Annotated in this window: 49 protein-coding genes and 8 tRNA genes (1 of these 57 running past the window's edge); 39 read left to right on the top strand and 18 right to left on the bottom strand. The window is 41.0% G+C overall.

Annotated features, from left to right (window positions below; genetic code table 11):
- Positions 1-2,110, bottom strand: partial view of an insulinase family protein gene (locus NE535_RS15350; RefSeq protein WP_261299477.1) — the 5' portion only. Its footprint begins 677 nt before the window's first position; only the first 2,110 of its 2,787 coding nucleotides appear in the window; the start codon lies at positions 2,108-2,110; the stop codon falls past the left edge of the window.
- Positions 2,111-2,298: 188 nt separating this feature from the next.
- On the opposite strand from NE535_RS15350, the gene sixA reads away from it, so the two are divergent.
- A complete protein-coding gene (gene sixA, locus NE535_RS15345; RefSeq protein ID WP_261299476.1) occupies positions 2,299-2,766 on the top strand; it encodes a phosphohistidine phosphatase SixA in 468 nt (155 codons plus the stop codon).
- Between the two features lie 35 nt (positions 2,767-2,801).
- Here the strand turns inward: sixA and smrB are convergent, their stop codons facing one another.
- On the bottom strand, positions 2,802-3,329 hold the full coding sequence (gene smrB / locus NE535_RS15340; RefSeq protein ID WP_261299475.1) for an endonuclease SmrB: 528 nt from the start codon (positions 3,327-3,329) through the stop codon (positions 2,802-2,804).
- A gap of 79 nt (positions 3,330-3,408) precedes the next feature.
- Between smrB and prmB the strand changes: the two genes are divergently transcribed.
- The 6 genes from prmB to NE535_RS15310 all read left to right on the top strand — a co-directional run bounded on the left by prmB (position 3,409) and on the right by NE535_RS15310 (position 8,819).
- Positions 3,409-4,353 (top strand): 50S ribosomal protein L3 N(5)-glutamine methyltransferase, encoded by a 945-nt coding sequence (gene prmB / locus NE535_RS15335; RefSeq protein ID WP_261299474.1) that lies wholly within the window; start codon positions 3,409-3,411, stop codon positions 4,351-4,353.
- 62 nt (positions 4,354-4,415) lie between these two features.
- Positions 4,416-5,510, top strand: coding sequence for a chorismate synthase (gene aroC, locus NE535_RS15330; RefSeq protein ID WP_261299473.1), 1,095 nt, complete (start codon positions 4,416-4,418; stop codon positions 5,508-5,510).
- Positions 5,511-6,689: an MFS transporter gene (locus tag NE535_RS15325; RefSeq protein WP_261299472.1), complete on the top strand. Its 1,179-nt coding sequence runs from the start codon at positions 5,511-5,513 to the stop codon at positions 6,687-6,689.
- Positions 6,690-6,745: 56 nt separating this feature from the next.
- The gene (locus tag NE535_RS15320) at positions 6,746-7,927 is read left to right on the top strand and encodes an ATP-NAD kinase family protein (RefSeq protein ID WP_261299471.1); all 1,182 of its coding nucleotides are present in this window, start codon (positions 6,746-6,748) and stop codon (positions 7,925-7,927) included.
- Positions 7,928-7,931: 4 nt separating this feature from the next.
- Positions 7,932-8,210 (top strand): YfcL family protein, encoded by a 279-nt coding sequence (locus NE535_RS15315; protein WP_188843499.1) that lies wholly within the window; start codon positions 7,932-7,934, stop codon positions 8,208-8,210.
- Between the two features lie 3 nt (positions 8,211-8,213).
- Entirely contained in the window at positions 8,214-8,819 is a 606-nt protein-coding gene (locus NE535_RS15310) for an RNA methyltransferase (protein ID WP_261299470.1), read from the top strand.
- 770 nt (positions 8,820-9,589) lie between these two features.
- On the opposite strand, the gene NE535_RS15305 is transcribed toward NE535_RS15310, so the two are convergent.
- The 4 genes from NE535_RS15305 to NE535_RS15290 all read right to left on the bottom strand — a co-directional run bounded on the left by NE535_RS15305 (position 9,590) and on the right by NE535_RS15290 (position 10,208).
- Positions 9,590-9,666, bottom strand: a tRNA-Met gene (locus NE535_RS15305).
- A gap of 124 nt (positions 9,667-9,790) precedes the next feature.
- Positions 9,791-9,867, bottom strand: a tRNA-Met gene (locus NE535_RS15300).
- A 124-nt stretch (positions 9,868-9,991) separates the two neighbouring features.
- A tRNA-Met gene (locus tag NE535_RS15295) sits at positions 9,992-10,068 on the bottom strand.
- Positions 10,069-10,131: 63 nt separating this feature from the next.
- A tRNA-Met gene (locus tag NE535_RS15290) sits at positions 10,132-10,208 on the bottom strand.
- 310 nt (positions 10,209-10,518) lie between these two features.
- Here NE535_RS15290 and rlmKL point away from each other — a divergent pair.
- The 5 genes from rlmKL to rmf all read left to right on the top strand — a co-directional run bounded on the left by rlmKL (position 10,519) and on the right by rmf (position 17,121).
- Entirely contained in the window at positions 10,519-12,654 is a 2,136-nt protein-coding gene (rlmKL, locus tag NE535_RS15285) for a bifunctional 23S rRNA (guanine(2069)-N(7))-methyltransferase RlmK/23S rRNA (guanine(2445)-N(2))-methyltransferase RlmL (protein WP_261299469.1), read from the top strand.
- The gene (locus NE535_RS15280) at positions 12,644-12,874 is read left to right on the top strand and encodes a glutaredoxin family protein (protein WP_261299468.1); all 231 of its coding nucleotides are present in this window, start codon (positions 12,644-12,646) and stop codon (positions 12,872-12,874) included. The genes rlmKL and NE535_RS15280 overlap by 11 nt, the downstream gene beginning before the upstream one ends.
- A 1-nt stretch (position 12,875) precedes the next feature.
- Positions 12,876-14,792, top strand: coding sequence for an ABC transporter ATP-binding protein (locus tag NE535_RS15275; protein WP_261299467.1), 1,917 nt, complete (start codon positions 12,876-12,878; stop codon positions 14,790-14,792).
- Between the two features lie 26 nt (positions 14,793-14,818).
- Positions 14,819-16,726 carry a DUF3466 family protein gene (locus NE535_RS15270; RefSeq protein WP_261299466.1) on the top strand — a complete coding sequence of 636 codons (1,908 nt, stop codon included), beginning with the start codon at positions 14,819-14,821 and terminating at the stop codon, positions 16,724-16,726.
- 218 nt (positions 16,727-16,944) lie between these two features.
- Entirely contained in the window at positions 16,945-17,121 is a 177-nt protein-coding gene (gene rmf, locus NE535_RS15265) for a ribosome modulation factor (protein WP_188843511.1), read from the top strand.
- 75 nt (positions 17,122-17,196) lie between these two features.
- Here rmf and fabA read toward each other — a convergent pair whose 3' ends face one another.
- Both fabA and NE535_RS15255 read right to left on the bottom strand, forming a co-directional pair.
- A complete protein-coding gene (fabA, locus tag NE535_RS15260) occupies positions 17,197-17,712 on the bottom strand; it encodes a bifunctional 3-hydroxydecanoyl-ACP dehydratase/trans-2-decenoyl-ACP isomerase (RefSeq protein ID WP_261299465.1) in 516 nt (171 codons plus the stop codon).
- Between the two features lie 75 nt (positions 17,713-17,787).
- Positions 17,788-19,545: a S16 family serine protease gene (locus NE535_RS15255; RefSeq protein ID WP_261299483.1), complete on the bottom strand. Its 1,758-nt coding sequence runs from the start codon at positions 19,543-19,545 to the stop codon at positions 17,788-17,790.
- Between the two features lie 242 nt (positions 19,546-19,787).
- On the opposite strand from NE535_RS15255, the gene NE535_RS15250 reads away from it, so the two are divergent.
- From NE535_RS15250 to NE535_RS15225, 6 genes are all read left to right on the top strand, one after another.
- Positions 19,788-19,877 (top strand) — tRNA-Ser (locus tag NE535_RS15250).
- A gap of 482 nt (positions 19,878-20,359) precedes the next feature.
- Positions 20,360-20,806: an acyltransferase gene (locus NE535_RS15245; RefSeq protein WP_261299464.1), complete on the top strand. Its 447-nt coding sequence runs from the start codon at positions 20,360-20,362 to the stop codon at positions 20,804-20,806.
- An 88-nt stretch (positions 20,807-20,894) separates the two neighbouring features.
- Positions 20,895-21,077: a hypothetical protein gene (locus NE535_RS15240; RefSeq protein ID WP_261299463.1), complete on the top strand. Its 183-nt coding sequence runs from the start codon at positions 20,895-20,897 to the stop codon at positions 21,075-21,077.
- A gap of 238 nt (positions 21,078-21,315) precedes the next feature.
- Positions 21,316-22,524 carry a class I SAM-dependent methyltransferase gene (locus NE535_RS15235; protein ID WP_261299462.1) on the top strand — a complete coding sequence of 403 codons (1,209 nt, stop codon included), beginning with the start codon at positions 21,316-21,318 and terminating at the stop codon, positions 22,522-22,524.
- A gap of 170 nt (positions 22,525-22,694) precedes the next feature.
- On the top strand, positions 22,695-23,528 hold the full coding sequence (locus NE535_RS15230; RefSeq protein ID WP_261299461.1) for a sulfotransferase domain-containing protein: 834 nt from the start codon (positions 22,695-22,697) through the stop codon (positions 23,526-23,528).
- A 598-nt stretch (positions 23,529-24,126) separates the two neighbouring features.
- Entirely contained in the window at positions 24,127-25,752 is a 1,626-nt protein-coding gene (locus tag NE535_RS15225) for a methyl-accepting chemotaxis protein (protein WP_261299460.1), read from the top strand.
- A gap of 80 nt (positions 25,753-25,832) precedes the next feature.
- Here NE535_RS15225 and ilvN read toward each other — a convergent pair whose 3' ends face one another.
- The 3 genes from ilvN to NE535_RS15210 form a co-directional block, all read right to left on the bottom strand.
- Positions 25,833-26,327, bottom strand: a complete 495-nt coding sequence (gene ilvN, locus NE535_RS15220) for an acetolactate synthase small subunit (RefSeq protein ID WP_261299459.1) — start codon at positions 26,325-26,327, stop codon at positions 25,833-25,835.
- Positions 26,327-28,045 (bottom strand): acetolactate synthase 3 large subunit, encoded by a 1,719-nt coding sequence (locus NE535_RS15215; RefSeq protein WP_261299458.1) that lies wholly within the window; start codon positions 28,043-28,045, stop codon positions 26,327-26,329. The genes ilvN and NE535_RS15215 overlap by 1 nt, the downstream gene beginning before the upstream one ends.
- A 361-nt stretch (positions 28,046-28,406) precedes the next feature.
- Positions 28,407-29,579, bottom strand: a complete 1,173-nt coding sequence (locus tag NE535_RS15210; RefSeq protein WP_483414570.1) for a multidrug effflux MFS transporter — start codon at positions 29,577-29,579, stop codon at positions 28,407-28,409.
- A gap of 417 nt (positions 29,580-29,996) precedes the next feature.
- Here NE535_RS15210 and NE535_RS15205 point away from each other — a divergent pair, with 417 nt between their 5' ends.
- The 3 genes from NE535_RS15205 to NE535_RS15195 all read left to right on the top strand — a co-directional run bounded on the left by NE535_RS15205 (position 29,997) and on the right by NE535_RS15195 (position 33,816).
- The gene (locus tag NE535_RS15205; protein WP_261299457.1) at positions 29,997-31,766 is read left to right on the top strand and encodes a SulP family inorganic anion transporter; all 1,770 of its coding nucleotides are present in this window, start codon (positions 29,997-29,999) and stop codon (positions 31,764-31,766) included.
- A 596-nt stretch (positions 31,767-32,362) separates the two neighbouring features.
- Positions 32,363-32,986 carry a 2OG-Fe(II) oxygenase gene (locus tag NE535_RS15200; RefSeq protein ID WP_261299456.1) on the top strand — a complete coding sequence of 208 codons (624 nt, stop codon included), beginning with the start codon at positions 32,363-32,365 and terminating at the stop codon, positions 32,984-32,986.
- Positions 32,987-33,411: 425 nt separating this feature from the next.
- Positions 33,412-33,816 carry a hypothetical protein gene (locus NE535_RS15195; RefSeq protein ID WP_280925463.1) on the top strand — a complete coding sequence of 135 codons (405 nt, stop codon included), beginning with the start codon at positions 33,412-33,414 and terminating at the stop codon, positions 33,814-33,816.
- 173 nt (positions 33,817-33,989) lie between these two features.
- On the opposite strand, the gene NE535_RS15190 is transcribed toward NE535_RS15195, so the two are convergent.
- Positions 33,990-34,760 carry a substrate-binding periplasmic protein gene (locus tag NE535_RS15190; protein ID WP_261299455.1) on the bottom strand — a complete coding sequence of 257 codons (771 nt, stop codon included), beginning with the start codon at positions 34,758-34,760 and terminating at the stop codon, positions 33,990-33,992.
- Between the two features lie 178 nt (positions 34,761-34,938).
- On the opposite strand from NE535_RS15190, the gene NE535_RS15185 reads away from it, so the two are divergent.
- The 7 genes from NE535_RS15185 (at position 34,939) to NE535_RS15155 (ending at position 39,160) form a co-directional block, all read left to right on the top strand.
- Complete coding sequence (locus tag NE535_RS15185; protein WP_261299454.1) at positions 34,939-35,358, top strand: secondary thiamine-phosphate synthase enzyme YjbQ; 420 nt, start codon at positions 34,939-34,941, stop codon at positions 35,356-35,358.
- Positions 35,359-35,555: 197 nt separating this feature from the next.
- Complete coding sequence (gene uvrY, locus NE535_RS15180; protein WP_261299480.1) at positions 35,556-36,200, top strand: UvrY/SirA/GacA family response regulator transcription factor; 645 nt, start codon at positions 35,556-35,558, stop codon at positions 36,198-36,200.
- A gap of 72 nt (positions 36,201-36,272) precedes the next feature.
- Entirely contained in the window at positions 36,273-38,105 is a 1,833-nt protein-coding gene (uvrC, locus tag NE535_RS15175; protein ID WP_261299453.1) for an excinuclease ABC subunit UvrC, read from the top strand.
- Positions 38,106-38,149: 44 nt separating this feature from the next.
- Positions 38,150-38,698 (top strand): CDP-diacylglycerol--glycerol-3-phosphate 3-phosphatidyltransferase, encoded by a 549-nt coding sequence (pgsA, locus tag NE535_RS15170; RefSeq protein ID WP_261299452.1) that lies wholly within the window; start codon positions 38,150-38,152, stop codon positions 38,696-38,698.
- Positions 38,699-38,856: 158 nt separating this feature from the next.
- A tRNA-Gly gene (locus NE535_RS15165) sits at positions 38,857-38,932 on the top strand.
- A gap of 18 nt (positions 38,933-38,950) precedes the next feature.
- Positions 38,951-39,024, top strand: a tRNA-Cys gene (locus NE535_RS15160).
- A gap of 50 nt (positions 39,025-39,074) precedes the next feature.
- Positions 39,075-39,160: transfer RNA gene (locus NE535_RS15155), tRNA-Leu, on the top strand.
- A gap of 239 nt (positions 39,161-39,399) precedes the next feature.
- Here the strand turns inward: NE535_RS15155 and panP are convergent.
- The 4 genes from panP to NE535_RS15135 form a co-directional block, all read right to left on the bottom strand.
- Positions 39,400-41,040 (bottom strand): pyridoxal-dependent aspartate 1-decarboxylase PanP, encoded by a 1,641-nt coding sequence (gene panP, locus NE535_RS15150; protein WP_261299451.1) that lies wholly within the window; start codon positions 41,038-41,040, stop codon positions 39,400-39,402.
- Positions 41,041-41,184: 144 nt separating this feature from the next.
- Positions 41,185-42,351, bottom strand: coding sequence for a glycerate kinase (locus NE535_RS15145; protein ID WP_261299450.1), 1,167 nt, complete (start codon positions 42,349-42,351; stop codon positions 41,185-41,187).
- A 19-nt stretch (positions 42,352-42,370) separates the two neighbouring features.
- Complete coding sequence (locus NE535_RS15140; RefSeq protein WP_261299449.1) at positions 42,371-43,732, bottom strand: GntP family permease; 1,362 nt, start codon at positions 43,730-43,732, stop codon at positions 42,371-42,373.
- 154 nt (positions 43,733-43,886) lie between these two features.
- Positions 43,887-45,038 carry a sugar diacid recognition domain-containing protein gene (locus NE535_RS15135; RefSeq protein WP_261299448.1) on the bottom strand — a complete coding sequence of 384 codons (1,152 nt, stop codon included), beginning with the start codon at positions 45,036-45,038 and terminating at the stop codon, positions 43,887-43,889.
- Positions 45,039-45,333: 295 nt separating this feature from the next.
- Here NE535_RS15135 and NE535_RS15130 point away from each other — a divergent pair, with 295 nt between their 5' ends.
- Both NE535_RS15130 and NE535_RS15125 read left to right on the top strand, forming a co-directional pair.
- Positions 45,334-45,858: a BCCT family transporter gene (locus tag NE535_RS15130; RefSeq protein WP_261299447.1), complete on the top strand. Its 525-nt coding sequence runs from the start codon at positions 45,334-45,336 to the stop codon at positions 45,856-45,858.
- Positions 45,859-45,967: 109 nt separating this feature from the next.
- The gene (locus tag NE535_RS15125; protein WP_188843541.1) at positions 45,968-46,321 is read left to right on the top strand and encodes a YajD family HNH nuclease; all 354 of its coding nucleotides are present in this window, start codon (positions 45,968-45,970) and stop codon (positions 46,319-46,321) included.
- A gap of 147 nt (positions 46,322-46,468) precedes the next feature.
- On the opposite strand, the gene NE535_RS15120 is transcribed toward NE535_RS15125, so the two are convergent.
- Together NE535_RS15120 and NE535_RS15115 are read right to left on the bottom strand one after the other, a co-directional pair.
- Positions 46,469-46,684: a TIGR02450 family Trp-rich protein gene (locus NE535_RS15120; protein WP_261299446.1), complete on the bottom strand. Its 216-nt coding sequence runs from the start codon at positions 46,682-46,684 to the stop codon at positions 46,469-46,471.
- A 35-nt stretch (positions 46,685-46,719) separates the two neighbouring features.
- Positions 46,720-46,944 (bottom strand): DUF1289 domain-containing protein, encoded by a 225-nt coding sequence (locus NE535_RS15115; RefSeq protein ID WP_261299445.1) that lies wholly within the window; start codon positions 46,942-46,944, stop codon positions 46,720-46,722.
- A gap of 114 nt (positions 46,945-47,058) precedes the next feature.
- Here NE535_RS15115 and NE535_RS15110 point away from each other — a divergent pair, with 114 nt between their 5' ends.
- From NE535_RS15110 to NE535_RS15070, 9 genes are all read left to right on the top strand, one after another.
- Positions 47,059-48,438 (top strand): methyltransferase, encoded by a 1,380-nt coding sequence (locus tag NE535_RS15110; RefSeq protein ID WP_261299444.1) that lies wholly within the window; start codon positions 47,059-47,061, stop codon positions 48,436-48,438.
- A gap of 304 nt (positions 48,439-48,742) precedes the next feature.
- Entirely contained in the window at positions 48,743-49,792 is a 1,050-nt protein-coding gene (locus NE535_RS15105) for a 3-oxoacyl-ACP synthase III (protein ID WP_261299443.1), read from the top strand.
- A 51-nt stretch (positions 49,793-49,843) separates the two neighbouring features.
- Positions 49,844-50,737, top strand: coding sequence for an alpha/beta fold hydrolase (locus NE535_RS15100; protein ID WP_261299442.1), 894 nt, complete (start codon positions 49,844-49,846; stop codon positions 50,735-50,737).
- A gap of 158 nt (positions 50,738-50,895) precedes the next feature.
- Entirely contained in the window at positions 50,896-52,593 is a 1,698-nt protein-coding gene (oleC, locus tag NE535_RS15095; RefSeq protein WP_261299479.1) for an olefin beta-lactone synthetase, read from the top strand.
- On the top strand, positions 52,593-53,651 hold the full coding sequence (gene oleD / locus NE535_RS15090) for a 2-alkyl-3-oxoalkanoate reductase (RefSeq protein WP_261299441.1): 1,059 nt from the start codon (positions 52,593-52,595) through the stop codon (positions 53,649-53,651). The genes oleC and oleD overlap by 1 nt, the downstream gene beginning before the upstream one ends.
- 323 nt (positions 53,652-53,974) lie before the next feature.
- Positions 53,975-54,484 carry a hypothetical protein gene (locus NE535_RS15085; RefSeq protein ID WP_261299440.1) on the top strand — a complete coding sequence of 170 codons (510 nt, stop codon included), beginning with the start codon at positions 53,975-53,977 and terminating at the stop codon, positions 54,482-54,484.
- 427 nt (positions 54,485-54,911) lie between these two features.
- Positions 54,912-55,493 (top strand): hypothetical protein, encoded by a 582-nt coding sequence (locus NE535_RS15080; RefSeq protein ID WP_261299439.1) that lies wholly within the window; start codon positions 54,912-54,914, stop codon positions 55,491-55,493.
- Positions 55,494-55,590: 97 nt separating this feature from the next.
- Positions 55,591-56,046 (top strand): hypothetical protein, encoded by a 456-nt coding sequence (locus NE535_RS15075; RefSeq protein ID WP_261299438.1) that lies wholly within the window; start codon positions 55,591-55,593, stop codon positions 56,044-56,046.
- A 96-nt stretch (positions 56,047-56,142) separates the two neighbouring features.
- Positions 56,143-57,102, top strand: coding sequence for a hypothetical protein (locus NE535_RS15070; protein WP_261299437.1), 960 nt, complete (start codon positions 56,143-56,145; stop codon positions 57,100-57,102).
- The last annotated feature ends 569 nt before the right edge of the window (positions 57,103-57,671 follow it).

Raw genomic sequence — 57,671 nt, 5'->3', positions numbered from 1 at the left:
CATTGCTTGGTTTTGATACCAAAGACAACAAATGCTCAAGACGTTTCCCTAATGCTTGAGCTTCAGAGACTAACCAATCACCGTATACCAGTCCTTCTAGATAGACCTTTTCAAAAAAGTCGCTCACATGTTGATGTAGCTCATCTAAAGTAATCGTTTCGAGTTCTTCAGCCATTCTTGCTGGTTCAAAACTGCGTTTTTGTAGAGTTACTGTCAAACTGGTAAATAATTGTGAAATGGGCTTTGCCTGAGCGACATTATGCCAACTGCGTAAAATTTGTTTACGGATCATGTTAAATCTGTCTTGAGTAAAATTACGCTCACGTGCTTTGTGAATGATAAGCGCGAGTAAACTTTCTTGATTCCCCGTAAAACCAGTGAGATGTAATGTAATTCCGCCTTGATGTGGATAGATATTATAGTTTAGGCCCGCCACTTCAGCTTGATAGGTTGACTCAGTTAAATAATCGAGTAACAGCTCAACATAAAGTCGGGTCAGTGTGGCATGGCGAGGCGACATACTGGATTTTTGTGAATCAAGCGATAAATATAAATGTCCTTTGGGAACATTAAATTCATCATCTTTCCTATGCCAAAGTCGATATCCTTCACCCTCAGCAACAATCACTGGGACTGGTGTTTGGCTTAATTCTGATCGCGCTTGAGGATTAGGCACAATAAAAGGGTTCGCTTGAGGCAGTGCTAATTCAGATCTGATTTCTGCTTGTTGCCAAAAATCTAACCTTGAAGGCGCTATATCAGACACCTTATATGGTGTGTGATACCAAGCTGCTTGTTTATTGGTATCTTGATCTTGTGCGACAACTTGCAAGCGCATATTCAGCGGGTGCATAAGATTGAGTAACGAACGCGCTTCATCTATATCCAAGTTGTCCATGCGGTAGTCACCGTATACCACATCTTCAGGGGCATAATGATGCATATTAATACTGAGATGACTGGCAAGATCTAATGCTTTAATCTGTTCTTGAAATCGAAATGCAGTATTTAAAAGATTTGCGCGCTCTTGATAACGCCAATCTTCTAATCCAGAGAGTTTAATCAGTTGAATATATTCAAAAATACATTTCACTACATCATCGATGGCTTTATAACCTTTGTCAGTTAGTTGAACGCTGACAGAGTAATCTTTAAAGTTGAAGCCATTAATGCCACCGCCAGCTGATAAATTGTTTGCAAGGCCTTGTTCTTTTAAATAAGACAATAAGCTGCCAGGACTTTCGTTACCCAGTAAATGACTGATGAAGGTTAACGGTTTACGTTTGTAAAACTGGTCAATACCAGGGAGGGCAAAATTAACGCTAATACGTTTTTGTTGTTTTAGTGGCACGATTGCGATTTGTTTCAGGCGCTCGGCCTCGGTCACCAGGAGTGCTTCAGGGTAGTGTTTACTTACTTCGCGATTGACTATCGCTTCAAAATAGGTTTTGGCCCATAGCTCTAATTGGTCTAAAGAGGCGGGGGCAACCAAGCACAATGTCATGATGTTTGCACAATATTGTTGTTGGTAGAATGCCAGTAACTCTTCACGTAAAACGGACTCTGGACCATTTAAGGTGGTTAAATTACCTACCGAAAATTTAGAAAAGGGGTGTGCCTGATTGGTGCTCTCTTTCTGTACTTGATAGACGCGACGAATATCGTCTTTTAGCTTAAGACTGTATTCTGACTCAATCGCATGACGCTCTCTATCGACTAATTCAATATCAAATTTTGGCGCGATGAAAAATTGGCTAAATCTATCGAGCGACTCTTCAAACACTTCAGCATTGATGGTGTAGAAAAAGTTAGTTTGCTCAGTGCCTGTCCAGGCATTGTTGTTACCACCATGTTGATTAATAAAAGCATGGTATTCACCAGGATCAGGATATTTCTCTGTCCCTAAAAAAAGCATATGTTCTAAAAAGTGCGCCATACCGGGTCGTTCGACAGGATCATCAAAATGTCCCACCTGAACGGCCATCGAGGCAGCAGCTTGATTCGATTGAACATCTTCAACCAATAATACCCGGAGTTTGTTCGAGAGACGGATATAACGATATAAGCGATGATCATTTTGACTTGTATGTATTGCTGGAAAATCGGACAAGTGAAGACTCCAGGTAACGGTTCTAGTTATATATTGATATTGTTATCAGTTTTTAGCAAATAACTCGCGATACTTTATTTTGTTTATCGACTAAAGTTGAGTTAATTTTTGTCTGTGAACGGTTTCATCAGCGTCTTAATGAGGCTACAATTGGTTCACGAGTAAATCAGATTGAAATCGAGTGTTGTATGCAGTTGTTTTTGATGCGTCATGGTGAAGCCAGTTTTGATGCGCCATCGGATCGCGAAAGGATGTTAACGCATAATGGGAGATATCAAACAGGTCAAATGGCCGGTTTACTCAGTAACCACATTTCTCAGCTAGATTTGGTTTTAGTCAGTCCTTATTTACGTGCTCAGCAAACTTGGCAGGTAGTGAGTAAGCACTTACCTAAAGCGAGAAAATGTGTGGTATTGGATGATATTACACCTGCTGGCGACCCAAGAAGGGCCGCTGATGTTATTCTTGCTTACGCTGAACAATACAAAGCCGATACCGTGCTAGTGATTACTCACATGCCGATAGTCGGTTTTTTAGTGAGTGAACTTGTTGCTGGGGTCGAACCTCCAATTTTTGCCACATCAGCTTTTGTGCAAATTGATAAGCATATGGAAGTGGCTAGTTTAGTGGGAATGAATTACCCACTTGCTGGTTAAGGTTTATTTATTAAACGGTTTGTTTGGTTTAACGATTATCTTCTATATGGCTGATCACCAATATCGATTAATACCAATAGTGCTGCATCGCCGCCCCATTCTTTTGGGGCTTGATGAAACGCTTTGACTTTAGGGTGCTGAGCTAACCACATTGGTATTTGCTGCTTCAAAATTCCCATACCATAACCATGCATCACGCTACAGCAAATACTGTTTTGTTTCACACAAGCTTGAATCAACGCCGCAAGTTCCAGTTTGGCTTCTGACTGTCTTAAACCATGCAAATCCAATAGTAAATCAGGAACATAATCACCACGACGTAAACGCTTAAGTTCAATTTTATCAACATTTTCATTTGCCCAACGCATCGGGCCCGTTACCGGAAGTAAAGGTTGATAGGTGTCAGAAAAGTAGCTGCTAGCATGAATTTGCTGCGCTTTTATTTCGACTTGCTGTTTGGTTTTTACGGGTTGTTTGAAGTGATGTGCTTGTTGCTTAATCGGCTTTATGCCGGCGACAAGATCACTAAACGACTCGAAATCAGTGATATTTTTGTCATTCATGGCGATATTGTATTGAATTCTAGGCCATCTTAATAGACATCAGTTACAATGCAGCAGAACTATTTTGTAGGAGTGTGTTTTGGATAAAATTTTTGTAGATGAAGCAGTCACTGAACTGCGTACCATTGGCGATATGTTACGTTGGGCTGTAAGCCGCTTTAACGATGCTGGTATTTATTATGGCCACGGTACTGATAACGCTTGGGATGAAGCCATAGCATTAGTTTTCCATGCATTACACCTACCAGATGAAATTGGTCAGCAAGTGATTCATTCAAACTTAACCAGCAGTGAAAAGCATAAAATTGTTGAGTTGATTATTCGCCGAGTTCGTGAGCGTTTGCCTGTACCTTATTTGACTAATAAAGCGCGTTTTGCTGGATTAGAATTTTTCGTTGATGAGCGCGTCTTAGTCCCTCGCTCGCCAATTGCTGAAATGATCAATAATCATTTTAGCCCATGGCTTTATAACAAGCCTGTTAACCGCATTATGGATTTGTGTACGGGTAGTGCCTGTATTGCCATTGCTTGTGCCTATGCATTTGAAGACGCTGAAGTTGATGCGCTTGATATTAGTGAAGATGCATTAGAAGTGGCGCAAATTAATATTGAAACCCTAGGCGTATTAGAACGCGTGTTCCCGATCCAGTCTGACTTATTCTCGGCTATCCCCAAAGGGCCTCACTACGATTTGATCGTATCAAACCCACCATACGTAGATGAAGATGATATTGGCGATATGCCAAACGAGTATCATCACGAACCCGCGATTGGCTTAGCTTCAGGTCGTGATGGATTGGATTTAACCAAGCGCATTTTAGCCAATGCAGCAGATTATTTGACTGAAAATGGTCTGTTAGTGGTTGAGGTGGGGAATTCAATGGTGCACTTAATGGAACAATTCCCTGATGTACCATTTACCTGGGTTGATTTTGAATTTGGCGGTGACGGTGTGTTTGTATTAACCCGTGATCAGCTAGTTGAAAATGAATCACTTTTCGCCATCTATAAAGATAGTGAATAATAACGCTGTATTAGTGTAACATTACACTGTTAAGTTTTTATTTGTGAAGGGATAAAGGGCGCATGTCAGGAAACAGTATCGGGCAAAACTTTGTAGTGACCACATTTGGTGAGAGCCATGGCGTGGCGCTTGGATGTATTATTGACGGCTGTCCTCCAGGATTGGAATTGACCGTTGAAGATATGCAACATGACCTAGACCGTCGTCGTCCTGGCACATCTCGCTATACTACAGCGCGTCGTGAAGCCGATGAAGTGCGTATTCTATCCGGTGTGTTTGAAGGTAAAACCACTGGTACGTCAATTGGTTTACTGATTGAAAATACCGATCAACGAAGCCAAGATTATTCAAATATTAAAGATTTGTTTCGTCCTGGCCATGCCGATTATACCTACCAACAAAAATATGGTTTACGCGATTATCGTGGTGGTGGGCGCTCATCTGCTCGTGAAACCGCTATGCGTGTTGCCGCTGGTGCGGTTGCTAAAAAGTATTTGAAAGCCGTTCACGGTATCGATATTCATGGTTATTTATCACAACTAGGTCCTATTTGTGCTGAGCAAATCGATTTAGCACAAGTAGAGCAAAATGCCTTTTTCTTTCCAGATGCCACCAAATTGGATGCGTTGGATGAATACATGCGTGAACTGAAAAAATCGGGCGACTCGATTGGCGCTAAAATTACAGTTGCTGCCACAGGTGTGCCAGTGGGATTAGGTGAGCCAGTATTTGATCGCTTGGATGCCGATATAGCTCATGCTTTGATGGGCATTAATGCGGTCAAAGGTGTTGAGATTGGTGATGGCTTTGGTGTTGTTACCCAAAAAGGCTCTGAAGGACGTGATTTAATGTCACCACAAGGTTTTGAGTCAAATCATGCCGGTGGGGTATTGGGTGGCATATCTTCAGGCCAACCAATTGTTGCCAATATTGCCTTAAAGCCTACATCAAGTATTAGCGTGCCGGGAAAAAGCATGACAGCGCAAGGTGAGGTTGCCGACGTTGTTACTAAAGGTCGACATGATCCTTGTGTTGGGATACGCGCGGTACCGATTGCTGAAGCGATGTTAGCCATTGTATTAATGGATCATCTATTACGCCATCGTGCACAAAACCAAGATGTACACAGCGAAACCCCTGTAATCGGAATGCGTTAAATGCCAATCTCTTCTAGCCCTGAGTTGCAGCTTCGCTGGCTCAGGGCTTGTTATTTCTTCTTTTTTGCTATTTTAGGTGTGTTAGTGCCGTACCTAGGTGTTTTCTTTGACGCCCGCGGCTTTGATGCGCAAGAGATAGGTTCCTTATTAGCGATTTTAATGGCCACGCGGATCGTCGCTCCCAATCTATGGGCAATAGTAGCCGATAGAACAGGTATGAGGGCTGGCTTAATTAAACTAGGTGCTTTTTGTGCAGCACTGACGTTTATCAGCTTTTTCTTTAACGGTGGTTTTTGGTATCTGGCCATCAGTTTGACTATATATACCTTCTTTTGGAATGCTATTTTAGCGCAGCTTGAGGTGATCACGCTTGAAACCTTAGGTGACAAAGCGAATCAATATGGCGCTATCCGAAGTTGGGGCAGTGTCGGCTATATTGTTCTGGTTGTGGCTGCCGGGGTGGGTATTGAACGCTTTGGCGCTGAAGTACTGCCTTATATTGGCATGATGCTGTTTATTGGTTTGTTACTATCTGCTTTACCTCTGCCCTCAACAAGGGCGGCAGTATTAAACGCCGCAGATCGTCCTAAGCTGCAGTTAGACAAATCAATCGTATTATTCTTGCTTTCCGCTTTATTATTGCAAATGAGTGTCGGCCCTTTTTATGGTTTTTTTGTACTTTACCTTAAGCAAATTGGTTACTCTGAAACCGTTGCTGGCATTATGGTGGCCGTTGGTGTTGTGGCTGAAATTGCCATATTTTTATTCGCCTCCAAGTTAATTGGCAAATATGGTTTACGTTTGTTGCTGGTAGTAAGCACACTGTTAACTGCAATAAGGTGGTTACTTTTAGGGTATTATCCAGATAATTTATTTTTACTATTATTGAGCCAAGCACTACATGCGTTTACGTTTGGCTTAACTCATGCTGTGTCGATTCAGTTTATTCATCGCCATTTTGGCATTCATCATCGTAGTAAAGGGCAAGCCATGTATGCCAGTATTAGTTTTGGTGTCGGTGGGGCGCTAGGTACTTGGCTGAGTGGTCATATTTGGGGCGACGGAAGTGGCGCGATGCATGTGTGGCTATTTGCAGCAGCGTGTGCGTTTACCTCGGCTATCTTGGTGTTTTTTATTCCCAATATGAATGGCAAAGCACCACGCCTCGACGCGGAATAGACTGAGTTATCTACGGATTAACATACATTTAAATGCTTGAAATAAAAGGAGCCAATGTGAAACCGTTTCGTTTAGGTTTACTCATTAACCCATTAGCGGGTTTAGGTGGCAGCGTCGGTTTAAAAGGTTCTGACGGTGTAGCGGAAGAAGCATTAGCTAAAGGTGCCCAGCCCAAAGCACATTTACGCATGCAGCAAGCATTAGCGGTGTTGTTACCTTATCAACATCGTATTCAAGTGATCACCGCTTCTGGCTGCATGGGGGAAGAACTCGCTCGAAAAATGGGCTTTGATACTCATGTTGTCTATCAATATCATGCAAATGTTGCTCATCTAAATGAACAGCCAGTCAGTAATGCAATGACTCAAGCGAGCGTTAGCACTACACCACAAGATACCTGTAACTCGCTTCAGGCTTTGATGAACGAAACTCTCGATTTACTTTTATTTGCTGGTGGTGATGGCACGGCAAGAGATGTCTATTCTGTTGTTGATGATGCAATTCCGGTATTAGGTGTTCCCGCTGGTGTAAAAATTCATTCAGGTGTTTATGGCATTACTCCTAAAGCATCAGGTTTAGTGGTTAAAATGCTACTTGATGGTGAGCTAGTCAGCCTAATGTCTGCAGATGTGATGGATATAGATGAAAGCGCATTTAGGCAAGGCACGGTAAAAGCCAAGCGTTTTGGTGAAATGCGAGTGCCTGCTGAACCTAGGTACGTGCAAGCTGTAAAAATGGGCGGTAAGGAAGTAGACGAATTAGTGTTAGCCGATATCGCTGCTGATGTGATTGAATCAATGGAAGACGAAATCTTCATTATGGGTTCTGGTAGCACTGTTGCGGCTATCATGGATGACTTATATCTAGACAATACCTTACTCGGTGTTGATGTTATTCAAGACAAACAATTAATTGCCAGCGACGTCACCGCACAACAATTACTGGATATTACACAGGACAAGCCGACAAAATTAGTGATCACTTTAATTGGAGGTCAAGGGCATGTATTGGGTAGAGGTAATCAGCAACTGTCGCCAGCTTTGATAAAACAGCTTGGTAAAGACAATATTTTAATCGTTGCCACAAAAACTAAGTTAAAAGCACTTGATGGACGACCATTAATTGTGGATAGTGGCGACCCTGAATTAGATAAAGCCCTTACGGGTTATTATAAAGTTATTACTGGTTACCATGATTATGTGATGTATCAAGTGGCTAACCCAGATTTGGTGGAATAAACCCATGTTAGAAAAGTATGATGCAGCGATGGAATCTTGGATAGAAGAAACCGTCAGTAATGGTGATGACGATTCACTTTTTGCTAGTGGTTACTTACAAGGCCATATCGCCGTGGTATTGGCTAAATTAGAAGCACAAGCGGATCAAGGTCTTGATGCATTAGATCATGAAGTTATTCAGTGTCTAGCTCTTGCCAATGAAGAGCTTAATGATGCTGATTATGTACTAGTAGCAAAAGCCTGGCAGCAATTACGCAGTCGAATTGTTGAAGCAGTATCATAACCAATGCCTGATAATCAATCCGTAGACTCATGCTTAGTTAGCCAAACTGAGCAAGAGTCTACCCAGTGTGTTAGCGCCAATGAGCCGCATGTCGCGATAGGTCTTGTTAATCCTAAAACGCCAGTTAATGTCGGCGGGATTATGCGAGCTTCAGGCTGCTATGGCGTCAATCAGGTATTTTATACCGGAAGACGATATGATTTAGCCGTTAAAGCAGATACTCAATATGAAGTTGATAAAAAGCAAGCGGCAAGGACTATTCCGTTACAGGGTGTTGAGTCTTTATTAGAGCAGGTACCGCTAAACAGTAAAATTATTTGTGTGGATTTAGTGGTAGGGGCAATACCTTTACCGCAATTTACTCATCCAGACAATGCATTTTATATCTTTGGCCCCGAAGATGGGTCCATTCCACAGCAAATTATTGATGCTGCAGATGATGTTGTGTATGTACCAACAAAAGGTTGTATGAATTTAGCTGCATCAGTGAATGTGCTGTTATACGATCGACTCGCTAAATCAACTGAGCATCAAACCGATGATAAACTCATTATAAAAAGTCGCGATAATAATAATCGCACACGAGTGAAACATTGGTTAAAGAAGTAACCAATAAGTAGGGTGTTTTGCTGTTAATCATCAAGGCACTTTGCTTTCTATCTTGTTTTAATTCCACTTTTTAATTTTCTTACTTCATCCATAAATATCAATTATTTATCTTCCTAAAAATTAGCAATAATCATCAGTAGATCATTTTCGTAGTGAAGATTAATCTGCGGCTTTCTTTTGGCGGGCATAAAGTGATAATCCCGATGAGTTGCTTTTAGTTTTTTGTTTTATAAGTGGGAGTTTTAAAAATAAAGAGGGTGGTGATAATAAATAGATTGCGGGAGCCGGATTACTGTTAATGACTGAAGCGACGACCTTTGTTTGTGGTTGAACAGAGCTGCGCCCTACATTGACTACTTAGGTAAATATCATTAGGAAATTGGTGTATAAATGGGATTTGAAACGATGAACTTTGTGGGGAATAAAAGTTTATGCCGATGTTAACGACTAATCAACTAACATCATTAAATTGGTTGCGGGAGCCGGATTGCTGTTAACAACTGAAGCGACGACCTTTGTGGATAATAAGAGCTGAGCCCGATATTACCTAACAACTGAATCACACTATTAAATTGGTTGCGGGAGCCGGATTACTGTTAACAACTGAAGCGACGACCTTTGTTTGTGGTTGAACAGAGCTGCGCCCGAAATTGACTACTTAGGTAAATATCGCTAGGGAATTGGTGTAAAAGGAGATTTGAAACGATGAACTTTGTGGGGAATAAAAGTTTGGGTCGATGTTAACGACTAATCAACTAACATCATTAAATTGGTTGCGGGAGCCGGATTTGAACCGACGACCTTCGGGTTATGAGCCCGACGAGCTACCATACTGCTCCATCCCGCGACTGTATTTATTACTTATTTTCGTTCATCAAATTGGTTGCAGGAGCCGGATTTGAACCGACGACCTTTGTGGATAATAAGAGCTGAGCCCGATATTATCTACCAACTGAATCACACTATCAAATTGGTTGCGGGAGCCGGATTTGAACCGACGACCTTCGGGTTATGAGCCCGACGAGCTACCATACTGCTCCATCCCGCGACTGAATTTGTTACTCATTTTTGTTCATCAAATTGGTTGCGGTAGCTGGATTTGAACCGACGACCTTTGTGGATAATAAGGGCTGAGCCCGACATTACCTACCAACTGAATCACACTATCAAATTGGTTGCGGGAGCCGGATTTGAACCGACGACCTTCGGGTTATGAGCCCGACGAGCTACCATACTGCTCCATCCCGCGACTGTATTTGAATCACTTCGTTTATCGTAATAATTTAACAAGTATCGTATGACACTATTAAATTGGTTGCGGGAGCCGGATTTGAACCGACGACCTTCGGGTTATGAGCCCGACGAGCTACCATACTGCTCCATCCCGCGTCCGATAAACGCTGCTTTGATGAGCCACATTCTCTTGCAAGTTTGTGGTGCTCTTCGAAGCGGGGCGAACTATAACGACTGACTTGTCGCTTTGCAAGTGTATTTTTGAAATGAAAGCCTGTTTGCTGATAAAGCAGTCTGTTTGCCTGTTTAAGTCGCAATAATTGTTATCAAGAGGTAAATAACAGCCCTAAACATCTTAGACTGAGGCAAATGAAGCATGGGCTTCGTCGATAAGTCGTTGGGGATATCGGTTTGAACAGGTATAATGCGCGTCAGAATTTATTGAGTAAAGATGACTAGCTAACCTATGTTTAATTTTTTTGCAGCCTCCCCGAAAGGGTTTGAATATAGCCTTGCCTGTGAACTGAAAGAGTTTGGCGCTTTTGAAGTAAAGGAAAGCGTTGCGGGCGTTTATTTTTCTGCCCCACTGGAACTTGCCTATAGGATCACTTTGTGGACTAGGCTAGCAAGTCGAATTGTTTTGGTTATCTATAAAGGTGCCTGTGACTCAGCAGAGCAATTATATAATGCTGCATACTGTATTGATTGGCCGTCACATTTTTCGAATAAAAATACCTTTAGTATCGATTTTCACGGTACGGGCGGCTTTATTAACAACACCCAGTTTGGTGCGTTAAAAATTAAAGATGCTGTTGTAGACCGTTTCCGTGATGATGGTGATAATCGTCCAGATGTTGAACGGGTTAATCCTGATTTTAAAATCGATGCACATTTTCGTAATGGTCAAATCACTATAGCAATGAACTTTTCGGGTTCTTCATTGCATCAGCGTGGCTATCGTTCTACAACGGGTGAAGCGCCGTTAAAAGAAAACTTAGCGGCTAATATGTTGGTTCGTTCTGGTTGGCAACAACAGCCTGTCACATTGCTAGATCCATTTTGTGGTAGTGGTACCGTGCTGATTGAAGCTGCATTGATGGCATCAGATATTGCACCAGGATTAAAACGTGAACGATTTGGCTTTGAGTTTTGGCGTAGTCACAATAAAACAATGTGGACGTCTATTTTAGATGAAGCTAAAGCTCGTGCAACGTTAGGCAAAAGCCGCTGTAATATTAAGTTTTATGGTTCAGATATTGATTCTCGCCTAGTTGCATTAGCAAAGCGCAATGCTGAAAATGCCGGTGTTGACGATCTGATTGAGTTTAATGTCAGCAATGTATTAAACATTGAGCCGCCAGCAGTAGAAGGCTTTTTGATCTCCAACCCACCATATGGTGAGCGACTTGGTAGTGTCACTGAGCTATTACAGCTTTATTACCAGCTTGGTGACAAACTTAAAAAAGAGTTTGGAGGCTGGAAAGTGGCGATGTTGTGTAGCGATGTCGAGCTTATCTCGTCATTGAAACTCAAAGCCGATAAGCAAATGAAAATGTTTAACGGCGCACTTGAATGTGTGTTTAACCTCTATACCTTGCATGCTAACAGCACTCGCCGCACCGCGCCTGAGTTGCCAGAAGGCGTCGATATTGCTGATATTGCTCCAGCATTTGCTAATCGCATTAAAAAGAATGTGAAGCAATTAGAAAAATGGGCGAAGAAAGAGAATATCGACAGTTACCGTCTTTATGATGCTGATTTACCTGAATATAACGTAGCTATCGACAAATATGTTGATTACGTTGTTATTCAAGAGTATTCGGCTCCCGCAACGATCCCTGAAGCGGTTACCAAGCGTCGAGTAAGCGATGTATTGTTGTCTTTACCTAATGCGTTAGGGATCAGCCCAGACAGAATTACCCTTAAAACCCGTGAGCGTCAAAAAGGCACACGCCAATATGAAAAGTTGGACGATAAAAAATTAGAAGTTATCACCAAAGAATATGGCGCACGCTTTAAACTGAACTTAACGGGCTATTTAGACACAGGGCTGTTTTTAGATCACCGAGTGACTCGTAAGTTAGTCGGTGAAAAGTCCCGTGATCGTGATGTGTTGAATTTGTTTTCATATACGGGGTCAGCTTCAGTGCATGCAGCACTGGGCGGGGCAAAGTCAGTCACCACGGTTGATATGTCAAATACCTACATCAGCTGGGCCAAAGAAAACTTCGAGTTAAATCGCTTATCTGGTAAGCAATATCAATTTGTGCAGGCAGATTGCTTACAGTGGATAAAAGAAAACAGCGATAAAAAATACCAATTAATTTTTATCGACCCACCGACATTCTCTAACTCAAAGCGAATGGAAGACAGTTGGGATGTTCAACGCGATCACGTTAACATGCTAGGTGACTTGATTAAGTTATTGGCCGTAAATGGTGAGATCATCTTCTCCAATAACAAACGTAAATTCAAAATGGATATCGAATTACTGACCAAGATGGGTATGAAGGTGGTTAACATAGATGACCAATGCTTACCGCTTGATTATAAACGTAATCCTCATATTCATAATGTGTGGCTAATTACCCATGCAAAATGAGAATGAATATGTTTTGTATCATACCGATGGCTGTCATTTATGCGAATTAGCATTGGCCTTGGTTGAACAATCAAACGTGCAATTTAAGCATGTCGATATTTGTGATTCAGCAGAATTAGCTGTGCGATATGGCACATCAATACCGGTTTTTGCTTGTGGTCAGCGCGAGTTATGCTGGCCGTTTGATGCGTCAGCATTGACGCAATTTTTAGGAGAGTAGTGTGAGTCTTGTTCGAATTAGTAATGGCTCATTAGCCTATGGTTACACGCCGTTATTGCAAAATGCCGACTTTACCATTGAACCTGGTGAACGTGTGTGTATCGTAGGTCGCAACGGCGCAGGTAAATCCAGTTTAATGAAAATTCTGTCGGGTGATGTTTTGCTCGATGACGGTGAATTTAACATTTCAAATGATGTTAATGTCAGTCGTTTACAACAAGATCCACCTAAAGCTGAAACAGGCACGGTTTACGCCTATATTGCCGCTGGTCTTCAAGAAATTGGTGAAGCATTAGAAAAGTATCATCAATTGTCTCACGACATTGCCGATGCATCACCTGAAGAAATGGAACGCATGCTAAAACAAATGCAGCCTCTTCAGGACATTCTCGATCATAACAATGGCTGGCAGTTAGATTCTCGCATCATACAAACATGCGAACTATTGAGCCTTGATGCAGATAAACCGCTAACAGAGTTATCAGGTGGTTGGCAGCGTAAAGTCGCACTTGCGCGAGCGTTAGTGAGCGAGCCGGATTTATTATTACTCGATGAGCCTACCAACCATTTAGACATTGATACCATCGAATGGCTTGAACAATTTTTAATGAGCTTTAAAGGCGCAATCGTGTTTGTTAGTCACGACCGTGGCTTTATTCAACGCATGGCGACTCGCATTGTTGATTTAGATCGTGGTGTGGTTACCTCATGGCCTGGAAACTATCAAGCTTACCTTGACGGCAAACAAGAATGGCTCAGAGTTGAAGCAGAGAAAAATGCTCAATTTGACAAAAAGTTAGCCGAAGAAGAAACCTGGATTAGGCAAGGCGTTAAAGCTCGACGTACCCGTAATGAAGGGCGAGTTAGAGCCTTGCAAGCGTTACGTCAAGAACGTATGGCGCGTTTAAATAGACAAGGCAATGCCAAAATGGTCGTTTCTGATGGCCAACGTTCTGGTAAGTTAGTCTTCGATATTCAGAATGTTGATTACAATATTCCTGAGAAAAACTTGGTTAAAAACTTCAGTTCAACCGTTATGCGTGGCGATAGAATTGCCTTAATTGGCCCTAATGGCTGTGGTAAATCAACATTAATTAAGTTGCTAATTGACCAACTAAAACCGCAAGCCGGTGAGATTAAAGTGGGCACTAAGTTAGACGTGGCTTATTTTGACCAATATCGAGAAGCGCTTGACCCTGAAAAAACCGTCGAAGAAAACGTGGGTGAAGGTAAAAGCACCGTCACGGTAAACGGCCAAGATCGCCATATTTTGAGCTACTTACAAGACTTTTTGTTTTCACCAATGCGCGCCAGAACCCCAGTTAAAGCTTTATCTGGAGGAGAGAAAAACCGGTTATTACTCGCTCGACTATTGTTACGTCCAGCCAACTTAATCATTCTTGATGAACCAACAAACGATCTTGATATTGAGACACTAGAGTTGTTAGAGTCTCTTCTGACCGATTTTGAAGGCACTTTGCTTATTGTTAGCCATGACAGGGCCTTTATCGATAACACAGTTACAAGTAGTTGGTGGTTTGCGGGTAACGGCCATTGGAGCGAGTATGTTGGTGGTTACCAAGATGCCGTTTCTCAAGGGGCTAAATTTTATTCTGAGGAACCTGCAGCCCAAACTATTGTCGAAACTCCTGCAGTAAAAGAAGTTAAGCCGATAAAGGTTGCTGAAAAGCCAGCAAAAAAACTGTCTTATAAAATGCAACGTGAATTAGACGACCTGCCTGCTCGTATGGAACAATTAGAGCAAGAGATTGAAGTGTTACAAGCAAAAGTGAGTGAAGGCGATTTTTATAATCAGCCGCAAGAGGCGGTAAACACCACTTTGCAATTATTAGCGTCAACTGAACAAGATTTAGAAAGATGTTTTGAGCGTTGGGAAGAGCTTGAGTCATTAAAATAAAGAATAATAATACAGGAATAGTTTTCATGAAGTTAAAGTTAGACAAAGCCTTATCACTTGTTGCTATAGGTGTATTAAGCGGCATTGGCAGCACTCAAGCCGCACCCGTATATGAAATTGTTAATCTAGATGAAGCAACTTATGATCTACTAGGGACGATTGACGGCACCCGCAATGGTTATGCGATGGGCGTTGATGCTAATGACCAATTAGTCGGTATTTCTCAAGGTAAAAAGAAACTTGATGTTGATGATGTAGACGATGGCATCATTAATGTTGAAGACGGTATCGAACCTGAAGAAAAAATCTCCTATTCTATCTTTAAGCCCATTGAGGCGAACAACTTTACCTTTACCGCGGCGGGAAATGCTGCGGAGTCTTGGAAACCTGAATTTTTCAGTATTGCAGGTACTACAGCGCCGGGCTCTACTGATAGTGAAGGCGAAGTCATTGTTAACTCAATTGACACCTTCTTTTATGGTTTAAATAGTAATAATGTCAAAGTGGGATCGTATACCGCACCAGAAAAACAGTTACCTTATGTAGGTGCTTTAGAAGATCAGGATTTCTGGTATTACCGTGACTTTGAGTTACGTGGTGTTGCTGTCAGTACCGCAACTGAGCCCGCAACCGAATTACCTCTCGTTCCACCATACACCACTTTTACTCGCGAAGCTGTTGGTGACAAACCCGCTGCCACAGTTGGGCTTGGTGGTTGGTCAGCTGCTGCCGCTGTAAATGAAAATAATATTGCTGTAGGTTATGGTAGTACTGATTTAGTTTCTTTCAGTATAGATAGAATCAATCAGTGTATTGATGATTTTAATGCTCAACCAGAATTCCCTGTACCAATAGATGTCTGTGTTCAGGCTTACCAATACCCTGATGTGAATAACAATCGTCGAAATATTCAATATCAAACTCGCACGCTAGTGTGGGACCTGAATAATATCGATACTGCTGGAAATCCATTAGTGACAGAGTTGCCTTTAGGCTTGACGCCTCCGGCAAATTCAACCCTGGTTTTCACCGCGCAAGGCTTAGGCATTAACAATAATGCAGATGTTGTTGGACGTTCTCACGTCTACCGCAATGGGGATACTGATAGATTACGCCAAGATGCGGCATATTGGAAAAAAGATACCAACGGTGATTATCAATATAACTGGGTTAATTTTAATGATGACGAAGTCTATTCATCTATGGCTTACGATATCAATGACACTGGTATTTTAGTTGGTAATTACCGTAAATATATTGGTGGTTATCTTCGTGATAAATTCTTCACCTTAGATACCAATACAGCCGGTGAGACACCTGTCACTCCAGAGGATTTTACGCCTGGTATTTCTGACTTAAGCAGTAAAGCCAAAGACATTAATAATAAAGGTCAAGTGGTTGGCTATATTGAAGTCACTTATGACAAAGAAAAACCTCGCCCTAAAGCAGGTTTTTTATATAACTACAACGATAAAGAGTTTACTAACCTAAACGATCGTTTAGTGTGTGACTCTAAAGGCTACGTTTCAACTGGTGAAACGACTTGGGAACGTAAGAAAATCACTATTCAAGATGGTACGGGCGAAAGTTTAACTTACGAATCTGACATTTATGTAGTTGAAGCTAATAGCATTAATGAAGATGGCACTATTGTCGGTACCGCATTTATTCGTAAACCGCGTTATCAGTTTGATAGTAATGGCAACCTTATTTTAGATGAGAATACTAAGCAGCCGTTGTTTCAATTGAGTGGCAATGGTGATCCTGTTACATCCTATGTACCGCGTATGGTTGTGCTAAAACCAACGTCTGGTGAGGCCTGTACCTACACGGATGTTGTAGAAGAAAAGCCCTATGAACGTAAAGGTGCAGCCAGTTTTGCTTGGTTATTTGCTTTACCATTACTGTGGTTAAGAAGACGTTCATTAAAGTAACTTTTACACATTAGTCTTCGTAATTCGTAGACCATAGCATCTAAAAAATCGAGAAATTTTTCTCGATTTTTTTTTATTTATATTCTCAATACGTTAATTAAAATTCACTTTAATCGATGTTTTTTTGTGTTGATTTAGTCTAAAAAACGAGCTATTTCTATAGTCCGACTTGGCGTAGTCAAGCCAAGTCTGTTTGATTAACAAACGAGGACGCTTGCATGAAAAGACAAAAAAGAGATCGTTTAGATAGAGCTTTTTCAAAAGGATTCCAAGCTGGAGTAGGAGGGCGCTCTAAGGAATTGTGCCCCTACGCTGGATTAGACTCTCGTTCGCAGTGGCTTGGTGGATGGCGCGAAGGTGTTGATGGAAGAATGAGTGGGCTATTTAATAAATGATCTGAATAATTCGCTCCTTAATAAACAAAAATGCCCTCACAAATGAGGGCATTTTTGTTTAAGCAATCTGTTCATTTAAAATGTTGAAGTATCGCTAAATACACCCACTTTTAAATCAGTCGCCGAGTAAATTTGACGGCCATCAACTTCCATTGTAGCGTCCGCAATACCCATTACCAGTTTGCGATGGATAGTACGCTTAATGTTAAGCCTGTAGGTCACCTTTTTGGCGTTAGGTAATACTTGGCCAGTAAACTTTACTTCGCCTACGCCTAGTGCGCGACCTTTGCCCTCAGCGCCTTCCCAGCCAAGATAGAAACCGACTAATTGCCACATCGCATCCAAACCTAAACAACCAGGCATAACAGGATCAGTAATAAAGTGGCAATCGAAAAACCATAAATCGGGGTTGATATCGAGTTCAGCAACAATTTCACCTTTACCAAATTCACCGCCATCATCATTAATGGTGACAATTCTATCCATCATTAACATGTTGTCGACGGGTAAGCGTGGGCGGTTTGGCCCTAAAAGATTGCCATGCCCGCAGGCGACGAGTTGTTCTTTGGTGAAACTATTTGCTCTTTCCATTTATCTCAATACCACTAGAATGACTTTTGATGGCAACAAGATAGCGAACACGTGTACGCTAAACAACTCCGATCACTATATAATTCTCAACTTTGCTAATAATCTCGCAATAAAGCCCAGTTCTACGTCATCATCTTGACCAGCTAATCGATCAAGACGTTGCTGAACCATGCCATAAAGTGTTTCTGGAGGAAAATCATTATCTTCATTAGCAACGCCTGCAGGTAATGCCATTAATAGTTCAACGGCTTCATCCATATGCTCTATCGCATAAATGTGGAATTTGCCATCCGATACAGCTGTAATGACTTCTGGTTCAAGGTTTAACTGCAGCACATTGGCTTTAGGGATAATCACCCCTTGATCTCCCGTCAAACCTCGACGAGCACAGAGATTAAAGAAACCTTCAATTTTCTCATTCACGCCACCAATGGCTTGTACATTACCGAATTGATCTAATGCACCGGTTAATGCCAATGATTGCAAAATGGGTTGCTCAGCAATGGCTGACATTAAGCAGCAATATTCCGCAAGTGATGCACTGTCGCCATCAATTTCTTGATAGGACTGTTCAAATACGATATTGGCATTTAAATGAAGTGGGGCGTCACGTCCGAATATACGATACAAGCAAGCTGATAAAATCATCATGCCTTTAGTATGGATGTTACCACCAAGTTCAGACTTTCTTTCAATATCAGCCACTTCACCATCACCGTAATGTACTGATGTGGTAATACGTGCTGGTTCACCGTAAGAATAATCACTAGAGTCAATGACAGTTAAGCCATTAATTTGACCGACCATAGCACCTTCAGTTGGCAAATTAATAAAGTTGTCATCAAAGCTTTGAGCCGAATAGACTTCAGAACTATTATGTCGATATTTCATCTGAGCAAGAGCATTGGCAACGGCATTGCTATTAATACTATTACTGTTAGGCATTAATGATGATATTGGCGATAGCGCCTTTGCTTGAGTGATTAACAATCGCATATCTAGCATGCTTAAACTCAATCTTTGCTGGTGTTCCGCTAATCTGGCACTGTACCAAAGCAAGGGCAAAATACTTGATGGTTCAAGTTCTATCCCTTGCTTGTTAGCCAACGTAGCTAACCATTGTACATATTGAGACTCAGAATGTTTGGTTAAGTCTAACTCGTAGCTTATCTCGCCAAGCAATGGAAAATGTTGGCTAAAGAATCGATCTTCATTCTTTAAATGGCTATAAGATAAACCCGACCCCACAAGAATAATTTTACAATTCAGTGGAATGGGTGCCAGTTCTTGATTTATTCGATATTCACTATCAGATAATATCTGTAACAGCAGCTCCCAAAGTCCCTCGCGTTTCCAGATTGAATGCAAACAAATAAATACAAAATGGTTAGATGCTAATGCACCCGCTTTATATTGGCTGCTTTTATCTGTTTTTTGCATTTTCCCCAGTAAGTCATGCCTTTTAATCTGGCCCTGTAAATAACAAAAAAGCGATTGTTGTTTAGCAATGGTGCCGACATTTTCTGGTGGGCGTTGAGGCTGCCATTTGAAGTTAACAGCAGATTCCTCGCCAGATGATTTAGTGGCGACAAGAAACTGATCGGTTGGCGTATCAACTTGAGAGCATAATGCTTCTATAAAATCGGCTCTATCAATGCCGGGGAAGTCAGCTAGAAAGAAGTGCTGTCCAGTAAGTTTGCTCATTAATTTAAAACTATTAACGACCCTGTCTTGCCCTAATAATAAATGGCTAGGATAAAAAGTGCTTGGCACCTCTTTAGGCACATGGAATTGCGGCGCAAGTTTGGCACTGGGGAGTAATGTTGAATTCATAAAGTGATAAATGGACATATAACCAAAAGATAATGACTCAAATAGTAGCATAATGCGCTGCAAAGTCTTTAAATGAATCAAATCCCCTTTGGTCTATTACGCATTAACCGATTATTGTTTGCATAGTGTTTAAGCGTTTTGAATAAAAACACATCGTTACGGTTAAATGCTGAACATTTAGCATTTATTTTTAAATTTATAGTTTACAAGCACCAGAGATACTTATATTATTTGCCGCGTTCGGAGGGATGGCAGAGTGGTCGAATGCACCGGTCTTGAAAACCGGCAACGGTTTACCCCGTTCTAGGGTTCAAATCCCTATCCCTCCGCCATATTAAATATGAAAAGGCCTTATCGAAAGATAAGGCCTTTTTGTTTGGTAAATGGTAAGGATTCACACCTAGGGTTCCTCTTTATAACAAGCAGGCTATCCTTCCACCATATTTATCGAGAAAGCCTTATCAGAAATGATGAGGCTTTTTTGTTGTTTTGAATTTGAGTAGCTCTCCATAAGGATTGACTCAGACAATGTATCTGCTTTTTACATCATCAGAGTACCCAATAATGTATATTTCACAGGTTCAGTTTATTCAAATCGTTACACAAATAACACATTCCTTTTGATGTAAAAGGTTAAATCAGCACAGACGATTAGCCGAAAGGTTGTACAAAAAATCCCTACCGGAAAAATACAAATTCCTTTAGCATAAAAACCGATTAATTTGAATGTGGCATCGCGCTAGACCAATTAGTGGTTTATGTTTTGCAACAGCGAAATGCAAAAATATTAACACGTTAGGCATAAGGAATTATCATGCGAAGCTCATTGTCTCTTTCACAATATGTTAAGAAACGAAATGGGGTTCCTCTTGGGGCAAGCCACTCAATGAGAAATATGCTTGCACGTTCCTTAGGTGCTAAGTCTTTTCCTGTGTTTTGGTATTACTGGAACCCTATTTGGAGCTACTATTTATCTCGTAATGTTATGAGACCACTTAATAAGTTTTTACCGACCTCATTAGCTGTCTTAATCACATTTATCATCAGTGGCGCACTCCATGATTTGGCTGTTTTACTGGTTAAGTGGAAAGCCGTTTTCTTTTTCACCCCATGGTTTGGCTTAATGGGTTTAATCGTTATAGCCAGCACCAAATTAAGTGTTTCCTATGGGCATTTTGCTTGGCACACCAGAGCAACTATCAACGTTTTTATTATTGTTGTAACGCTATGTTTGACATACATAGTTGCCGGCGAATATTGACATGGCCACCCACAATTAAGTGAACTAAAAGTAATACATTGGAATTTAAGACAACCATAATTATTTCATCGTAACTATGACTATGACTATGACTATAGATTATGATTATGACGCCGCAGGCAATATCCTTGTTAATGCGATTACGGCAGTCAATACCGCTACGGTAGTGTCGGCAAAGGTGTTGGCGGTAATGCAGGCCCTAACGCCATTAGGCTGTTTATCCGCAATGGCACCCAAAACTTCACCTATGACAATAACGGTAACAGGCTGACGGGTGATGGTGTAACGTTAACCGATAACGACCAAAACAAGCCTCTTTAGTCAGATCTGCCATGCGTTTTCGCTGTGGTGTTTTTATTGACCAGAGTTGTTTTGGCTGCCAATAAAGATGTTATCCATATGGGAAATCCTAGTCGCAAATGGTGTAGAATAGAGGGATTGAATAGCCGTCAGTTGCTTTGTTGAACTTTATCGGCAGTTTTAAATTATTAACTGTAAACGAGAATTGAATGTCAAATGCCATCCCCTCAGAACTTAATAACTTTGTACTCGAATGCACCAATGCATTAATTGATAACACACTGCAGCGTTTAGTGTTCGCAAAATATCGTGGAGATGACACCGAGCTTAAACGCGTTGCATTGCGTCCGATCGAGTTAAAAGGGCAGCGACTTGTTTCTTGTTTATATGAATATAGAACCAATCATATTACTAAAAATATTGAGTTGGACGCTCTCAAAAAACTTTGCCAGCAATGGCTTGAAACTGATTTTCAAAGCGCACACCTAATCACGCTTGAGTGGGAGATTCAATTAAGTATCAGTAAAAAAGGTAAAGTGCTCATTAATAAGTATCGCAATAAAAACGCCCCAAAGAACAAGGGGGCTGATGACCTAAGTGCAACAGAAGCGGTATCTCATAACCGCTCTAAAAAGCGTTTTGTTGAGCAGCATCGCCCATATTTACGTGAACTAGGCATTACTGATGCTAATGGCGAGATTATTCCATCAATGTCACGTAAGTGGAAACAAATAAACAAGTTTATTGAAGTGTTATCTCGTGCAATTGACCAAACTGGTTTGGCTAACAATAATGAGGTTCATATTGCTGATTTTGGTTCGGGTAAGGCTTATTTAACTTTTGCTGTTCATGATTATTTTGTAGATAAACTTCAAGTCAAAACCCAGGTGACAGGCGTTGAGCTTCGTCAGGGCTTAGTGGATTTATGCAACCAAACGGCTAGCAAGTTAGCATTAACGGGCATAAAGTTTGAACAAGGCGATGTACAACACTTTAAGGCTCAGGGGATCAACATCATGATCGCTTTACATGCCTGTGATATAGCTACCGATTATGCATTGCATATGGGGATCCGTACTGGCGCAGATATTATTATGTGTTCGCCTTGTTGTCACAAACAAATTCGCCCTCAAATGAAAAGTCCGCAGTTATTAGCCCCATTATTACAACATGGGATCCACATGGGACAAGAAGCCGAAATGGTGACTGACGGCCTGCGTGCATTATTGCTTGAAGCACATGGATACGATACTCAAGTGTTTGAGTTTATTTCCCTTGAACATACAAGCAAGAATAAAATGATTCTGGCTCAAAAACGAAAACATCCCCGTGATAACAGCGCTATTTTGCAACAAATAGCCTCAATTAAAACCTTTTACGGTATTGAACATCAGTGTTTGGAAACCTTGTTAGGCTAGTTCAGCAAAACGTCTGTATTATCGATTATTAAACATGATTTTGTTGATAATTAAACGGTTTTATTTGGTTTATAGATGATTAACGGTGTAATAGATTGTTCAAACTTGCCAATTGGTAGATTTATCGTTAGTTTTACCGGGTTTAAATTTAAGTCATGGAAGGAGTAGTGATGGGAAACATTGTCTGGGTTGCCTCATACCCAAAATCGGGTAACACATGGGTGCGAGCATTTATTGAGAATTACATTCAGGATCTGGATAGTGCTGTAGATATCAATACTATGCATCGTATTTCAACCGCGGAATCAGCAGCTCATCGTTATCAACCATACTTACCAGCTGAAAAATCGGCTACCACTGAGTTATCTTTGGAAGAAATATGTCAGATTCGTCCTCAAGTTCAATCTGATATAGCCCAACAAGCTCATGGTACTACTTTCGTCAAAACACATAATTATCTAGGCGAATACAATGGTTACCCGTTGCATAATTCTTCAGTAACCGCTGGTGCTATTTACGTTGTTAGAAACCCGCTAGATGTGGTGATTTCTATGGCTAATTATTTTGGTTACACGATTGATGAGGCCATTGATTATCTGGCGGAAGACATGACAGGTACTCCGAATGAAAGTTATCATGTACCACAAATTATCACATCATGGTCAATGCATGTTTCAAGCTGGACGAGTGATACAGAATCAAAAGTAATATTAAGATATGAAGATATTTTGGATGATCCCAAAAAAGCCTTTAGAAAGATCGAGTCTTTTTTAGGGTTAAAGAAGGATCCCAAAAGGCTTAAAAATGCCATTAAGCACTCCTCTTTTTTACAACTCAAATCTCAAGAAGCTAAATCAGGTTTTGTTGAAAAACATGAAAATGCGAATGCTTTTTTCCGTAAAGGTGGTAAACATCAATGGAAAGAGAAATTAACAGATGAACAAGTTCAAAGAGTGATTAGCAGTCATCATGAACTGATGAAGAAGTTTAAGTATTTGCCCTAGCTAAGTTAGCGATTAACATCATTTTGTTAATGTTAGCTAAAGTAGATGAGTTAACTTGATTTAAGCGCTATTAATCTCAATTCTTTCCCGCATGCAACTTGCAACGGTAAGAGTTACTCATTTTGATAGAATTTAATTTTTTCATCAAAATCAATAGGTAACTATTATGTTTCTGTTTAATAATTTAATCGTTAAATACAACACTTGGTTACCTTATTTTAGCTAAAAATTGGTTGCGTATGTTGAGCATGTAAAGTTGTGGCGATCTCTGAGCTACATTTTCCTGCTATAAAGAATGTAACTCGGTTATTTGAATTCAGTTGACCAAGTTATACCTTGGTAAACATTCATTTTAAAAGTCATAAAATTCTGATTGATCACTTATTCTAATCGTATTCAATATGTCTGAATGAACAAATAAGCCTTTGTGACTCGCAAAAAGCTCAGCCTGTGCAATACTTCTATTTAGTCAATGTGGCTCGTTTTACTCATGCCGTTAAATCTTACCTCCTTTCACACTGACCAAAATATTGGTTCCACCAATGGACTGACTGAACCTCTAGAAGGATAACGTTATCATTTCTAAAGGGTGGTTAAGATGAATTTACAAATCAAACAGAAGATGCTTTTAAGTGCAGTAATTCCCCTTGTATTGCTTATTTCTATCTGCGCTATTGCGATTAATATGATGGGGAAAATTGAGCAAGGGGTGATTAGCATATACAACGATAGAGTCGTGCCTTTAGAAGATTTGAAAATTATTGGTGACGATTATGCGGTATACGTTATTGATGCTGTAAACAAGGCTAACGCTGGTGAATTTAGCGCCCAAGAAGCCTCTGATGCGCTTAAGAATGCGAATAAAAATATTAGTATTCGTTGGTCAAAATACATGGCAACAGAATTAACTACCGAAGAAGCTTTGCTCGCTAAGCAGGCAAATATGATGTTTGCTCCAGCAGACAGTCAAATAGAGAGGCTGATTAACAAGCTAGATAGCATGTCTGGGAGCGTAGAAGGTCGATTGAGTGCAGATATTGTTCCTTTATATCAAGTTATCGACCCGATTAGCGGGAAAATATCTGAGCTAGTTGCACTGCAAATTAAAGTTGCTGGTGATGAAAAACAAGCTGTTATAGATTCTGCGAGTGAGTCTGTTAAATTATTTTTATTTTTAGCTTTTTGCGCCATTATTGCAAGTATTGGTTTAAGTGTTTGGGTAAGACGCAGTGTAATGACTCCCATTATTGATATTTTAGGTAAGCTAAAAATAATTAAAAGAGATTCTGATTTAACATTAGTATTTAAGCCATTGAATAATGATGAGTTAGGTCAAATTTCGGATAATTTAACCGGAGTTATTGAGCATTTAAGAAGCATTTTAGTGTCGATTTCTGATGCGGCTATTACGATCAATAGTTCTGCAGAGAATCTTAATAATTTTACTCGCGAAACCAATACAAGAATGCAAAATCAGCAGTGTGAAACTGAGCAAACGGCTGCTGCAATGAATCAGATGACGGCTACAGTAGCTGAAGTGGCGCAAAGTACTACTGCAGCTGCAGATTCTGCTAAAAATGCTGATATCCATGCCGCTAATGGCGACTTAATTGTTCAGCAATCAATACAAAGTATGTCTCTGCTTTCATTGAAAATCCAAGAAACCTCTGAAGTCATCTCGTTATTAGCAAGTGAGAGTTTGAATATTGGAAAAGTGTTAGATGTGATTAAAAGTATTGCTGAGCAAACCAACCTTTTGGCCTTAAATGCAGCAATTGAAGCTGCAAGGGCCGGAGAGCAAGGTCGAGGCTTTGCTGTTGTGGCTGATGAGGTGCGAACTTTGGCTAAGCGAACTCAAGAGTCTACATTACAAATTGAAACGATGATTGATAGTTTGCAACAAGGTGTTAAGAAGGCGGTGGTTTCTATGGAGTCTGGCATGGCCCAAGTTGATGATGCCAACAAAAATACCAATTTAGCAGGTGATGCTTTGAAAGAAATTGTGGCTACTGTTGATAATATTACTGAATTAAATACCCATATTGCGACAGCAGCAGAAGAGCAATCTAGTGTAGCTGAAAGCATTAACCGTAGCATAATTACCATCAGTGATATTTCGAAACATTCAACTATGGCGGCAGGTGAGTTGAGCCTTTCGGTTGATGAGCTCTCTAAGCTAGCTAACGTGATGCGGACTCAAGTTGCTACCTTTAAATTGCAATAATTAAAGTTGGTTTAACTGACTTAAGCACAATAAAAAAGAGCCATTAGTTTTCTAAGGCTCTTTTTTAGATTAACGAGTGATTAGGCTCGCATACATTTCTCTCCGCGAGACAGACCAACCACACCTGAACGTGATACTTCTATCACTTTAGTGACTTCAGCTAGTGCACCAATAAAGGCATCAATCTTTTCACTTGGGCCAGCCATTTGAATGGTATAAAGGCTTGCCGTTACATCAACAATTTGGCCGCGGAAAATATCAGCGGTGCGTTTGATTTCTTCACGCATATCACCTTGCGCTTTCACTTTGACCAGAGCAAGTTCTCTTTCTATGTGTGCAGCCTCAGTAATATTAGCCACTTTTAAAATATCGATGAGTTTGTGAAGCTGTTTCTCAATTTGTTCTAACACCTTTTCGTCTGCGATCACTGTGATATTTAAACGAGAAAGGGTGTTGTCCTCTGTAGGGGCAACCGTCAAACTCTCAATGTTATAACCACGTTGTGAAAACAAGCCGACTACGCGAGAAAGTGCACCGGGTTGGTTTTCAAGTAATACTGAAATAATACGACGCATTAGCTTTTCTCCGTTTTGCTTAACCACATTTCATTCATTGCACCACCACGAATTAGCATTGGGTATACGTGTTCTGTTTCATCAACGCTAATATCGACAAATACTAAGCGGTCTTTCATTGCTAATGCTTCTGCTAATTTCGACTCTAATTCTTTTGGATCGCTAATTGTCATGCCCACATGGCCATATGCTTCAGCAATTTTGGCAAAGTTAGGTACCGAATCCATATAAGAGTGTGAGTGACGACCAGAATAAATCATGTCTTGCCACTGTTTCACCATACCTAAGAAGCGGTTGTTTAAGTTGATGATTTTTACCGGAGTATCATATTGAAGTGCGGTAGACAGTTCTTGAATGTTCATCTGAATTGAACCATCACCAGTAACACAGACAACCGTTTCTTCAGGAAATGCCATCTTAACGCCCATAGCCGCAGGCAAACCAAAGCCCATAGTGCCTAAGCCACCTGAGTTTATCCAACGACGAGGTTTATCAAAGGGGTAATATAACGCGGCAAACATTTGATGTTGGCCTACATCTGAAGCAACATAGGCATCGCCATTTGTCAGCTTGTGTAGCGTTTCAATGACCTGTTGCGGCTTAATACGGTCTGTTGTTCTATCAAACTCTAGGCACTTTTGTGCGCGCCACTCAGTAATGTCCTGCCACCAGGCATCTAATGCAGCGGGATCATTTTTTTCATCAGATTCAGCCAGCAATTCCAGCATGGTATCTAAGATATTGTCAGCTGAACCCACAATAGGAATATCTACTCTGACGGTTTTTGAGATGGAAGCAGGATCGATATCGATGTGTAAAATAGTTGCATTAGGACAATATTTTTCAACATTATTGGTGGTGCGATCATCAAAACGCACACCAATACCAAAAATAAGATCGCAATTATGCATCGCATTGTTGGCTTCAAATGTGCCATGCATACCTAACATGCCTAAGCTTTGCTTATGCGTACCAGGAAATGCGCCTAAGCCCATTAATGTACTAATTACCGGAATGTTAAGCTGTTCTGCAAGTGATAAGATTTGTTGATCACATTCAGAAATAATGGCACCGCCGCCGACATAAAGTACAGGCTTTTTAGCGGTTAACAATGCTTGTAAGCCACGACGAATTTGGCCTTTATGCCCAGTGGTCGTAGGGTTGTAAGAACGCATTTTAACGGTTTCTGGATAAACATAATCATGCAGAATGTCTGGGTTTAAACAATCTTTAGGTAAGTCGATAACAACAGGACCTGGGCGGCCAGTTGATGCAATGAAGAAAGCTTTTTTGACTATTTCAGGTATTTCAGCTGGATTTTTCACTAAAAAGCTGTGTTTAACGACAGGGCGTGAAATACCAATCATATCGCACTCTTGAAATGCATCATTACCAATCAATGAACTAGGCACTTGACCAGATAATACCACGAGTGGAATAGAGTCCATGTAAGCGGTTGCAATGCCGGTAATCGCATTGGTGGCGCCAGGACCTGAGGTAACTAATACCACTCCAACTTTACCTGTGGCACGAGCATAGCCATCGGCCATGTGAACAGCTGCTTGCTCATGGCGAACTAAAATGTGTTCAACACCAGCAATTTTATGGAGGGCATCATAGATATCTAAAACAGAACCACCAGGGTAACCAAAAATGTGGCTAACACCTTCATCTATTAAGGAGCGCACAATCATACTTGCGCCAGAAAGCTTTTCCATGAAATGAATCCTCATAAGTTACCGTTATGGTAAACAGTATCTTGTATACAACGACGGTAATCGTTCTAAAAAATAAGTTTAAATGGTTATCTAAACTTGTTAAGGGCCTAAGTAATGTCTTAGTGCCATTATCCGCTCAGGCGAACGCGATAGATTCATCATATGTAAATCAATATTTACTGCAAGCCTTTTATTTATTTTTTTAAACTATTTGAAAATAATTCATATTTAAACTAAGAAATTGCCATTTCATGTTAATTAAGCGATCAAAGTGCCCACTTTTGGCGTTTTTTTGTTATAAAAAAGCCATTACGGTTATGTAATGGCTTGAATATTCGCAATAAGCGTTTTCTTCTTGACGTTAGTCAGCGATGGAATATGACTTACTCTGATAATTTTGCAATGTTTGACATAGCGCCACAATAACAATCGCAAAAAGCATTAAACTGGCAAATGGCACTGCTGTCCCAGTATAAAAGTAGGCTAATAATGGGCCTGCTGTTGCACCAAAACCAAATCTAAGAGTCCCTATTACTGCAGTAGCTGTGCCAGTTTCTTGCTTAAACTTCATTAATACAATTGCATCGGCATTCACTGACATTATCCCTAACGATCCCATGAGTGGGATAAGCATCATCACGGTGAAGTGATAACTTAAATCAAACACATTAACTAACACTAAGCCTATTGCAGCAATAGTGGCAAAAAAAGTGCCTGCATGCAGCATACGCTTTGAACCATAACGACTGACGATACGTGAGTTAACTATGTTGGCGAGCATTAGCGCGCCTACGTTTGAGCTAAATAAAATAGCAAACAGTGATTTATCTAAGCCAAAGACTTCCATATAAACGAATGGCGAGGCAGTGAGGTAACAGAAAAATGCAAACGAGGTTAATACCCCACTGGCAATATGCAGCTTTACTCCCTGACGAGAAAATACCGTGTAGTAAGATCTAAAAAACGATTTTTGACTGCGTTGCAATTTGTCGGTGTCACTAGGCATTTTTAGCTTTAATAGGATAAGAACCAGTAACGCCGCGGCATAAAAGCTCAACATGAAAAAGATTAAATGCCAATCACCAAGCTCTAGTATAAAACTGCCAATAGTAGGCGCAATAAGAGGTGCTAACATCATAATTAAACTGACATAAGACATGCCTTTAGCTGTATTTTCGCCGTATATTTCTTTGATATAACCCGGTACAACAACGGTGGCGGCTGCGCCAATAAATGCTTGTAAAAAACGCAGCACCAGAAATTGTTCAATGGTTTGCGTTAGAGCCAGTAATAAGCTGACCACACTAAAACCAATTAAGCCAATGATCACTAATGGTCTACGGCCGATTTTGTCGGCAATAGGCCCAAAAGTTAGCATGCCCAATGCATACCCAGCTAAGTAAATACTCAGTGATTGCTGCACCATGGTGACATCAGTACCAAACCCTTTAGCCAGTGTCGACATTGCCGGTAAGTACATATCAATCGCTAAAGGGGTGATGGCAACAATAGCGGCTAACATTGGGATCAACATGGCTAAGTGCGGGAATGCACTTTGTTGCGTTGTATTTTGAGAACGAGACACAAAAACCTCAAAGCTTAAAAATCGGATAATCCGTTGAAGGAAATCAAACGAGAAACGGCCAAACATTTTAGCCGTTCAGTCTAACACGCAATTGGGTTTGTTGATTTGGGATTTTGTAATCAAAAGTATCTATTTTTCTAATTGTTATAAGTCATGAGCGCGCGAGTAAACCTTGTTTAAGCCATTGTTGTATGATTGTTTTGAGTCAATCTTGTTGCTGACTGGTTGTTTTGTTGATGTTATCGCTGTCAGTTATTGCCATGACAGTGCACAGAATGTATTGCAAAAATATTACATTTAAGTAGCTGTAATTAACCTGATAAAAACCTATTATATCTTTTTTGCTATGTTGACAAGGAAAGTGCTGTGTTGTCACGTTTGTATGAGTTCATGCCCGGTTTAAATACGCTAGTTAATTATGAGCGAAAATGGTTTGCTGATGATATGAAAGCGGCGTTATCGGTGGCTGCCGTGGCGCTACCTGTTGCGATTGCCTATGCACAGTTAACAGGGGTTAATGCCGCGGTAGGCTTGTACTCATGCGTACTGCCAATGATGGTGTATGCGTTATTTGGCACGTCTAAGCAGTTGATTGTTGGCCCTGATGCGGCAACATGTGCGGTTATCGCAGCAGTCGTTACACCTCTTGCTGCAGGAGACAGTGTCAAGCATTGGCAGTTAGTCATGACAATGACAGCTATGACAGGCTTTTGGTGTTTAATTGCCAGCCGATTTAAGTTAGGGGTATTAGCTGATTTTTTATCCAAACCAATTTTAATGGGGCTGCTAAACGGTGTGGCAATTACCATTATTGTTGGCCAATTTTCAAAAATCTTTGGATTTACCTTTGATGAGCGTTATCTGCTTGAACGATTAGGCGGCGTGCCGACGTATTTATCAAAAACCCACATTCCAACATTGTTGATGGCGATATTAACCGTAGGGGTTTATTTTGGTATGAAGCGCCTTAAACCTAACTGGCCTTCATCAATGTTTGCCATCGCGTTTGGGGCGATATTAGTTTGGTTGTTTAACCTTGAACAATTTGATGTCAAAACCATAGGTGAAGTAGCAGGCGGATTACCTTTATTTCAGGCGCCAGAATTTAACGTGGGTATTATTCGTGAGCTGGTGATGCCCGCGCTTAACTTAGCTGTTGTGAGTTTTGTGAGTATGATGCTAACCGCTCGAAGTTTTGCGGCTAAAAATGGTTATGACATTGATGCCGATAAAGAGTTTAGGGCATTAGGTATTGCCAACATTGCGTCAGCTTTGTCACAAGGTTTTGCGGTCAGTGGCGCAGATTCTCGTACCGCAGTAAATGATGCTAACGGCGGGAAAACCCAATTAGTTTCAATCGTTGCTGCTGCAATTATTGCGGTGATTGCCATTTTCTTAACCGCGCCACTGGAGTTTATTCCAAGCGCGGCATTAGGTGTGGTGTTAGTGATAGCCTCGGTTCACCTATTAGACTTAAAAGCCGTTTGGCAACTCAGACTTAGAGACAGGCAGGCATTTTATTTAGCGTTAACCACGTTATTTGCGGTGTTGTTTATCGGCGTTATCCCTGGTATTACCTTGGCGGTTTTACTAGGATTATTCCAGTTTATTCGCACAGTTATGCGCCCAACTGATCAGATTTTAGGGGTTGATATAAAAGGGGTGATCAGAAGTTTAGATAGCAGTGACAAAGCTAAACCTGTGGCAGGTATTTTCATCTATCGATTCAATTCACCATTAACTTATTTCAACTCAGGTTATTTTAAACGTCGATTGTTAGAGCAATACGCAAGACAAAAAGGCGATATTAAATGCGTTATTATTGATGCTGTACCGTGTTTTACCCATTTAGATTTAAGTGTAATGGCGATGCTTGCTGATTTAGATGGGTTGTTTAAAAAACGCGGTGTGCGGCTTGAGCTTGCTGGTAGAAAGCGTCAATTACTGTCATGGTTTGAACAGACTGGGATGAAGTCTGGCAATGAAGGTATTTATATCCGTTCAGACTTGTACCTAGCGTTAAAAGTTAATCAAAGTAAACAAGCTGCCGACGATGCCTTACTTGAACAAGCGGAAGAAACCGATGCTGGAAAATTAGCGCAAAAACAGCAGGTATTAACGCATAGTCAGATTTAACCACTAAGGGTACCCGTATTGACATGAACGATCTCCTCTTGCTCTTTTTGGCATAAGAGGGGATCGCTGTTGAGTGAGTGGCAGCAGATCTTAGCCAATACAAATAAGGCTTTATTTTGTAATATGCTTGGATATTAGCCAGATAGACATCTAACTACATTATCTGAATTCTGGTCGATAAATCGATCTTCAGCGGCTATTTTTAATGTTAACTGCGTTGGATTGAATCGTTATCGGCTAGCTATTGAGGCGTAAATTCCTCTGTTGTGACTACAAGCTTACGACTGAATAAGTAATATATTCAGATAATATTAATGAATGGGCAAATATCTTAAGCAGAGTACATCTTTATAATAAATCAGTGGCGCCGTCGTAAGTTGTTGATTTTGTATAACTAAATTTATGTTGCCATCAGTGCGTTGTTACACTAATATTCGCTAACTGACTGAGCGTCAAACCTCGTTGGGAAGGTTGAGGAATAATTCTATTCCTCCTGTTAATTTAGCAACACAACGCCTCCTCGAAATTCAGATTCAAACCCTCTTTTTGAATCCTAAAGTAAAGAAAAAAGCGTCGTCTCTTTGGATGTAGCATGTATGGTTTCGCAAGTAAGTGAAGCAGTGCTGGATGTGATCGCAGATGCGTTAGTCGATAAAGGATACATTCTTTTATCAGATATCATTCCTGATTATGTCAGCTTAGCCTTGCTAGAAAAAATGCAGGTTAAGCATGATATTGATTTTAAATCTGCGGCTATTGGCCGTGGAATAGATCAACAAATTAATACCGAAATTCGTTCAGACAAAATTAGTTGGCTTGATAAACAAGACCATACGGATAGGGAATACTTATCGATTATGGAACAACTAAAAGATGGTATTAATCGACGCCTATTTATGGGGTTATTTGACTATGAAAGTCATTATGCGGTTTACGAACCTGGTGCGCATTATAAAAAGCATGTAGATGCATTAAAAGGCAGCCAGAATAGAATCTTAACAACGGTATTCTTTTTAAATCCATTGTGGCAACCAGAAGATGGTGGCCAATTAGTGATTTATGACGAGCATGATGTTGCTTTAGAAACGGTGCAGCCTCAAATGGGTACCTTAGCAATATTTTTAAGTGAACGTTTTCCCCATGAAGTATTACCGACATTAAGAACCCGTAACAGTATTGCTGGATGGTTTAGGGTAAGTCATGCTAATCATGGTTTTTAGTATTCTTTAAAATACCGCTAATTCAACGCCACATCTTTGTGGCGTTTTTTATATTTTCATTAGTGCTAAATTCGATTAAGGTAATGTAAGTTTTGTGATTAATTATGTGTTTTAGTCTACGGTCTGTTGATTTTTATGCTTATTTTTACAGCGAATTGTTGGTCATATGTACAAGGTAGGGACTTTGTGGTGTAGTTATTCTACATTAGAAGTCGATAATGCATGACAAATGCCCCACAAACGCTGCCCGAAGGGTTCGGCAAAAAACGTTTTTTCTTTGTTGAATGGCTTTTGTTTGGATGATTAGACATTTATGTGTTTGCCTCAATTAAAGCGTTTTTATCGCCAACAAAATGCAATCTGTAAAGATCAACAGGCTAGTCATCATATTGAATTTTAATGTAATACACTAAATAGGACTGGGAATGAGTATAAATAAAAAGTGGATTTTAGCGGCTTCATTAGTGTGTTTAAGCCAAGGTGTTAATGCTCAAGACGCTGCAGAAAAAGCCTTCACAGATGAAGTTATCCAGTGCGCTGCATATTATCAAATTGCATCAGAAGCCATTGGCGCGATGAATGCGCCTCAAATGCAAGCCGTTGGCGAGCGTTTAAAAGTGTCTGCAGTCGACGCGGCAACGTTAGCCGAAAAATATCGCCCAGCAGCGCAAGTCACCACCGATATTGCGGCAGAAAAAGATAAGCAAAAAGCCAAGTTAGGTGGGTCGACGAATTTGGGGTCTTTAATGGGACAGTATAAAGATTTATGTAAAACAGTTGTTTATGAACCTCAAAAACGCCTTGATTATTGGGCAATGGTTACCATGTAATTGCTGTCATGTTTTGCATGAAAAGCGCACTTGTCAGTGCGTTTTTTTATGCTTGCAAATAAGCAATGTCGATCCAATTTAATGAATGTTCAATCATAGCTCGCATTTAACCATCAATAAGCTAAATTTTATTGGTAGTTGTTAACCACAACTCGAGTTAAGAGTGCAATCGCTTAATTTGCAATGATCTCTAAGCCATAATGGGAGGCTAAACGGGTTAATATTTGTTGTTTTTTTAGTAAGTTGACCCATTCGGACAGTTGCTGCTTGCTAATGGGGGCGTTGGGGTTCAATAAAATCCCGTGATTATATTCTTGGTCCCATTTTGTTGACACTAATATTTGCGGTGATACTTCAGGATATTGTGATAAATAAAATTTTAAATAAGACCAGGTTACTGGTGCTATCTCTGCTCTGCCGCGTAATATGCTTACAATTGATGCTTCATTCGAGTTCACAAATTGAATGTTGAATCGAGCTTTTAAATATTGTGGGTCAGCTTGCCAATCTGCGAATTTGTAGTGATATCCTTTTACTAAACTGAGTGTTTTACCGTCAAATTTTTGAAAGTAAGCTTGATCAAGTGCGTTATCTTTTAATGAAATAAATAATTCACCATCGTGAATATCTAATGGCACAAACTCATGTTCTATCTTGTCCCACCCCCACACAGGGCTCTCAAACAACATCATGTCAAACCGATTCATTGCATAAGCTTTATAACGATTAGCAATGCTTGTTGCTACGAATTCAAATTGAACTTGCGATTGAATACCGTTGAGGGCGTTAACGAGATCGACAGATAAACCTGTATAACGTCCATCAATGGATTCAGTGATGTAGGGCGAAAAAGGGTATCCTGCTACTTTTACAATAGGCTTATTTGACTGAGCATTGACAGCAAAAGAGATAAAAAAAAGTAAACATAAAAACAGATGCTTCATAAATGTCGATTTCGGTTAATTAGTATTCATGTGTTAAAAATGTAGCATAAAGGTTGCCGCATAAGTACTGTAAATTGCAGCTCAAAATCATTCTGTATTAATAGATGATGTTGATACCCAGAAAATCCTGCTAGATAATATTGTTATTATTGAACTGAATATTCTTGGTGAGAAAAATATGTGGTTTCAAAAGCGCATTCAACTATCCGCTAAAAAACGAGGTTTTCACCTTATTGATAAAGAGTTGTTGCAACAGCTACCTGAATTGAAAACGCTTGAGGTTGGTTTGGCGCACTTTTTTATTCAGCATACATCGGCCTCTATAACCTTGAATGAAAATGCAGATCCCACGGTAAGAGGAGATTTTGAACGGCATTTCAATGTCATAGTGCCTGAAAATGCCCCTTATTATCAGCATACCTATGAGGGCCCAGATGATATGCCTGCACACCTAAAGTCGACATTAATAGGGGCCGAATTAACCATACCAATCAGTCATGGTCGTCTTAACATGGGCACTTGGCAGGGGATTTATTTGTGTGAACATCGCGATGATGCCTTCGACCGCACTATTATTGTGACGTTAAACGGCGAGTGATGTCATTCAGTTTCCAGGAAAGCACGCTTTTTATTTCCACTATCTAGACAGTCTTGCTTGTGTGAGTGAAACGATTAGTGATAAATTTGCTATTTAGACATAGCAAAAGCACAATGTGTTTTTTATGTTGATGATTTAGAAATAAAAAAATGCCTACTTATTCAGGATGAATGGCTAATAATAAAGGGTGGTTGAAGTTGATTTCAGTATATTTAGTAGATGATCATGAATTAGTTCGCACTGGGATCCGTCGCCTGTTAGAAGATGAGCGTGGTATTAAAGTCGTTGGTGAAGCTCACGATGGTGAAACCGCGGTACAGTGGTCTCGTCACAATGAAGCTGATGTGATTTTAATGGACATGAACATGCCTGGTATGGGGGGGTTAGAAGCCACCCGTAAGATTTTACGCTATCAACCCGATGCAAAAATCATTGTGCTAACCGTACAAACTGAAGACCCATTTCCAACCAAAGTAATGCAAGCAGGTGCTTCAGGCTACTTAACTAAAGGGTCAACTTCACCAGAAGTTATCCGGGCCATTAGTCAGGTTTCACGCGGGCAACGTTACCTCTCTCCTGAAATAGCTCAGCAAATGGCGCTCAGTCAGTTTACTAATAGTGACGAAAACCCCTTTACCAGTTTGTCTGAACGCGAATTGCAAATCATGATGATGATCACCAATGGTGAAAAGGTGAATGATATTTCAGATAAGCTGAATTTAAGCCCGAAAACTGTCAATAGTTACCGTTACCGTTTATTTGCCAAATTAGGTATTAATGGCGATGTGGAGTTAACTCGTTTAGCGATTCGATACAAAATGCTCGACACTGGTTCGTTCTAATTAACATTTGCCTTATAGTCATTGAACTACGGCAATGTTGGTTTAAGTGTATTTTTCACACTGTAATTCATTATGACTGAAACGTTTCAATCCAAATCATTTCTAAAAACAGTCACTTCATCACCAGGTGTTTATCGTATGTATGATAAACAAGATGAAGTGATTTATGTGGGCAAAGCAAAAGATCTTAAAAAACGTTTAACGTCCTATTTTCGTTCAAACTTGCCTAATGTAAAAACTCAAGCGCTGGTCAGCAATATTCATCATATCGATGTTACCGTCACCCACAGTGAAACCGATGCGCTTATCCTTGAAAATGACTATATCAAGCAATACATGCCTAAATACAATGTATTGCTGCGTGATGATAAGTCATATCCCTACATATTATTAAGTCAACACCAGCATCCTCGATTAGCATATCATCGCGGCACTAAACGTGAAAAAGGCCATTATTTTGGCCCTTATCCCAATGGCGGTGCTGTGCGTGAAAGTTTGAATTTGATGCAAAAATTATTTCCGATTCGACAATGCGATGATGTGTATTATAAATCTCGCTCTCGCCCTTGTTTACAATATCAATTATCACGCTGCAGCGCTCCCTGTGTTGGGATAGTGTCTGATGAGGATTATCAAGAACAAGTTAAATTAGCCACGCTATTTTTAAGGGGTAAAGATCAACAGGTTATTACTACCTTAGTGGATAAAATGGAGCAAGCAGCCATTAATATGGCCTATGAGCAGGCAGCACAATATCGCGACCAAATTAGTGCATTACGTAAAGTTAGCGAGCAACAAGAGGTGTCTAACGCAAAAGGCGATATGGATGTGATAGGTGTTCACTTTGCCTCTGGTATCGCGTGTTTTCATTTGTTGTTTATTCGTGATGGCAAAATTTTTGGTAGTCGTAGTTATTACCCAAGCGTGCCGGTGGCAACTGAGCTTGATGAAGTCTTATCATCGTTTTTGGGGCAGTTTTATTTAAATGAAGATGTACAGCGCACCATTCCTAAAGAAGTTATTCTGAGCCATGACTTTGAGGGAATGGACATTACGGCGGCGTCGATAGAGCAAGCGCTGCAAAAAAAGTTTTCCATCAAAACTCAAGTGCGTGGTGAGCGGGCCAGTTTTTTACGTTTAGCCCTAACAAATGCGACCAATGCGGTTGTCACTAAGCTGTCGCACAAAAATACTATTGAGCAACGTTTTAGTTTGTTAGAAGAAGCACTCGAGTTATCTTTTTTGATTAAACGTATGGAGTGTTTTGATATTAGTCATACCATGGGAGAAAGCACAGTTGCTTCTTGTGTGGTCTTTAATCGTGAAGGTCCACATAAAGCGGACTATCGTCGTTACAATATTACTGGTATCACAGGCGGAGATGACTATGCCGCAATGGAGCAGGCGATAAATCGTCGATTTGATAAGATTGATGACAGCGGCAAAGTGCCAGATATTGTGTTTATTGATGGTGGATTAGGCCAGTTACGCATTGCCCAGAGCATTGTTGATGAAAAGTGTGCCCATTTAATGAAGCCGCCGCTGCTTGTCGGAGTGACAAAAGGTGAAGGACGTAAAGCGGGTCTTGAAACGTTTGTGATTGGCGGCTCAGAAGAAACCATTGATATCGCCAGTGACTCACCAGCATTTCACTTAATTCTGCATATTCGAGACGAGTCCCATCGTTTTGCTATTACTGGTCATCGTAATAAACGTCAAAAAACACGCAATACCTCAACTTTAGAATCGATTGCTGGTGTTGGGCCTAAAAGACGTAAAGCTTTGTTGCAACATTTAGGTGGACTGCAGGAAGTTAACAATGCCAGTGTTACAGAATTGGCAAAAGTACCCGGAATTAGCTTAGAAATGGCACAAACGATCCATGACTCATTGCGAGGGGGCTAAAATTAAGGCAAGATTGGCGCTGCTTTTGAATAATTGGTCTATTTATGCCGTTTAATTTACCTATCGCATTAACACTATTTCGTTTAGTGCTTCTGCCAGTATTTATATTTTTCTTTTATCTTCCTTACACTTGGGCACCTTTTGCTGCTGCATTTGTATTTTGGTTAGCCGCAGTAACAGATGCATTAGATGGTTACGCTGCAAGAAAGCTTGGCCAATTAACTCGTTTTGGCGCATTTTTAGATCCGGTAGCAGACAAAGTGATGGTGTCTACTGCGTTGGTTTTACTGGTTCAGCAGAATGATAATATTTATTTAACCTTAGCCGCACTCTTTATGATTGGTCGCGAAATTGTGATTTCTGCATTGCGAGAATGGATGGCTGAAATAGGCAAACGCGGTGTGGTTGCCGTGTCGTGGATTGGCAAATATAAAACCGCCGCTCAAATGGTTGCTATTGTCGGCTTAATTTGGCAACCCACGCCATTCTTAACCAATGTGGCTTATGTATTGTTCTATGTGGCAGCTTTGCTGACTTTTTGGTCGATGATAAGTTACATTTCAGCGGCTTGGAAAGATTTAACCGCTGAATAGCACATAAATACTTCAATAAGATTATTAAGTGCGCAAACGATAAGTTTTAATAAAAACAGCAATTGACACGGGGGATGAAATCGGTAAAATGCACCCCCGTAGACAAGAGACTAACAGCCAGACAGCCTTGATGCTTAAAGCGAGTTAATCAGATTTACGCGACATTAGCTCAGTTGGTAGAGCGATACCTTGCCAAGGTATAGGTCATCGGTTCGAACCCGATATGTCGCTCCAAATCCTTATTTACATTGTGGCGCGATGGCAGAATGGCTATGCTGCGGATTGCAAATCCGTCGACCTCGGTTCGACTCCGGGTCGCGCCTCCACTAAATTGCGTTTAATGGCTTTGATGTTAAAGCGGTTAAAACAACACTTTGCCCGAGTGGTGGAATCGGTAGACACAAGGGATTTAAAATCCCTCGCTGAATAAGCGTGCCAGTTCAAGTCTGGCCTCGGGTACCATTATTAGACTCACATTGATATTTATATCGAAACTGAGTAATGGATAAACAAGCCTCGACATTGCGTCGGGGCTTTTTTATGTCTGCAATATTCTTATGGCTTTATGCTTAATGTAGATTCTTGAAAACGCAAAATGCCTCACGCTTGATAAATCAGGCGAGCAATTCATTATTAGTACAGGTTATTTTTATAAAAAAAGCCTCAACAAACTGTTGAGGCTTTTAGTTTGCAACAAAAAACTATAGCGCTAATAACTGCGGATAAAACTCATTATCTAATTGGGCTATTTGGGTTTGCTCGGTTAGCACGTCAGCCAAAATTTCATGGCTAGTTAATGGATTGGCGAGTACGACTCTAAACACGGTTGTGTGCTGTCTTTGATACCTTGCAGGACGAATACGAGTTCGTGATACGAATGATTTACCTTGCTCGCGCTGATGCTTTTGAATGAATTGCGTTAAACCGTCTAAAAGCGCATTAATTCTGGCAACCATTACAAAGTTGTTGTCAGCAATCGCTTTTGTCAGCTTTAACTGTACGGACTGAGGGACATACCGATATGTCAGTAAGCACAGTTCTGGCTGAGTGACTAATTCAAACTCTGAATGCTGTTCAATGAGCTGAGCAAAATAACGCGCTTTTTCTAAGCTGTTATTAATCAAAATTTCATAACCTTCACGACCAATTATTTGCAGGCAAGCATGTACAAGCATCGCCATGCCAGGACGTGAACCTTCGAGGGTTTGACTGCCTAAATCTTTTGAGCCGACACGTAAAATATATTCCGCATGGTGCGCTATGGTGTGGGCTAACTCGGGATCTTTAAACAACACCATGCCAGCGCCCATAGGGACATACATTTGCTTATGGGCGTCGATAGTCACCGAGTCGGCTAATTCAATCCCCTTAAGTAAATGACGGTACTTGTTTGATAATAAACTCGCTCCGCCCCAAGCGGCATCAACATGAAAATGGCAATCAAGTTCGGCGGCCAGTGCAGCTAATTCACACAGCGGGTCAACACTACCGGTTTCTGTTGTACCTGCTACGCCAACAATTGCCATCACTTTTATATTTTGTTGTTGCAGCGCTAACGCGGCATCACGCATGGCATTCACATCGACTTTATTGTTTTCATCAGTTGGAATACTCACGATATTATCTCGACCAATGCTGAGTAAATCCGCGGCTTTCCCTAACGAGTAGTGACCTCGTTCAGACACTAAAATGGCTAAATCATCATAGCCATAATGACGTAGGGCTTTAAGCATTCCTTCACGCCCAACGCCTTTAAAGTCGCCATCGGCTTGCAGTACACGGTTACGAGCTATCCATAACGCAGTGATGTTTGCTACTGTCCCACCCGAACAAAAAGCCCCTAATGAGTGATTAGCACTGTGCATCCATTGCTGATAGAAATGATCATTTTGGCCATAGGTTAAATGATGCATCATGCCTAAAACCTGGCGCTCTAGCGGGGTAAAGGCTTTTGATGTTTCTATTTTGACTAAATTTTGATTGAGGCCAACCATCATTTTTGACAACGGCAACACAAAGTAGGGCAGTGCTGATGTCATATGGCCTATAAAGCTTGGCGCTGATGTATGCACTGAGTGAGCCACTAAATTTTGCATGATCTCATCTGTGTAATCAGAGACAAAACGCGGTGCTGCAGGAATTTCAAATGCTTTAAAATCTGTTTCGATTTCAGATAATGGTTTTTCTAATGCGGCAATACTGTTACCTAAAAAACCCGCTAGATCTTGCGAAAGCTTTTGTTCAATGATGCTTAAAGTGGAGTTGGCATCTTCCGGCACGGTAAAAATGCGCAGTAAGCTTTGCTCAGATGCATCTGCTTGACGGGGTGTATTTGAGGTCATTTAGGCTTGCCGTAATAATAAAAAAGCGCCTCAATGAGTATAAGATCTTGATGACATCACGACTTATACTCATTGACGAAATAAGGGGCTAACTTTACTTTATGGCTTAGTTTGCTTCAAGTTTTTATCGTCAATGCTGGCGAGTTAACTTGGGTGTGAGCGTGACATATTTACGTTAATTAATGCTGCGATATTTGCAGAGGTATTGGTTAAATTGATTGCAGCATCAGCCAACACCTGTTCTAAGGTTGCAATACCAGGAATAATAGGAAATATTGCAGTCATCCCTTGCTTGAGCATCGCATTAGCATTATCACCCAAGCAGCCTGCAATCCCGATTACAGGGACACCATATTGCTGCGCCGTTTGCAACACGCCCATAGGCGTTTTACCAAAGACGGTTTGACCATCAATTCGGCCTTCGCCAGTAATGACCAGTGCCGCGCCTTTACATGCGTCAGCTAATCCAACTGCATTTGCCACTAGGGCAACCCCAGGGCTGAGTCGCCCTTTCAAAAACGCGACTATAGCAAACCCCATTCCACCTGCGGCGCCAGTTCCCGGCATGTTGTCAATTTGGTTACTGTTCCATTGCGGATAAGCCCGCTGTGCAAAGTGCTTTAGCGCGTCATCAAGTTGTGTGACCATCTGTGCAGTCGCGCCTTTTTGCGGACCAAAAATGGCCGACGCGCCTTTGGCACCGCACAAAGGATTATCGACATCGCAAGCAATATCAAATTGACACTCTTTAAGGTGAGGGTGACATTGAGAATCATCTATTTTCGCTAAATCTATTAACCCCGCGCCACCATCATCAATGGCGATACCTGCATGATTAACCAAAGAAAAACCGAGGGCTTTTAGCATACCTGCGCCGGCATCATTGGTGGCGCTGCCCCCTAATCCTATAATGATGTGCCTGATCCCTCGGTCTAATGCATCTTTAATTAGCTCACCGGTACCATAAGAGCTGGTAATGAGTGGGTTGCGCTCATTGCGGGCAACTAAATGCAAACCCGATGCAGCAGCCATTTCGATAACGGCTGTCTTAGGCGTATTGTTTGTTGCCCCTAAAATGCCATAAAAGGCGGGCACGATATTGCCTAAAGGCCCCTGAACATTTAAATGAATGATCTCCCCTGCAGTAGCATCGACCATGGCCTGAACCGTACCTTCACCGCCATCGGCCATGGGAACTTTGTGATACTCAGCATCAGGGAACACCTGTTTAAAGCCTTGCTCAATAGCTTCAGCAACTTCCATTGCCGATAAACTTTCTTTAAAGGAGTCGGGGGCGATAACAATTTTCATATGGGCTCTCTATGCTGTTTTACAATAACACTAGGCTAAGAAGATAAACGACAACCATCGCCGTAACGCCTTGAATTAAGGTCGCCATGGTTTGTGCTCTATATGCCTGTTTAACACTCATTCGGCTAAATTGAGTCACTACCCAGAAGAAGCTGTCATTGGCATGGGAGACAGTCATCGCGCCAGCGCCAATAGCCATCACGGTTAATACTCGTCCCATTTCACTCGCTAAGCCAATATCGCCAAGCAATGGCGCGACTAATGCCGATGTGGCAACTAATGCAACCGTTGATGAACCTTGAGCGGACTTTAGCGCCGCCGCGACAATAAACGGCATGAAAATACCAATGCCTAATGCCGATAAACTGCTGCCCAAATAGGTACCAATCTCAGTCGCTTTAAGTACGGCACCAAATGCACCACCTGCGCCGGTAATGAGTAGAATAGGTGCGGCAACCACTAAGCCTTGGCCGATACGGTCACTGAACTCTTTGACTTTTTCATCTGATTTTAACAACGGTAATGCTAAGGCTAATCCAATCATCAGCGCGTTAACTGGTTGACCTAAAAACATTAAGATGTCGAATAGGGCCTCTTCACCAACGGGTTTTGACGGGAAGCTGGCAATTGATCCGAAACAAATCAACAAAATGGGAATAAAAATAGGTGCAAAGGCCTTTATTGGGCTAGGCAGTGTGCCATAACTTTGTTTTAGCTGTTCGTAATCTTGCTGCTTAAGCGTATTGAGTTCTTCGGCACCTTCGCCTTCTGGTTGCTCGTTAGCAAAACGATTTGCCCATAGCATTCCAGCAAACGCTGCTATAGCCGCGACAAATACACCCACAGCGATCACTAATCCAAGCTGTGACTCTAAGCCTAAGTTTCCTGCTGCAGCAATGGGGCCTGGCGTCGGGGGAACAAAGGTGTGTGTCGCATAAAGACCTGTAGCAAGTGCCACACTCATGGACACGCTCGACACTTTCATTCGATTGGCCATCGATTGTTTTAGTGAATTAAGGATCACAAAACCTGAGTCGCAAAAAACGGGAATAGAAACAATGTAACCAATAATAGACATAGTTAGCGTTGGAAAACGTTGGCCGAGCACTTTAATTACCACATCAGCCATCGTAATAGCCGCGCCACTTTTTTCAAGAATAATACCAATAATGGTGCCTAGTACGATGACCAGTCCAATGTAACCTAATATCCCACCAAATCCTGCGGTGATGGTTTTCGCTATGTCACCACTGGGTAACCCATAAGCAAATGCCGCAATAAATGAGGCGAGAATTAAAGTAAGAAAAGGATGGAGTTTAAATTTAGAGGTCGCAATAACAATAAATGCGATGACTCCGATTAGGATCAATATCATGCTCATAGTGTAGGCTCTTGGTTTTTTTAGTGTCGCTATTGAGGGTGGATTATTATTGTTTAAATATAAGCAGAATACTTTGTGCCTAAGTACAAGATAATTGACTAAATATCATCATTGAATTGTGCAAGTGCACAATTACTGTGTTTTTGAACCTTGATTATCCCGATGAGTGAATTAATTGTCCTAGATACAAGCTAAGTAAGCCCTGAAATTGATGCAATTCAATGCCAGTAATTTGGGTTATTTTGTCTAATCGATATCTTAATGTATTGCGATGAATAAACAGACTTTCAGCGCAGGATTTTTGATTGCCGAGGTGGGTGATATAGGCGGCTAAAGTTTTTTGTAATTGCTGGTTTTTGTCAACTTTCACCAGTTTCAAATAGGGCGCAACTAAAGAGTCTCCGCGCCAGTGGTGGCGAAAATCGGCCATTAAAATAGGGATGCTGTAATTTTCATAAAGGTATTTTGATTTATTGGGGTGAATTTTTTTCCCGATAACAAGGGTTTCTTGGGCGGTACAATAAGAGTGCGCAATGCTTAACTCATCGGTAAAGTAATGACCTAATGCAATGGTAAAATTCAGCTGCATATTGGCGGGTATACGCTGCATTAATTTATCAATACGTTGGTTCTCTAGCTCAGGGTTCCATTGTTTTCCATCCAGAAAAGCAGGTTTTAAAATGACTAATTGCGTTAATGATGTCATCGCAACTAAATTGTCCCTATCTGGATTTTGCAGCAGGTACATGATTTGTTTTAAGGTTTCACTGTGTTGATGTTGTTGCTGATTGGGAGCGATCTCAATAATCGCTACCACTCGCGGCTTATCAAGATTGATATCAAGTTGTAATGCCCATTGCTTCAGGTTTGGAAGACTGGTGGTATCTGCTTTTATTAGCTGTAAAATAAATTCTTCTTTTTGGCGGTTTTGCCATTGCAGTTGTTGTTGCAATGTTGCTTGCTCGACAATCATTTCAGCGGTCATCTTCAGTAACTCACCGAATTGCTTGATGCTTTCGGGTTGACCTGTAATGCCGATAACCCCAATAATTTCACCGTGATAATGCAACGGTAAGTTTAAGCCGGGTTTAACGCCATGCAGACTCGAGGCAACATCATGGTTAATGGCCACATCTCTATTTTGGCTTATCGCCAGTAATGCGCCTTCATGAACCGTATCAATGCGGTACTTATCACCCGAGCCTAAAATGACACCCTGTGCGTTCATCACATTGATGTTATGCCCAATGATCTTCATGGTGCGATTAACAATTTTCTGCGCTAGGGCATGATTGAGTTGGAACATAAGAATGCTGTTTGATTGATAGGTTAGATTCGCATTTTATGAGCATTTGCACAAATTGTATATGTTGATGATGTCAAGCGCTTAGTTTGGGTTTAGTGTTGGCAGCGTCAGCCATTGAATATGTTTAAAGGCACAAAACAGCGAATTTTGATCAAATTAATCGTCATACTTTGCCCCTAAGGTTGTAGATTTAAGCTAGTATTACCGCTGTTTTTTTGTGCTTTTTTAATTAATACTACTTATTAAACTTATCGATAAATTTAATAAAACTACTAGTTTGAACAAGTGCACCTCGTTGTTATTAATGTGCGCCGGCCTGTATAAAGCGTTAAAAGATGACTGGCTGAAAATCAATAGTGTGCAATCACACAATACCAGCGTGCAATATGTAAAAGCCAATATGACCTGGCAAGATAGGCTTGATGTTTTGGTGTCGATGCCGACCCGAGAAGACGCACAAACCTTTATTGATACCATAGCGCAGCCAACATTAAGAGAGGTGCGGGCGACGCTAATCAAAAAAGGCCAGTTAGCCGATATCATCTTTAAAGATGAACGAGTGCGTTTGGTTATTGGCCCAGACGATCCTTTGTATTTTGTGTATGGTCTGCGCTTACGTGCGTTTACCGTGACAGGAACAACCGAAGAAAATATCGACTCGGAACAGGCTTATTATCGCGTTGAAGTGTTTTTAGAACACGGCGGTCAACAGTATGATGTGATGGGCTATACCCAAGATCAAATCACCGCGGATATTGTGACCCAATATGAACGCTATCTTCATTATTTGCATTTATCCCATGCGGAACTTGTCGATTAATAGAAGATAAATAATGCGCTTTTGTGCATTTGCAAAACAAATTCATTGCCCCAAGCGATAAGCCTTATTATCCTTGGGGTAATTTTTTGGTGGTGAGGTTAAGGCAAACATGGCTGGCGAGAGCAAATTAGATAAAGTATTGGCGGAAGCAAGAGAGTACAAAGCCAAACGTGAAACGGGATATCGTGAACAGGCGCTCAAGCTTTACCCTTGGGTTTGCGGCCGCTGTACTCGCGAGTTCACCCATAAAAATTTGAGTGAATTAACAGTGCATCACCGAGATCATAATCATGATAATAACCCATCTGATGGCACTAACTGGGAGCTGTTGTGCTTATATTGCCATGATAATGAGCATTCGCGTTTTGAAGAGCTTATTCGTTACGGTAGCACGACAGAAACTAAACAAGATGCAGCAACATATAACCCGTTTGCTGATCTGAAAGCAATGATGAAAAAATAGTATTAATTTGTTGCTTCTGCACACTTCAACACAAGTTAGTCGTCCGGTTGAAGTGTGTTTACTTACTTTGATTCTTGGTGCAAAAGCGGATGCGGTTCAGATGGCGGTTCAGATGGCGGTTCAGATGAACATCAGGCCTAAAGCGAGTTACTTCCAGCCTTGAATCCACCGCAGGGGATCGGTTAATTCTTGCCAGTTTATTGGTATAATCCGTTTTGACATCACCGCTTCTATCTCGCAGTTCAACACAACACCTTGCTCATCAAACTCAATATCCGTGACCAAAAAATGTTTTTCTTTATTTGTCGGTTTGACAGCAGTCCACTTACTGTTGAGTAACTTAGCCGGATTAATTTTGTTCATCGAGACACCTGATTATTAGACGTGATAACACATGTTTAAATAAGTCTTTTTTCAGCTTCAAGCCATTTAGCTCTAGACAATGTCTGGTTATTTTCGCTATCCGAAAATTGTACTTTTCGGGCTTCAAGCTGAGCCAAAATCTGTTTTTTTTGCTGGTCACTGGCAGATGACCAAACGACAATCTCATCAATATGGCGATAGCAGCCCATGCAATAATCATCTTCATTTAGGCCACATCGGGCAACACAAGGGGAGTGCATTTGCATTTACCTATTTGTTATACGTTTAACTTCGGGTTATTGGCTCAATATTATCATGTTTAAAATTGAGCTGTTACAATTACGCATATTCAATTGAAAGTGTTTTATTTGATCATGGCTGAAAAAAAACGAGTGACGACGTCCATTACACCTTTAAGTCAATATGATGCGTTAACGCAAACGGGTGATTCAGAACCGCACTCTCAGTCTCATCACCATAACCAAGCCGCCTATGCGCAGCGTTTGTCGCAATTATCAAATTTACTCACCGCGACTCAAGACTTATGGCAAGTTGTAGCCTTTGATTGTCAGCAACTACCCTGGCAGCAACGCTTCCCTTTATTGGCTGATACAGTGGCTAACATAGCCGATGAAAATATCGATGCACTCGATAATGCCCCGGACACTTTGTTAGCGCTATTACAGCCATCACTTGAGCAAGACATGCAGGCGTCACCTCAAGCTAACATTACTGATTTGTTACCTCTGCTTGGCGCTAAGATGAACCAAAGTCTTGCTACGCAAGCCGACGTATCTTTAGATGATGCTGGATTAAGTCATTTTAGCGCCCACATAAAAGGGCGTAAGTGGCAACAAATTACCGCGTTTACAGCGCAGGTATTTAGCCATGATGATAGCCAGCTACCCATACTTGAGTGGTGCGCAGGCAAAGGGCACTTAGGCAGATTGATTGCCAAAACCCAAGATCGTAAAGTGACAAGTTTAGAGTGGCAGCAAGTGCTGTGTCAGCAAGGTCAAACTTTTGCTGATAAATGGCAGCTGGCCCAACAATTTGTGTGTGCAGATGCCTTTGCCGATTTAGCTCAAGACCACAACGCTTTGCCAATTAAGCAGCCTCAACATGCTGTAGCCTTGCATGCCTGTGGTGATTTGCATGTTCGATTAATACGTATAGCCAGTGAGGTGGGAACAGAAAAACTATCCATTTCACCCTGTTGTTATCATTTGATCCAAAGTCATGAATATCAACCCCTTTCAGCGAGCGCTAAAGCGGCGCGTTTTCAGTTGTCACGCCATGATCTACAACTACCATTACAACAAAGCGTGATAGCTAACGATAGGCAAAATGCCCTACGTAAACAAGAAGTCATGTGGCGCTTAGGCTTTGATAATTTGCAGAGGGTGATACGTCAGTGCGACGAATATTTACCCGTACCGACCATAAAGCAAAGCCAGTTAAGTGGTAGCTTTGAAGATTTTTGCCGATGGGCTGCGACACAAAAGCAGCTAGTGTTGCCTGATAATGTGATTTATGACGATTATCTTCAGCAAGGAAAAATACGACAAAAGCTGACCCAACGAATTGATCTAGTCAGGCACCTATTTAGACAAGCAATTGAGCAATGGTTATTACTCGACAGAGTTTGCTACTTAATTGAACATCACTATCACGTAAAGTTGACTGATTTTTGCGCAAATGAAATCACCCCAAGAAATGCCTTAATCCATGCCGAGAAAATACATTTGGTTTAAATTTTACTATTAAGCTTTTGTTTAGACTGTTTTATTTTAGAAAAATCTGATTGATTCAGTTATCTAGTGAAAAACAAAACGCACAACAATCGAATAATTAAATACGAAAACCCGCCGAGTTTTAACGGTTTTTTATTGCAGTTTTAAGCCATTCTTGTTCAAATGTCGGGCTAATAGTGAATTACAATAATCAAACCGCCAAACAGCGATGTCAATGTAACGACATTTAGGTCAAAATGATCCTTTGATTTGGATAATAAATCCAAGTTTGAGTGGTATTGAGTAAAAGTGAACAAATGGTTTAATGAAATACTCTCGTGTGTTTATCAATAGCCTAGCTTATGAGCTAGCACCTCAAGTTGTCTCAAGTCTAGATCTAGAATCTCGTCTTGCGCCTTTATATAAAAAGTTTCGCATTCCTATGGGGCAACTTGCTGCCTTAACGGGGATCACTGAGCGTCGTTGGTGGCCAAAAGGATATCGTTTATCAGACGGTGCTATTGCTGCGGCGACCAAAGCGATGAACGAAACAGGCATTAACGTAAGTGACTTAGGTGCTGTGGTTTACACAGGTGTGTGTCGAGACCAACACGAACCTGCAACCGCGTGTCGAATAGCCGCTGAACTTGGGGTATCAAAAGATACCGCGATTTACGATATCAGTAATGCTTGTCTTGGTGTGTTATCGGGTATTTTAGACATCGCTAATCGTATCGAGCTTGGTCAAATTAAAGCTGGCATGGTGGTGTCATGTGAATCCGCTCGCGATATTGTTGAAGCAACCATTGATCACATGTTAGCTGAACCAACAATGCAAAATTTTGCTCAGTCATTGGCAACCTTAACCGGTGGTTCAGGTGCTATTGCAGTAATTTTAACCGATGGCAGCTTATCGCTTAAAAACACTCGCCAACATCAACTTCTTGGCGCAAGCCATTTATCGGCACCCGAGCATCACAACCTATGTGAATGGGGCTTACAAGAAGCCGGCCATATGCTGTACCGTGAATTTATGCGAACCGATGCCGTGACTTTATTAAAAGAAGGCGTTGATTTAGCCAAGCACACCTGGGACCATTTTTTAGCCCAGCGTGATTGGGTAGTGGAACAAGTTGATAAAGTCATTTGTCATCAGGTTGGCGCGTCAAACCGTAAACAGGTGCTTAGCGCGTTAAATATTCCACAAGAAAAAGAATATCCGACCTACCAAACCCTTGGCAATATGGGCACAGTATCGTTACCCGTAACGGCGGCTATTGCCCACGATGTTGGCTTTTTACGTCAAGGCGATCAGGTCAGCTTTTTAGGAATAGGCAGTGGTTTGAACTGCATGATGTTAGGGCTTAAGTGGTAACACTCCCTTACTAATTGAACAAAAAATAACACATATTCAATAGGACACATCATGACGTCGCACACACAACAGTTACAGTCATTACTGCCATTTGAAAGCCATTTTTTAGATAGAAATGGCCATCAGTTACACTATATTAATGAAGGCCAGGGCGAACCTGTTGTTATGGTTCATGGTAACCCAAGCTGGTGCTATTACTTTCGCAATTTAGTCAGTGCGCTTAGTGTTAACCATCAGTGTATTGTGCCTGATCATATTGGTTGTGGTATATCCGACAAACCCAACGATCCCGATTATGATTACACCCTAAACAATCGTATTGATGATTTAGAAGCCCTATTAGACAATTTAGGCATTACTGAGAACATCACCTTAGTATGTCATGATTGGGGCGGGATGATAGGGACGGGATTTGCTGCTCGTCACCCTGAGCGCATTAAGCGCCTAGTGTATTTGAATACCGCAGCGTTTCATTTACCTAAGTCTAAACCGTTTCCTTGGGCCTTATGGATTTGCCGTGAAACCTTGTTAGGCACCTTATTAGTGCGTGGTTTAAATGCATTTTCTTCAGCGGCGTCTTACGTGGGTGTTAAGCGTAAACCCATGGATAAAGCCGTGCGTGAAGCCTATGTTGCGCCATTTAATTCGTGGAAAAATCGTATTTCTACAATCCGTTTTGTGCAGGATATCCCATTAAAGCCAGGTGATCGTAACTTTGATTTAGTCACTGACATTGGTGATAGCCTAGCTAAGTTTGCGGATGTGCCCACCTTGATTTGTTTTGGTTTACAAGATTTTGTGTTTGATAAACATTTTTTAGCAGAGTGGCGAGTGCGTATGCCCCATGCGGAAGTTCATGAGTTTGCAGACTGTGGACATTATATTTTAGAAGATGCCAGTGACGATGTGATTGGGCTGATTCAAGGTTTTATCAAGCAAAACTAAAGGCTCTTCGGAGCCTTTTTTATTAAAGACTGAGGCGTTTTGCCATTTATTACGGCAAATTGATTTAATTGGCATTATTTTTATTCCACTTTGATTAAGTAACTTAGCTATTTATGACTCATTCAACACCTTTACCTGATCCCACTGCTGATCAGCACATGCAAACCCACGCAGTAACTGAATATGCTAATTTGTGTCAGCATCTCGTGAATGCTGCTCTGCATAGCCCTGATTTATTAGCAGTTGCAGTACAACAGGCTAAAGATAACGGACAATATCAGTATCAAGAGCTAACCTTTGCCGAACTCGATAAGAAATCTGATGAGTTGGCTTATAAACTGAATGCCGCAGGTATTAAGCAAGGTATGAAAGCGGTATTAATGGTGACGCCTAGTATCGCTTTTTTTAATCTCACTTTTGCGCTGTTTAAAGCCGGAATCATTCCCATTTTAGTTGATCCAGGCATGGGAGTTAGCAATTTAAAACAATGCTTTATTGAAGCCAAACCCGATGCCTTTATCGGCATCCCCAAAGCTCACATTGCCAGGCGATTGCTTGGCTGGGGCAAGGGTTCTGTTAAGTATTGCATTAATGTCGGCGGTAATCGTATTCAACGCTGGCTGGCGGGGTGCCTTAGTATTGAGTCGTTAAAACAAATTAATGGTACTCAGTACAATCGTTACCCTATGGTGAAATTAGCCGAAGACCAAATGGCCGCCATACTGTTTACCAGCGGCAGTACCGGCACGCCCAAAGGCGTGGTATACAGCCATAAAATGTTTGAAGCGCAAATCAGTGCTTTAAAATACGATTACGGCATTAATGTTGGCGAGCGCGATCTAGCGACTTTTCCGCTGTTTTCGTTATTTGGCCCCGCCTTAGGCATGGCGTCAATTGTGCCAGATATGGATGCCAGCAAACCTATTACCGCGGAGCCTAAACACTTATTTGCCGCAATCTCGCAGTATCAATGCAGTAATATGTTTGTTAACCCTGCACTACTTGAGCGATTAGGGCAGGCGGGAGAGCAAACTCAACATAAGCTGACTTCAGTAAAGCGGGTAATTTCAGCCGGCGCGCCAGCAACCATTTCATCGATTAAACTTTTCAGTAAAATGCTTGAGCCTAACGTCGAAGTGCTTAACTCCTATGGCGCTACCGAGTCGTTACCCATCAGTAAAATTGCCAGTAGCGCATTATTCACCACCACAGATAAAACCGATCAAGGCGCAGGCATTTGTGTTGGGCAGGCCATTGAGGGGGTTGAAATAGCGATAATTGATATCGTTGAGCAACCTATCGCGCACTGGACAGACGATTTAAGCTTACCTGTAAACCATATTGGTGAAATTGTGGTTAAAGGTGCGATGGTCAGCCAAGCTTACTATCAACGCGATAGCGCCACCGCCGGAGCAAAAATACAAGATGGCACGCAAATGCGCCACCGTATGGGCGATGTTGGTTATCTAGATGAGAATAACCACCTGTGGATGTGTGGCCGCAAAGCCCACCGTGTGGATGCAAATGTAAAAGGGCAATTTGAAAAACGTTATTTTTCAATACCCTGTGAACGAGTCTTTAATACCCATGAGCAAGTGAAACGTTCAGCATTAGTGCCAGTGACGATTGATGGCAACGTAGTGCCTTTAGTGTGTATCGAACTGCATAAAGGGGTGGTGTGCTCTACCTCAAAAGTGCTTTATCAGGCCTTACTCGAACTTGCTAATGCCCATCCACATACCCAGGGGATAAGCCGCTTTTTAATTCATCCAGAATTTCCGGTTGATGTGCGTCATAATGCTAAAATATTTCGTGAAAAATTAGCCGTTTGGGCTCAAAAGCAATGGAAAGAATAATGGCTGAACAACACACTATGCTGAGTGATTATCCTATTGAAGAACAAGTTGCACTCAATCAACTTAACCAAAAGGTGACTAAGGCTTTTGTTACTGGGGCAGGAGGGTTTTTAGGGTTTGCCATTTGCAAACGACTAATTGCAGCGGGTATTGCCGTAGTCGGCTTTGCAAGAAGTGACTACCCCCAATTAACTCAAATGGGCGTGCAGGTTATTCAAGGTGATATTGCTAACGCTGAGCAAGTCACAGCGGCGATGCAGGGTTGTGATTTGGTTTTTCATGTCGCCTCTAAGGCCGGAGTGTGGGGCAGTAAGCAAAGCTATTTCTCACCTAACGTTGACGGCGCAAATAACATTATTAAGGCTTGTCAGCGTTTAAATATTCAATATTTAATTTATACCAGCACCCCAAGTGTGACGTTTGCTGGCCAAGACGAAAATGGTATCAATGAGCAAGCGCCCTATGCTGGTCTGTATTTGAATTATTATGGCGAGTCAAAAGCGATTGCTGAAAAAAGCATGCTTGCGGCGAACAGCCCAAGTTTAAAAACCACCGCCTTAAGGCCACATCTTATCTGGGGGCCGAATGATCCTCATTTGGTGCCTCGGGTGATTGAGCGAGCCAAAGCAGGGCGATTAAAATTGGTAGGTAAGCAGGATAAGTTAGTCGATACCATTTATGTGGATAATGCGGCCTATGCCCATATTCTTGCGGCGGTTGATTTAACCTCTGTGGCTAAATCTGCTGGTAAAGCATATTTTTTAAGCAATGACCAACCTATTACCATGGCACAAATGCTCAATAAAATATTAGCCTGTGTCGATTTACCGCCGGTTACCAAACGTGTGCCAGCAAGATTAGCTTATGGGGTTGGAGCACTGCTTGAGTCGGTTTATTTGGCATTAAATAAAGCCGAAGAACCCATCATGACCAAGTTTGTGGCTAAGCAGTTATCAACCAGCCACTATTTTGATATTAGTGCCGCGAAACAAGACTTAGGTTATCAGCCATTGGTATCAATCGATGAAGGCATGTTACGCCTAAAGCAATCTTTATAATCGGTAAAACATCCATACTTTAGTGTAATTTACCCAAGCAGTTTTTAAGTTATGATGGCGCAGTTAACATCAGCGTAAGCGTAAAAACTGTATCAGCGCAAAAACAGGGTCAGCGCAAAAGTCAGTATCAGCTTGTTATTGGGTGATAGCGCGAAATTTTTACCAAAGTGATGTAAATCAATAATATTAACTGCAAGTTAAACAATGCTGAGGCTATTTGGGATATTGGCTTGGTACTCACGCTTGTGCTCAAAGCTAAAACTAGCGCTCAAAGCTAAAACCAAAGCTAAAACGAGTGCTCAAAACTATAGGGAAATAGTGTAATGAATATTAAGGCAATGGCAGTATCCAGTTTTAGTACACTCAAGCATTGCAGTGTGATGTTATTGCTAACAAGTGTGGCAATAGTGCAAACAGGCCATACTATTCCATTAAATGCGCAACTTGAAGCGGCTTATGCCAAGCAAGAACGCCTCCAATCTAATCCGTTAATTGGTACATGGCAGCTAGTATCAGGTCAATATCTTGATGAAAAGCAGCAATGGGTCGATTACCAACATCTTAATTTACGCTCAATTAAAATCATTTCAGATAGTCATTTCAGCTTCACCACCATTAAAGATGTGCAAGGCAGTAAACAATTTTGGGCCGCTGGTACTGGTACTTATCAATTTAGCGACAAATATTATATTGAAACCCCAGAGCTTAATTCATTTGGGGTAGCAGAAGGCGCGGCGTTTAAATTTGAATACACCCTCAAGCAAGACAAGCTATTCACTAAACGGATTGAAAACGGTGTGTTGAAAGAGCAGGAAGTGTGGCAGCGTATTTAGGTCAAAATGCGTGATGTGGATTTATTAAAGGTGGGCGGAATGGTTAATTTATATGCCTTACTCGAATTAAGCCTAAATAATCGCTATGTTTGATAAATTCGCCCGCTTTTATTTATACCTGTATCTTTATACAGTTGTAATGTTTTTTGGCAGATTGACGAATTATCAGGTCAAAAATCATTCATAAGTAGTAGGTGGTATTGAAGCGAGATTTTTGTAAGGTATTTATTTTTAAAGTGTTTTTTAGCTAGCAAGTAAAAAAATAATATTGAAAAACATTTTGCACGCTTTGTTTTGCGATTGTTGAAATAAAAAGTGCTTTACATCAATAAGATAGCAAATGTAGGATGTTATTAATCAATAACTTAAATGGCCGACATTGAATGATGCGCCGTTCAATAAGCTGTTATAAGACAAGGAGGTAATCTTGAAGTACATAATTTTGGCTCTACTTATGTGTTGCTACCAATCACACGCAAAGGAAGATATTAGTATTTCACTTGCAAATAATTCTGCGGCCGAGCAAGCAAAGAAAGCACAGATATTTCGATTGATTGAGCAGTACGATCTGGAAAAATGGTGGTTCACCGAAAAAATAGTCATAGATGAGACAACGAGAAGTCCTTTCAGTCATCCGGTTTTAACACTTGGAGCTTCAAGACCAGATGCCGATCTTTCTGGGTTATCTCAGTTGCTGCATGAACAAATCCATTGGTACGAAGACTCTAGGAAAGAGCAGGTAAAAAATACCATATCGGCGCTAAAAAAAATCTATCCAGAAGTGCCTGTAGGCTATCCAGAAGGAGCTAGAAGCGAGTCCTCAACGTATCTTCATTTGGCAGTTTGCTTGATGGAATTAGATGCACTTACCGCAGTTGTTGGACAAGAAAAGGCCAGAGCTGTAATTGCCAATAACGGTAAATATTTCTACAAATGGATTTATAAAACAATTTTGAAAGATGGCGATAAAATCAGAGATGTTTTAAAAAACAATGACTTGTATATTTAGTGATGTCTTATAACAAGGCAAGTCAGCCTCGCACCTTCGGTGCTGGACTCGCTAATGCTCGCCGCTGCTTGCGGCGTTAGCTGTAATCGAGAGAACTGTGTCACCCAAAAAAATTGGTTTAATAAACGGGCTATTTACTTTAATAACTTGGTCAGTAATAGGGATGTCGCTCGCTTCTTATTGGTGGGGGGCTTTACCTATTATTTTATTTATTTTGGTGCCTGTATCAGCGTTGGTATCTTATCGTACATCAGCACTAGCTCAGATATTGCTCCAGGGTAAAGCTACTGTATCTTTGTATGCAATCGATGGATTTAAGTGGGCTTTCATAGCTAGCTGTATCTTTTGGGGTTGGTCTATATCTTCTGAGGTGCTTGCTGCTGGCGGTCCGCTACTTGGTGCAAACGGGTGGCAAGTATTGGAGTACATTTTCACTATTGCAATACCTTCAAGTTTGGTTGCTGGACTTGTTGGCAGTTTGCACGGTGTTGTATTTTATTATCTAAATCGGTGGCAAATTACAGCTAAAAATCAACTAAAGCGGGACTTTTAACAGTTGGCTCGGTTCCGTTTCGCTTCACATTATAGCCAACTATTAAAAGCCCCTTAGTGTGGGCGTTATAGTGCTTCACCAATACAGGGTTAGCTTTTGATTATAGACTTTCCAACAAAAGAAGATTTTTTTAAAACCTCTGAAGATTATTTAAACTCTTCTTGGGACTCAGTCGTTGAGCTATTAAGTGAGTTTGATGAAGTCTTAGGACTGATAGAAGACTCTCCTCATGCTAATGAAGCAGATAGATATTGGGATTCCGCCAAACAGACTTTAATTACTTCCACTGCTTTGGTACAGCAAGCTGTAGAATTTTATATAAAAGGGAAAATAGTAGATATTTCTCCATATCTTTTAATTTCAGGAAACCCTCAATCATGGCCAAAAAACTGTAATAAAAATGATACCTCTTTTTCTGCTTTTAGGTCTCTTGATGCACAAGATCTGATAAAGGTGCACGATTCGGTTTGTGAAGTTAGATTCCCTGACAAGTTCATTCAATGGAATGAACGCTTAAGAATAATTAGAAATAAAGTAATGCATACCGTCGATAAAAATCTATCAGTGAAACCAGAAGAGGTACTAGAGTTTATCTTATTTACCTATCATCATTTTTCTGACGATAAAGACTGGTTTAAATCTAGAAAACGGTATTTAGGTAATTCGCCAGTAAACTCAATTAGGCATTTTAAAGAAGAAGCTAATAGTAACGCATACCTAGTTAACGGATTGCTTAATGAATTTACAGTAGTAGTACAAGCATTAAGCCCATCTTTAGTGCTGAAGTATTTTAACTTTGAGAAAAAAACTAGATCGGTTCATTGCCCTGATTGTTACAAAATAGTTTCAGAAATGGATTTCTTCGACCATGAATTCATGGATGGTATTGGAGAAACTTACCAACAAAAGAAAGGCATGGCTGTTTATGATTGTTGCATATGTAACCGTACCGGAACACTCATAGAACGGCAATGTGAGGAAGAAGGTTGCGAAGGTAACAAACTACATGCTGATTGTGGAATGTGCTTATCATGTGGTTTTGAAAACGCACTATAACAAGGCAATTTAACTGAACTAAAACAGTTGGTTAGGTTTCGTTTCGCTACACATTATAACCCACTATTTTAGTCCGCTTATTGCGGCGTTAGGTTTGTATATGAAGTTTGAGAGAATCCAATCACAAAAACACGAAATTGCAGACTCAACTATCGATGTGATATATGACCGATTCACTACAAAATTTGTTGTGAAAGAAAACAATACACTTATTTACTCTGCCTTTCTTGGAATATGCCCGATCAGAAAAAGTGAGATAGTCATAAATGGTAATTCATATACACTTGATATTTTTTGGTTACTTTTATGGCGATCGAAAATAATAAATAAAGGTAGTGTAGTAATAAATGAATTACTTGCTCGTAGGCGCAGAAAATCAATTGTTGTGCTAATTTACATGGCGATTATAACAAGCATGAAAATTGGTTTAACTTTTGTGTCATAAACCTAACGAATAAGGATAGGCCGCGCGCAGCCGCGTCCTTATCCCAAGTGTTGAACAAGCCCGAGTGATACCTTTATAGTGTAAATATCGACGTAAGATCTTACGCTTTTTCGATGTGTGCAGA

The sequence above is a fragment of the Shewanella holmiensis genome (assembly GCF_025370255.1).
In the GTDB taxonomy this organism is placed as follows: domain Bacteria; phylum Pseudomonadota; class Gammaproteobacteria; order Enterobacterales; family Shewanellaceae; genus Shewanella; species Shewanella holmiensis.
The sequence above is the reverse complement of the archived record's forward strand: the minus strand, read 5'-3'. Positions and strand labels throughout refer to the sequence as shown.

Excerpts from the sequence above, each read along its gene's own strand:
- sixA (WP_261299476.1), top strand. The coding sequence starts at position 2,299 with ATGCAGTTGTTTTTGATGCGTCATGGTGAAGCCAGTTTTGATGCGCCA.
- smrB (WP_261299475.1), bottom strand. The coding sequence starts at position 3,329 with ATGAATGACAAAAATATCACTGATTTCGAGTCGTTTAGTGATCTTGTC.
- aroC (WP_261299473.1), top strand. The coding sequence starts at position 4,416 with ATGTCAGGAAACAGTATCGGGCAAAACTTTGTAGTGACCACATTTGGT.
- NE535_RS15325 (WP_261299472.1), top strand. The coding sequence starts at position 5,511 with ATGCCAATCTCTTCTAGCCCTGAGTTGCAGCTTCGCTGGCTCAGGGCT.
- NE535_RS15315 (WP_188843499.1), top strand. The coding sequence starts at position 7,932 with ATGTTAGAAAAGTATGATGCAGCGATGGAATCTTGGATAGAAGAAACC.
- NE535_RS15310 (WP_261299470.1), top strand. The coding sequence starts at position 8,214 with ATGCCTGATAATCAATCCGTAGACTCATGCTTAGTTAGCCAAACTGAG.
- rlmKL (WP_261299469.1), top strand. The coding sequence starts at position 10,519 with ATGTTTAATTTTTTTGCAGCCTCCCCGAAAGGGTTTGAATATAGCCTT.
- NE535_RS15280 (WP_261299468.1), top strand. The coding sequence starts at position 12,644 with ATGCAAAATGAGAATGAATATGTTTTGTATCATACCGATGGCTGTCAT.
- NE535_RS15270 (WP_261299466.1), top strand. The coding sequence starts at position 14,819 with ATGAAGTTAAAGTTAGACAAAGCCTTATCACTTGTTGCTATAGGTGTA.
- rmf (WP_188843511.1), top strand. The coding sequence starts at position 16,945 with ATGAAAAGACAAAAAAGAGATCGTTTAGATAGAGCTTTTTCAAAAGGA.
- fabA (WP_261299465.1), bottom strand. The coding sequence starts at position 17,712 with ATGGAAAGAGCAAATAGTTTCACCAAAGAACAACTCGTCGCCTGCGGG.
- NE535_RS15255 (WP_261299483.1), bottom strand. The coding sequence starts at position 19,545 with ATGAATTCAACATTACTCCCCAGTGCCAAACTTGCGCCGCAATTCCAT.
- NE535_RS15245 (WP_261299464.1), top strand. The coding sequence starts at position 20,360 with ATGCGAAGCTCATTGTCTCTTTCACAATATGTTAAGAAACGAAATGGG.
- NE535_RS15240 (WP_261299463.1), top strand. The coding sequence starts at position 20,895 with ATGACTATAGATTATGATTATGACGCCGCAGGCAATATCCTTGTTAAT.
- NE535_RS15235 (WP_261299462.1), top strand. The coding sequence starts at position 21,316 with ATGTCAAATGCCATCCCCTCAGAACTTAATAACTTTGTACTCGAATGC.
- NE535_RS15230 (WP_261299461.1), top strand. The coding sequence starts at position 22,695 with ATGGGAAACATTGTCTGGGTTGCCTCATACCCAAAATCGGGTAACACA.
- NE535_RS15225 (WP_261299460.1), top strand. The coding sequence starts at position 24,127 with ATGAATTTACAAATCAAACAGAAGATGCTTTTAAGTGCAGTAATTCCC.
- ilvN (WP_261299459.1), bottom strand. The coding sequence starts at position 26,327 with ATGCGTCGTATTATTTCAGTATTACTTGAAAACCAACCCGGTGCACTT.
- NE535_RS15215 (WP_261299458.1), bottom strand. The coding sequence starts at position 28,045 with ATGGAAAAGCTTTCTGGCGCAAGTATGATTGTGCGCTCCTTAATAGAT.
- NE535_RS15210 (WP_483414570.1), bottom strand. The coding sequence starts at position 29,579 with ATGTTGATCCCAATGTTAGCCGCTATTGTTGCCATCACCCCTTTAGCG.
- NE535_RS15200 (WP_261299456.1), top strand. The coding sequence starts at position 32,363 with ATGGTTTCGCAAGTAAGTGAAGCAGTGCTGGATGTGATCGCAGATGCG.
- NE535_RS15195 (WP_280925463.1), top strand. The coding sequence starts at position 33,412 with ATGAGTATAAATAAAAAGTGGATTTTAGCGGCTTCATTAGTGTGTTTA.
- NE535_RS15190 (WP_261299455.1), bottom strand. The coding sequence starts at position 34,760 with ATGAAGCATCTGTTTTTATGTTTACTTTTTTTTATCTCTTTTGCTGTC.
- NE535_RS15185 (WP_261299454.1), top strand. The coding sequence starts at position 34,939 with ATGTGGTTTCAAAAGCGCATTCAACTATCCGCTAAAAAACGAGGTTTT.
- uvrC (WP_261299453.1), top strand. The coding sequence starts at position 36,273 with ATGACTGAAACGTTTCAATCCAAATCATTTCTAAAAACAGTCACTTCA.
- pgsA (WP_261299452.1), top strand. The coding sequence starts at position 38,150 with ATGCCGTTTAATTTACCTATCGCATTAACACTATTTCGTTTAGTGCTT.
- panP (WP_261299451.1), bottom strand. The coding sequence starts at position 41,040 with ATGACCTCAAATACACCCCGTCAAGCAGATGCATCTGAGCAAAGCTTA.
- NE535_RS15145 (WP_261299450.1), bottom strand. The coding sequence starts at position 42,351 with ATGAAAATTGTTATCGCCCCCGACTCCTTTAAAGAAAGTTTATCGGCA.
- NE535_RS15140 (WP_261299449.1), bottom strand. The coding sequence starts at position 43,732 with ATGAGCATGATATTGATCCTAATCGGAGTCATCGCATTTATTGTTATT.
- NE535_RS15135 (WP_261299448.1), bottom strand. The coding sequence starts at position 45,038 with ATGTTCCAACTCAATCATGCCCTAGCGCAGAAAATTGTTAATCGCACC.
- NE535_RS15125 (WP_188843541.1), top strand. The coding sequence starts at position 45,968 with ATGGCTGGCGAGAGCAAATTAGATAAAGTATTGGCGGAAGCAAGAGAG.
- NE535_RS15120 (WP_261299446.1), bottom strand. The coding sequence starts at position 46,684 with ATGAACAAAATTAATCCGGCTAAGTTACTCAACAGTAAGTGGACTGCT.
- NE535_RS15115 (WP_261299445.1), bottom strand. The coding sequence starts at position 46,944 with ATGCACTCCCCTTGTGTTGCCCGATGTGGCCTAAATGAAGATGATTAT.
- NE535_RS15110 (WP_261299444.1), top strand. The coding sequence starts at position 47,059 with ATGGCTGAAAAAAAACGAGTGACGACGTCCATTACACCTTTAAGTCAA.
- NE535_RS15105 (WP_261299443.1), top strand. The coding sequence starts at position 48,743 with ATGAAATACTCTCGTGTGTTTATCAATAGCCTAGCTTATGAGCTAGCA.
- NE535_RS15100 (WP_261299442.1), top strand. The coding sequence starts at position 49,844 with ATGACGTCGCACACACAACAGTTACAGTCATTACTGCCATTTGAAAGC.
- oleC (WP_261299479.1), top strand. The coding sequence starts at position 50,896 with ATGCAAACCCACGCAGTAACTGAATATGCTAATTTGTGTCAGCATCTC.
- oleD (WP_261299441.1), top strand. The coding sequence starts at position 52,593 with ATGGCTGAACAACACACTATGCTGAGTGATTATCCTATTGAAGAACAA.
- NE535_RS15085 (WP_261299440.1), top strand. The coding sequence starts at position 53,975 with ATGAATATTAAGGCAATGGCAGTATCCAGTTTTAGTACACTCAAGCAT.